Genomic DNA, 56,621 nt, shown 5'->3' on the forward strand with positions numbered 1-56,621 from the left:
GGCGGCCATTAAAGGCGGCGACGAATGTTCGTTGACTCTCACGCGCACATAGACGGGCCGGAATATGACGCCGACCGCGCGCAGGTATTGGAGCGAGCGCGCGCCGTCGGGATCATCGCCGTGTTGACGGTCGGCGCGGGCGATCCGGCGAGCGGCGCGCTGGAACGCGCCGTTCAACTGGCTGAAGATGAACCGATGGTCTATGCGGCGGTGGGCATCCATCCGCATGAGGCGCGCCTCTTCGATGAGGCGGCAGCAGCGCGTTTAGGACGACTGATCAGGCATCCGAAGGCGATCGCGTGGGGCGAGATAGGTCTCGATTACCACTACGACAACAGCCCGCGCGACGTTCAACGTCGCGCTTTCGCCGCGCAGTTGAAGCTCGCGCGCGAAGCCGGCAAACCTGTCATCATCCATTCGCGCGAAGCTGATGAAGACACGTTGGCTATTCTGCGCGATGAGTTGAGTCGCGATCATGGCGGCGTCATGCACTGTTTCACAGGTGGATGGAGAGCGGCGGAAGCGGCCTTGGATCTTGGGATGATGATATCTTTCGCCGGCATTCTGACTTTCAAAAGGGCGGATGAATTACGTGCCATCGCGCGCGAAGTGCCGCTCGACCGCGTGCTCATCGAAACGGATTCGCCATATTTAGCGCCGGTGCCATATCGCGGTCGACGCAACGAACCGGCTTATGTCATCGAGGTCGCGCGGGCGTTGGCCGCCGTGCGCGGCCTGAGCGTGGAAGAGATCGGAAGGCGCACGACGGAGAACTTCACGCGCCTTTTCCGCCTGCATCTGGAAGGGTTTCGAGGGGCGGCTCTCGATCGTTGAAAGCCATAGATGCTCTTTGCTATCCTGCGCGAGGTTTTGCGTTGCTTGAGGATTGAACGGCTCCGGTTAAAATCTATGCGCCACCCTTGCGCGCAGAGAGCGTGATGAAGGTTCTGTGAACTGATGTCGAGCAACACGGCTATAGTTGACGAAGTGCAGCTTTCGGCGCGGCGCATCTTCAGCGTAATCGCGCCGGAACTGGCCCTCGTCGAAGCGGAATTGGAACGGCAAGCGCGATCGAGCGTGCACATCATCGCGCACTTGAATGAATACTTATGGACGGCTGGCGGCAAACGCGTTCGCCCGGCGCTGCTGTTACTTGCTGCGCGCGCTGTCGGCGGTGACGCTTCAGAGCATAGCGTTATACGAATGGCCGCCGTCGTCGAATTCCTTCACACAGCGACGCTCGTACATGACGACATCATCGACAACGCCGAGATGCGTCGCAACCGTGCTTCGCTCAATCGCCGTTTCGGCAATCAGATCGCCGTCCTGATGGGCGATTGGCTCTACATGTCGGCTTTCGAAACGAGTTTAGCCGAACGATCGCTGCCCATTCTCGATATTTTGACGGCCGTGACGCGCAAGATGGTCGAAGGTGAGCTGATGCAACTTACGCTGCTCGGTCGTTCGGACATCTCCGAGGAGCAGTACTTTGACGTGCTCAAACGCAAAACGGCCTATCTGTTCAGCGCTTGCTGCGAGATAGGGGCAATGCTCGGCGGCGGTTCGCCGGAGCAGCAACGCTCCTTATGCGATTACGGGATGTACGTCGGCACAGCCTTTCAACTAGTTGATGATCTGCTCGACTTCACCGGGACGGAAGATGTTCTGGGTAAACCGGCGGGGCTAGATCTGCTTGAAGGCAAAGTGACGCTGCCGCTCATCTACATGTTAGAGAGCGTCCCGGAGATGCGCAGCAAGGTTCAAGCGGTGATGGAGACCGGGACCTATGATGAGGTGACGCGCTCGATGCTGTTAGCGGCGGCTGAAGAGTGTGGCGCGTTGCAACGCGCGCGCGCGCGCGCGTCGGAGTTCGCCGCCGCCGCGCGCAGGGCGGTTGAGGCGCTCTCTCCATCGGTTTATCGCGACGCTTTGTGTGCCATTCCGAATTACATCCTCAAGCGCGATCGTTAATCGCGCTTGCGCTTCGCCTCGCTTTGCGCCATACTGCAGAAGGTGTTGCTCATGAGCTTTTGACAGCTCTCGTCGATCGGTAGCCGAAGATGCCCGACGAAAATCTTCTGACGACACTGGAGCAGAGTTTACGTCAGGCGCGAGCGACGCGCGCGCGTTTGGCGGCGCGTCTGGCCGAACTCGAGGCCGAGGCGGAGAAGGTTCGTACGGAGCTGGCGGAGGTCGACGCTTTAGCCAATCAGACCGAAGCGGCGATGTTGCGAATACTTTCATCCGTCCTCGGCACAGGGAGCGCCGCTTCGGCTTCGCCTCCAACCGTCCCTTCCGATGACGAGATCGAAGCGGCGCTGCGTCGTGATGAGGCGCGCGGCGCGCAGGGTGCCGCGTCGCGTCCTACGCCTCCGCCGGTTCGCCCCGACATCGAACCGAAGAGCACGCGCTTCGCCGATCGAACCATTCCGCAGGCGGCGGCGGTGCTTCTGCGCGAAGCCGGTGGGCCGCTCCACGTCAATGAGATCTACAACCGACTGCTGGAAGGCGGATTCCAATTTACGGGTCAGCATCCGACGATTAGCATCGCGGTTTCGCTCAACCGCAATCGTCGCTTCCGCAAAGTCGCGCCCGGAACTTTCGATCTGGTCATCCGCGATGTGGCCCAGATGTCTCAGTGAACCTCTTTAAGGCCTCGTTTCTCATCTCACCGATCGGTCCCTTCGTCATCTTTCACGTCGTTCGGCGGTTTGGGCTTTGCCGGTAATCTGCCTGATCAGATTCACCTCTTCTGCCGAGTAGGGAGTCCCATCCGTGCGAAAGACTTCGTGGAACCACACGGCTGGCTCGCGCCCGACGTATGGATGTTGCCATGAATCCCATGGAAGGTGCGTTTGCGTCTTGCCCATGACGAGGCCCCAGTTGATCGCTCCCACGTTGTAACGTTTGGCGATGGGAAGGATCTTCTGGAAAGTGGAGCCGTTGCTACGCGCCATGTATTCGGTGCAGATGATCGGGCGATTGTAACGTTGCAGCCATTTGATGCGTCTCTCGAACTCGACCTCGTTATCGTAGTTGTGGAAGGTGATGATATCGGATTGCTCCAGTTGTATGCGTTGCATGGGATCGAGCTTGTCATCGCTCGAGTAATCGCCTTTCCACACGCCGCTCGTCAGCGGCTGGCTCGGGTTCGCGGAGCGCGCCCATTGGAAGACCTGCGGGAGAAGTTTGACGACCAGTTCGACTTTATTCTTCGGCTCCGAGGCCCCGTAGGATCCGTCGTTCGTGTTATCCGGTTCGTTCCACAGATCCCAAGCTAAGATACGCTCGTCGCGGGCGAAAGCGCCGATGACGTCTTTCACATACCTTTCGAGACGCGGGTATTCGGTCGGATCCTGCAAGGCGATCGCGCCGGGCGATTGTATCCAGCCGGAATTGTGTATGCCGGGGCGCGGATCGCGTTGCTTGCCTACTGCTGGAAAGGGATCCCAGACCGAATCGAAGATGACGAGGATCGGGCGAATCCCATGGCGAGCGCAGATGCTCAAGAACTGATCGAGGCGGCGTTTGAAGCCTTCCGGATCCTGCTTGTAAGCCAGATCGTGCAGAAAGACGCGCATCGTGTTCATCCCGATCTGTTCGGCCCACCCCAGCTCCATGTCGATCCGTTTGGGATCGAAAGTGTCGGCTTGCCACATCTCAAGTTGATTGATCGCCGTGGCCGGGACGTAATTGGCGCCGACAAGATACGGTTGCCGCGAATACCACTCGTTGGCTTGTTTTTCGGTCCAACGTTGGCGCTGCGCGTAAACGTTGGTCAAAAGCGATGAGAACAGCGCGATAAACGCCAGTCGTCGAGTTAACGGAAGCATGGTTCGATTCACTCCTATCGATTCCGAAGATGGGCGATCTTAAATCACAGATCAATGGTCGAAATCAAGCGGTTCTTCCCAGTAGGATTCGTCGAACTGCGAAGGGCGACAGGCGCTCTCCAGCCTGAGCAGGTGTTCGAAGCTCAATCTGCTCCACCCGTGCTGTTGTTGACATTCAAGGTAGAGCTCTTCGATCGTCGGTTCGCGCTCGAGTCGCCTTCTCAGGTGTGCGCGCGTGTTCCATAACCTCCTCAATTTCCGCGCTTTGGTCGTCGCCTTGGATTCGTCATCGTCGGAGAGATGACATACCCCGGCCAGTACGTAATCCAACGCGCGGTATTTCAGCGCCTTTTCGCTCGCCGGTAGTTTATCGTCGGGCCAAAGTTTGGTATCCAGCGCGAGATCCTGCACGAATTCGCGGAAGAGGCATGCCGTCTCTTGAGGATCGGCCCAATGGAGGCGTCTGATGACGAAACGTTGTAGATCCTCGATGATGCGGATCTCTTGGCCGGGCAAATCCCCTTTGCGCCCATTCAGATAGCTGACCCAAGCGTTCAACTGATCGCGCGTCCGCCAAGGTTTTCGGTCCAGCGCCGACGGCGCCTCTATCGGCAGTTCCGGCAGTTGAGCGAGCAGCTCCGAAAGGCTCTCCAATCTCGAACGCATCCTCTCTTTCTGCGTCGAGCTCATCTTCTCGTCGGGCAATCCTTCTATCTTCTCGATGGCTTGCTCATAGTGGATCTTCTGGCGACGGGCGAATTCGATCGCTCTTCTGATGAGGGGATCGTTCGGATCGACGATCTTTTGCGCCGCGAGTTTGCATAGCAGGAAGTTTCCTGACCAGTTGTCTTGGTCTAGGCGAAGGAGCTGTTCGGCGAGCGCGCGCGCTTCGCTGACACGCCCGGTCTTATAGGCTTTGAAGGCCTGTTCGGAGGTCTGGAACAGCTCCCAAATCGGATGAGCATCGTTTTCGGCTCTGGCGTCCGTGTAGAAATGAACATCGCGAACTTCGATCGGGATCGAGCCATCGTGGTGCGATCCGCGCCCTAACATCTTCCCGAGTTGCCAGCTCTTTTCGATCCTCTTTCGCAGTTTCGTGCAGTGTGTGGCGAAGGACTCTTTCGGAAACTTCGGCTGTGCCGTCGGCCAGATCACATAACCCCAGATCCAGTGCGTTTCATACCACCCGACCTGCAGGCATTCGATGATATGTCGGAAGAGATCGAATTCCGCCCCATGAATGATCTCCTCGAGGGGATGTGACGGGTCTTTCTTGAGCAGGACTTTACGCCGCAGCGTATCGAGGTAGAGAGCCGGATAGCTTTTCTTCAAGATGGCTGGTCCGGCGGTCGGCGCTTCGAGGGGCGCCGTTCGCTTGTTGTTGATGGCGGTTTCTCGCATCGCCTCCAAACGCCGCTGCAAAGTCGCCAGCGCGTCGCGCGCTTCTCGTAGTTCCCTGATCCGTTTACGCTCGCGGTAGCGGTGCCAGGCGAGGATCGAGGCCGTGGCCGAAAGGAGCAAGCTCACCGCGATGAACCACGGCCACAAGAACGATACGCGACCGGGCGAGAGCGCGCTGTTGATGTCGGCTGCGGCAGAATGGAGCGCCGCGAGAATCAACCGTTCGCGCGCTTCGAGCTCGGAAGGGCCAGCCGCTGAATTCGCGTCGGATGTCAGGAGCGAGAGACGCTTCCAAAAGGCGTAGAGGTTGTCGCGCGTCGCCAGGTTCTCTACCACGGGCGCCCATTCGGGAATCTGCGGATACGTCTTCCCGCGTTCCAAGGCGGTTTTAAAGAGTTCGAAATGCGGCGAGCGCGCCAGCGCCTGTTGGTTCGCCGGTAACGCTCCGAGAGCGCGCGAATATCGCCACTGGCTTTCAGGTGAGCTGAGGAAGTCAACCAAAAGGCGTGCGCGCGCTACCCCGGCAGCATCCCTCCCGCGCGTGGGATCGAGGACGACAAGCAGGGAGCCGCCCTTGAACGTCGTTGCGCTGTTTGCGCCGATCCTCGGCGGCAGGGTGGCGCCGATCCGTCTCGTCCAATCGGGCCCCAACCGCTTCTCCGCCCGTTCGGCGACCCATGGCCCAAGGATCACCATCGCATATTTTCGCGCGAGGAAGTCCTCCGCTAATTCATTGCTCGTCTTCTCGGGCAACGCCACACAGCCGCGCTCGGTCAGCTCGATGAGGAAACGGGCCGCGCGTTCGCCCTCCGGACCATCGAAGATCGCCTGCTTCCAAGGGATGATGCCGAACTTCTTGTCGGTGGAGATGAGCGACGACAGCCCTGCGTTATAGAGCCAGACTGAAAGATCATGGAGCATGTTCCAATCCGGCGCCGTCGGGATGGCGAAAGGGGCGATCAGATCGGTGGAGGGAATCGCCTGTAGCCTCTGGCAGGTCGAGATGAAACCGCTGCCATCAGTCACCTCCTTCGCATCAACCAGATCTCTCCAGTACCACAGCAAGCGCACATCCCAGGTGTGCCGTTGTTCATAAGGCATGACGCCGAGCGAGCGGAAATAGGCTGCCCATGTGTCGCCGATCTGGGCGACGATCGGGGGATTGTTCGCATCCGAAACGTAATCGGCAAAATAGCGAAAAGCATCGGCCCAGGTGATAAATTTAACTTTGACCGGTATCCCGCGTTCGGTTTGGAACTGGCCCAATTCGTCGAAGATCTGACGCTGCCCAAGGACTTGACGAGCGAACTCGCGATCCTTCAGCAGATCCTTCAAGGTCATGTGTAGGTGGGACTCGCGCATCGCGAAGAAACGCGCGACATCGCTTTCGCCCGGTTGTTCCGGGAGGGCCGGTTCGTCCGGCATGCGGATCAGCAGCAGATGCTCATCGGCGAGCGCTTGATTCAGAAGCGAGAGCAGGATACATATAGCCGCGAGAGCCTTCACCGCAGCCTCGGTTGCACTCCAGCAGTTCATGGATCTCATTCTCATTGCCCAGTTCAATGCGCGCTTCGATGCTTGCCTGACCGGTTCGCCGCCCCTTCAGACGAAAGCCCGAAAAAGCGCGCGAACGGCGGCGAGTGCGGATCCCCGTTTGTGAGCCGGAATTTTCGGACGAGCCGAGACCAAAGAGAATATCACATATTACAGAAATGATTGTCCCGAGGCGAGCGGCGGTGATCCTTTTGGTCCCATGACGAAGGGGCGTTTGAGGCTGAGGTGCGCTTTCGCCCATCGGACATGGAGGCGGTGAGCCGCATCTGTCATAGCTCGATCGTCAACCCATCGTAAGCGGCGAGCGTCTTCCCGGTCCACAGAACCTTCGCTTCCGTCTGCGCGTCGAATTCGTCCATCTCGGGATAAAGGTGGACGAGCACGGCCCAACGGACGTTGGCGCCTCGCGCGATCTCGATCGCTTCGCTGAATTCGAGATGGGTCGTCACGGGTTTGTTGCGGCGGAAAGAGCATTCGATGAGCAGTAACGATGCGTCGCGCGCCTCTTCGCTGAGCCGTTCGTCGTAGCCCGTATCTGCCGTGTAGACAAGGGAGCGGCCTTGCCGGTCCCACAGTTTCAGACCGAGGCTTTCGCTCGTATGCGGCGTTTTGAAAGGCTGAGCCGTCAGATCGGGAAGCAGTTCGAATCGCTCGCCGGGGAGCACCTCTTTGATTTCGAGCGGGAATGGTTGGTCCAGCAGACCATAGTCGTTGGCCGCGTCGAGGCGCTCGATCAATCGCTTGAGTCCCTGCGGACCATAGATGATCAGCGGATGGCGACGGATTTGCGTCTGCGGCGCATACTTCGTCCCGAAGAGGAAGGGAAGCAACCCGCCGACGTGGTCCAAATGAAAATGGCTGATCCAAATGGCAGCGAGCCTCTCCCAAGCGAGATGCTGCGCGGCCATCCGATGTGCGGCATCGGCTCCACAGTCGAGAAGCGCAGCGCCCGCCGCCGTCTCCACCCAATGTGCCGGCGCGGCGCGCGCCGGATGCGGGACGGATGTGCCCGAACCTAAAACGATCAGTTTCATCTCTCTCTTCCCAAAGGCGAATTCGATCCGCTTGCGGCGCTCCTTAAAACCGGTCGAACCCTCATGCGAGACTTTTCGCCCAAATTAACAGTGCGCCGCATTCCGCGTCAACTCCCCTCGTCCCTCGATGCGGCTCTGGTTCACTTATGTGGATCTGGGTTAAAATCAAGGCTCGATTTCTTGCGATGAATACATCGAACCTTTCGGGCGAGCGTCACGTTTCACAGAAAGCGAGGCGCTTTACGGAATCGGTCATCCGCGAGATGACGCGCGAAGCCGTGAGATATAGCGCCGTCAATCTCGCGCAAGGATTTCCGGATTTCCCGGCGCCTGAAGAGATCAAGCGCGCCGCCATCGAAGCCATCGCGGCGGATGTCAATCAGTACGCGATCACGTGGGGCGCGAAGCCGTTCCGCGAGGCGATCGCGGAGAAAGTGAAGTGGCACTTAGGGCTCGATCTCGATCCCGAAGCGGAGATCACGGTCACTTGCGGATCGACTGAGGGCATGATCGCCGCGATGCTGGCCACTGTCGATCCCGGTGAAGAGGTCATCGTCTTTGAACCTTTCTATGAGAATTACGCTCCGGATGCGATCCTTTCAGGCGCGCGCCCGCGCTATGTGAGGCTCTATCCGCCGAAGTGGGAATTCGATCCGGGTGAATTGCGGGCGGCTTTCAACCGACGGACGAAAGCGCTGATCCTCTGTAACCCGAATAACCCGACGGGCAAGGTCTTCACGCGCGAAGAGTTGGAGTTCATCGCCGATCTGTGCCGCGAGTACGACGTTTTATGTTTGACCGATGAGATATATGAACACATCGTTTACGAGCCTCATGCACACATTTCGATGGCCCAGCTCGAAGGGATGCGCGAGCGCACGGTGATCGTCAACTCCCTGTCGAAGACCTATTCGGTGACGGGGTGGCGCGTCGGCTATTGTATCGCGTCGCCTGCGATCACGAACGCGATCCGCAAAGTTCACGACTTCCTGACCGTCGGCGCTGCTGCCCCCCTGCAAGCGGCTGGCGCCATAGCGTTGCGGTTCGGACGCGATTATTACGCGCGGTTGCGCGACGACTATGCGAAGCGACGCGACCTGTTGCTTGTCGCGCTCGAAGAAGCTGGATTCAAGACGTTCCGTCCGGACGGGGCCTACTACATCATGGCGGATATAAGCGCTTTCGGCTTTGACAACGATCTAGAGTTCGCGCGCTTCCTCGTGCGAGAGGTGAAGGTGGCCTGCGTTCCCGGTTCATCCTTCTACAGCGTGCCGGAACGCGGCGCGCAACAGGTGCGTTTCTGTTTCTGCAAAAGGGAGGAGACGTTGCAGGCTGCGGCTGAAAGGTTACAAAGGTTGAGAGAGAGGCGTTGAGAGGATCTTTCACCAGATCGGTCATTTTCTTTCTCCTCTCTTGATTGCAAAGGTTGAGAGAGAGGCGTTGAGAGGATCTGCGCGCCATGCGGGTCAGCGTGTTGGCGCGATTACGCTTGAGACAGCGTTGCTCTTCGACTAACACGAAAGCCCTCGTTTCATCGATTCGCGAGCTCAATTGCTGAGCCTTTCGAGGAGATCTCGCGCGGCGCGCAGACCGGTTTGCACTGCGCCGTGGACTGTCGCTTCATGCCCCTCAGTGTTGGTCGCCTCGCCAGCGAAGAAGAGCGTATTGGCTACCGGACGCGCCAATTCCGTAAGAGCGCTCAGGCCGCCGACCCCGATGTAAGAGTAACTGCCGCGTGCGAACGGATCGGCATGCCAATCGTGTCGGTAGATCGCCTCGATTTGATCCTCGATGAGGCAGCGTTCGACGTTGAAAGCATGGGCGAGCGAATCGATCGCGAGATCGGTGATAGGACAATCTTCGGCGAGCAGGATTTCCGCACCTCGCCCGCCATGCCAACCGATCATCACCGGAGTTTGCGCCGGATACTGTGTCCACCAAGTCGGCAACTTCTCTTCGCGCGCGAAGAGGAAGCTCATCCTATCGATCCGGGCCGCCCATCTCCCATCATCGGTAGAGCGAAGGCTGGTCCACCAGCGGTGGCGAAAATGGAGGTTGACGCGGATCACCTGTCCGACTTCTATCTTCGACATGGCCGCGCGCTTTTCCGGTATCTCGGGGATGAAACGCACGGCGCCGGGCGATTCAGGCTGAGCTTTCAGCACGCCGAGCGGAAGCGTGATGATCGCCGCGCGCGCGCGGAAGACCTGCGGCGTGGCGTCGAGCGCGTTTTGAGCGGTCACGCGGACCTGCCCAGCTTGCCATTCGATCGTCTTGACGATGGTGTTCAGCCTAAGGTCAACCGAACCGTTAAACGCCGTGCGGAAATAGTTCGCGATCGCGTCGTAACCTGCCGGCAGACGAAATGAACGGTGTCCGTCGATCAGGTCGGAAGCCCTCTCACCATGCACGAGAGCTTGAACGCTAAGGCGATCTGCGCGCGCAGCATGATATCCTTCGATGTAGCGGATCGCCGCCGCGCGCGCGCCGGCGAATCTTTCGTCCGCAAAGTATGAGTCGAGCAGTTGTTGGAATGAGATGTCCGGAGCATCCGGCCCCGGCGCGCGGCTTAGTATCTGGTCCAGATCGAGCTCGACGCGCTCGATCTCACGACACGGGGCGAGATTCCCGTTGCGCGCACACCATCTCTCGCCGCCGGTCTCAGCGACCGCCAAACCCATATGGCCGATGATCTCAAACAGTTCGGGCGGTCTGCCGTGAATGAATTCCGCCCCCAATTCGATCGCCGTCGAAAGGGTCGGTGGGTGAAGCGTGTAGATTCGCCCGCCGATTCGGTCGCGCGCCTCGAGGAGGCATATCTTCAAATCCGTCGTGCTCAATCGCCATGCCGCAGCTAACCCAGCAACCCCTGCTCCGATGATCAGAACGTCAGTATGATCGCTCATCATGAAGATATTTCAAGGCAAGATCCATTTTACTGCCACGTCGGCGCATGGGGTAAGTATAAACGATGAAGCTCGAAAGGGCGGTTATCTCCGAGGGGTGTCGCGTTGATTGGCCGTTTCTCTTTGATCGGAGATCTGTGGTAGATAATTTTAAACTATGCTTTGACGCTAAAGGTGGGAGGAGATGGAGCGAATCGAACTCGATGCGTTGGCGATCTTTTCTCATCCCGACGATGCCGAACTGAGCGTCGCGGGAACTCTGTTGAAGTTGAAATCGCTCGGCTATCGGACGGGCATCATTGATGTGACGCGCGGCGAGATGGGAACGCGCGGAACGCCTGAGACGCGGGCCGAAGAGGCGCGCGAAGCGGCGCGCATCCTTGGGCTCGATGTGCGCGTCAACCTGGAGTTGCCGGATGGGCACTTGCACGTCACCGAAGAGGCACGCCGCACGATGGTGCGCGCTTTGCGCGCTTATCGCCCGAAAGTCATCTTCGCCCCGTATTGGGATGATCCGCATCCGGATCACGCCAATACGAGCCGCCTCGTGCGTGAGGCAGCGCGACTGGCGACCATGCGCCGTTACGATGAGCATCATGGGCAGGAGACGATACGAATGCCCGCCATCGCGCACCCGGTCCATTCAAGGCGCGTTATCCCCTCTTTCATCGTCGATGTCTCGGACTTCGTCGAGCAGAAGATGCAAGCGATCCGCGCGCACGCTTCACAGTTCTATCGCCCCGACGCGGACGAACCGCCGACGCGCATCAGTCAGAAAGGATTCCTGGATCAGATCGAGTGGCGGATGAGATACTACGGCTCTCTGATCGGAGTCGCCGCAGGTGAAGCCTTCTACGTGCACGAAGCGCTGAACGTCGAAGACCCGGTCGCGCTCCTCACCCGCCCGATGAACATCTACTCATGAAGCGAAACGGAGATTAGCTCTCAGATCGCGATCACCTCCAGATCCGGATCGACTTCGCGTTGCAGGATACTTTCGATGGCCATAAGCGTGCCGGAGATCGAGGCCGGGCAGCTACCGCAAGCGCCCTGATAGTGAACGGTCAAAGTGTTGCCATCGAGCGCGACGACTTCGAGCCAACCTCCATCGCCGACGAGCGCAGGGCGTATCCGCTCGTCCAGTATCTGATTGATCTGCTGTAGACGCGGATCGTCGCCGTTGCCCGGCTGCTTCTCCACCATGCTGGGTGGCGGGCCTTCGTTGATCGAAGCTGCCGCCCTGATGGGTTCCGCGAGCTTCGGCAGAAGCTCGTCCCAATCGATCTCGTCATCCTTCTCTACGGTGATCATGCGGTCCATGTAAAAGACCGAGACGACATGGCCGAGATCGAAGAGGGCTTTGGCCAGAGGATCTTGAGCCGCCTCTTCGGCGCTTTGAAAGGAACGCGGCGCGCTCGACACCGGCTCTTTAAGCACGAACTTCACGGCGTTAGGATTGGGCGTCTCCTGAATATCGGAAATCTTCGGCATCTTCCATCCCCTTCGCGTCAAAAACGCATATTCGCTTCGCGCGATAATTATAACTCTTTTCGGCCTTTCGGTGCAGGAGACGAACGCCATTCTGAGGTTGAGCGCGGCTTTGTCAATTTTTTTTTAGGCGTGCCTCTTGACAAGCGCGCGCATGAGGAGTACTTTGCCATCAGTCTCGCTGCCTCCTTCTGCGAAGGATCGGCGAGACAAGAGGCAGGCGATAGCGAGGGTCGTCTGCCTCTTAAGCTTTTTGGAGATAGGCGCGCCCTTCCATCTTCGGCCTCTTGTTGTATCATCACACCCATGAAAGTTGGGATCACGGTCTATCCGACCTACGGCGGCAGCGGCATCGTCGGCTCCGAACTCGGCAAAGAACTCGCACGGCGCGGCCACACGGTCCATTTCATCTCGTCCTCTTTGCCGACTCGTCTTACCGAGCTCAACGAGCGCATACGGTTTCATGAGGTCGAGATGATGTCCTATCCGCTCTTCGAGCATCAGCCCTATACGCTCGCGCTGGCGACGAAGATGGTCGAGGTGGCGGAGGCCGAAGATCTCGATCTGCTTCACGTTCACTACGCCATCCCGCACTCTGTGAGCGCCATTCTCGCGCGCGAGGTCGTGCGCCCGCGGCGGCGCTTGCCCGTGATCACGACGCTTCACGGGACGGATATCACGCTCGTCGGCGCGGATCGTTCGTATCTTCCGATCACGCGCTATTGTTTGGAGCAGTCGGACGGTGTGACGGCTATCTCCGAGTACTTGAAACGCGCGACCGTCGAAACCTTTCAGTTCGACCGCCTCACGGTGATACCCAATTTCGTCAACGGCGAGGAGTATCGCCGCCGCCCTGTGCCAGGACTGCGATCGCACCTTGCGCCTGAAGGCGAACCGTTGATGGTTCACGTCTCCAATTTCCGGCCCGTCAAGCGTCCGACAGATTGCATCGAGATACTCGCGCGCGTGCTTCGCCGGGGAGTGAAAGCGCGCTTGGTGATGGTCGGCGATGGTCCGGAGCGCGCGCAGGCGGAACATCGCGCGCGCTGTTTGCATGTGGACCGATCGTGCGTCTTCGTCGGCAAACAACCGCGCATCGTGGACTATCTGTCGGTCGCCGATCTTCTCCTTTTACCATCCGAGCAGGAATCTTTTGGCCTTGCGGCGCTCGAAGCGATGGCGTGCGAAGTCCCGGTGATCGCTTCGCGCACGGGCGGCGTGCCGGAGGTGGTCGTCGATGGCGAAAGCGGTTTGTTGAGCGAAGTCGGCGACGTCGAGAAGATGAGCGCCGACGCCGTGTCGCTTTTGTGCGACGAGGAGCGAAGGCGCGAGATGGGGCGGCGCGCGCGCGCGTCGGCGCTCGAGCGCTACAGCGCCGATCTCGTCATTCCACGGTACGTCCAGTTCTACGAAGAGGTGCTCGCTGCCGAGCGGTGATTTTAGAGTTGCCGGGTTTAGCGGGCCTGCCGTTCCGCTCCGTCTTATCTCAAGTCCGTTTCTTCAGTCGGGGCCTATGTTGAAGAATCGTGAGCGAGCGATTGGCGAAGAGGTGAAGGCGATTGCATCTGACCGCAGCGCGTTAGTATCGCGATGGGTCGCTCGGGCGCTCGAAGAGAAGCCCTTGCCGCAGATTATACGCAATTTGGAATTGGCCTTCGGCGAGCCTCGGAACGAACGGCGGCGCGATCCGCTCGATACGCTGATCAACGTCATACTCTCGCAAGCGACGAGCGATGTGAACAGCGATCGCGCCTTCGCCTCTTTGAAGCGGCGCTTCCCGACGTGGGAGGATGCTTTGCGCGCGCGCACGTCGAGCATCGCGGCGGCGATCCGTAGCGGCGGCTTGGCGAAGCAAAAGGCTGCGGTGATCAAAGATCTGTTGCGGCAAATCCGCGAAAAGCACGGCGCGCTCGATCTATCGTTCCTCTGCGCGATGCCGACGCGCGAAGCTGCGGCTTATTTAGCGCAGTTTCGCGGCATCGGGCCGAAAACCATCGCTTGCACGCTCCTGTTCGCCTGTGGAAAAGAGGTCTTCCCCATCGACACGCATATCTTTCGCGTGCTCCGTCGGGTCGGATTGTTGCCGGATAAATGCTCGGCTGAGTTGGCCCACGCAATCATGGACCAGATGGTTCCACGCGGGAAATTCTACTCCTTTCACATCAACCTGATCAGGCTCGGGCGCACCATCTGTCGCCCGCGCGAGCCGCAGTGCGGAAGATGTCCCATCGTCGAGTATTGCGATTACGGGCGGGAACGGATCTAAATTCGATCTAGGAAGGAGCGGTCTAGAGCGAGGCGTTCATGAGGACCGGGCGCGGGCTTCGTCGCAAATCGATCTTGCGCGAGGTGGAGGATAGAGGTGGAAGCGTATGCCGTATCTCATCGACGGGAATAATTTAATGGCCAGGCGCATCGGTTTTAAACTCGGATTGGAGGAGGCGCGGCGCAGGCTTTTGGAAGAACTGGCCCAATTCGCTTTGATCAAGCGGGTACGCCTTTCGGTCGTCTTCGACGGCGCGCCAAATCCTTTCTTCCCCGACGGGGCGAAATACCGCGGCATTACGGTCTTTTATGCGCGGCGCGGATCGAACGCCGATGAGCGAATTAAACGACTGGTCAATCGGTCGCGCGAGCGACGGACGCTGATCGTCGTCACGTCGGATCGCGCGCTGGCTCAATATGTGAGGCGTTGCGGCGCACAGACCATCAGCGCGCAAGAGTTCATCGGCAAGATGGATGAGGCCAGATCGATCGCCGAAGAGGAGCATCGCGAGTTGCAGGATGACATCCGCGCTTGGTTGCGCTATTTCGGCGTTGAACCGGAAGATGATGCACCGTGATCGCGCAAAACGCGAGATAGGAACGGGCTGATTCCGCGGCGCGTGCGGCCAAGAAAAGAGCATGCCGCTTTGCGGCATGCTCTTTGGAGTTCTCCGCGATCTCGAATTGCGTTCCCTCGCAGCCAGCTCGATGGCCGGCGATGTGGACGGCCCCTAGCGCCGACTGTTCATCTTATTCATCTTCGGCATGAGGACTGTGTCGATGGCATGGATGACGCCATTGGAGGCCATGATATCGGCTCGAATCACTTTGGCGTTGTCAACCATGACCATCTTCGTGTTGCCCCGCATGCTCACTTTGACGCTCAGTTGCGCTCCGGCAGCGGTTGGCGCAGGCATGGTTCGCGCGGCGCTCGCCGGAACGTTCATGTTGATGACGTGATAGAGGAGGACCGTGCGGAGTTTTTCGGGATCGTTCATCAGCGCATCGAGCTTCTGCTTAGGGATCTTCGCGAAAGCGTCGTTAGTCGGCGCGAAGACCGTAAATGGACCGGGCCCTTTAAGCGTGTCAACTAGGTTAGCTTTCTGGACCAGCATCACCAGCGTCGAGAATTGCGGATCGCTCATGAGCGTGTCAACGATATCCTTCTGCCCTTGCATAGACATGTTATTCTGGGCCGACATGTCCGATTGCATCGTTTGCGCCAGCGTGGAGACGGCAAGAGCCGCGCACATCAACGTGGCGGCGAAACAGAATCGGTAGATCGCCCGTTTAAAGTTCATCTTGGTTTCCTCCTTCGTCCTTGATCTGTTCTGTCTTCAGCTGCGCCAGATGACTGGCGCTCATTTCCGCCTGCCGCGTCAGCAGAACGAGGAACCAAAATGAAGCTAACAGCGAAGCTTCCGGCCAGCGGTTACCACTCTGGCCGTCACGTATGCGGTTACACTAAGTTACGTATCTGGCGGGGCTTTCGGATTTGGGTGGGATCAGGAGTTCGAGCCGAGCAAGTACTTTTCACCCGTCGGGACGCGCGTCCCTTGGGCAGGTTCAAGCGTGAGCGCGAAGGCTTTGGCATTACGCGCGATCGGAGGGATGAAGAAGCTGGTCTCGATATCGCCCTTTTCAGCTTTAAAAACATCGCCCGGCATGGCTTCGCCGCTAGACATGATGAACCAGAGCTGGTAAGCCTTGCCGGCGGGCGTAGGCGGCAGGTTGGTGGCGAAAAGGATGGCGCGTCCCGTGCGCGCGTCGTAGGCGAGTTTGGCGCGGGCGTGGGGAGCGACTTGCGTACCTTCTAGTTCGATGACCCGCGTTTGGGGGGCGGCAAGCAGCGCGCGCAGTTCGCGCTCACGGTCCAGTTCTGTGCGCAATTGTCGTTCGGTTCGTTCCGCTTGCGCTAGTTCCGCGCTCAATCGCTGCCTCTCTCGCCAAAGGATGAGGAGAAGAGCGAGGCAAATAATGACGACGAGCGAAGCGGCAAGGAGCCCCCATTTCAACCAGAAGCTGCGTGGCGGCGAAGCCGTGATAGCTTCTTCTGATGCGCTCGATTCAGCGGGCGAAAGGCGACTTCGCCGCACGCGCTCCAGAATGCGCGCGCGCGTCTCTTTTGCTGGAGCAATAGGCGGGGCGAGATGCGCGAGCATCGCTGCTGTGTCGCGTAGCTCGCGAAGCTCAGCGCGACACACATCACACTCCTCGAGATGACGGCGTAGCGCTTCAGACTGCGCCTGATCGAGAACGCCTAGCGCTTCAAGTTCAAGCATCTCACTGAAGTCTTCGTGTTTCATCCTCTTCATGCGCGACATGTCATCGTCACGCTGCCACTCGATCCTTTATCTTCTCCCTTCTGTGATCTTCTCACGGAGAATTTCACGCAATCTGCGCAGTCCAGCGCGCATACGAGTTTTGATCGTACCGAGCGGGGCGCCCGTGCGCGTGGCGATCTCCGATTGCGAAAGCCCTTCGAAGTAAGCGAGCAAGAGAACATCTCTTTGCTCTTCCGGAATCTCAGCTAGAGCGCGGCGCACGATCTCCCGTTCCTCGGTCCGGCTTAACTGTTGGGTTATTTCATCCGTCTCGCTCCAAGAGCTTCTGCTCGCTTGCATCTCTTTCCGATCACGCGAATTGCGCGCGCGCACGCGATCGATCGCGCGGCTGCGGGCGATGGTCACCAGCCAGGTGAACGGCCGCCCGCGCGCACCGTCGAATCTTTCGGCTTCTTGCCAGACTTGAAGGAAGACCTCCTGCAAGACGTCTTCGGCTTCCGATCTGTCATTCAATATACGGAGCAGAAGGCCAAATAGAATCGAAGCGTAGCGATCATAAAAAGCGGCGAGTGCCCGTTCGTCGCCTTGGGCGATGGCGCGAACGAGTTCGGCGTCCGATTGGTCCTGTGATCGAGGCTTCACGACCCTCAGTTTTGAATGCGCTTCTTCTGAATCCGCGCGTCTCCAGCGCGACCCGTCAGATCGAGCGCCGAAGTATAACACATTTTGGGATCGGACTCGTCTCAAAGGGAGAGGCGATTCGTCTGGCGAACCGCGGAAAGGCGGAACTCCTCCGCCTTTCCGCGTAGCGGTGATTCCCGCTCACGCAATCCGATCATCATGCGGCGCTCGTAGATAAGAGCGGACGGAGAAAAACTTGGTTCTAGGATCATCGGTTGCGCTGGTCGAAGCAACTCTGATCGCCTTCGTGCGATGAGTAAGGATCTTTTGCCAGCCAAAGCACGCGAAAAGTGCAGCGTTGCGCAAGCCTGATCGCCTTCGTGCGACGAGTAAGGATCTTTTGCTGAAAAGGAGGATCACCCGATGTCTGATTTGCTCGAGAAGATCAAGGAGAACCGTGCCGCTCGACGCCGTTTCATCAAACATGCCGGAATCGCCGGTCTCGGGTTGATCGGGGCCAGTCAAATCGAACTGACTCAAGTGATGGCGCAGAGCGGCGAGTTGAACGATGTCAATATACTGAACTTCGCGCTCAATTTGGAATATCTGGAGGCGGAGTTCTACGTCCGTTCGGCCTTCGGACGCGGGTTGAGCGACGGCGACGTGACGGGCACGGGCACGCTCGGTCCGGTGATCGGCGGGCGTCAGGTGCCGTTCACAACGCCGAGCATACGCGAATATGCCGAGGAGATCGCTGCCGACGAGGAGGCGCACGTCCGTTTCTTGCGCGCTGGCCTAGGGAGCGCCGCTGTCGCCCGTCCGACGATCGATCTGCAGGATAGTTTCACCAAGGCGGCACGCGCTGCTGGTTTGATCGGGCCGATGGATACGTTTTGATCCTTACGCTGATGAGAACAATTTCTTGTTAGCGGCTTACATTTTCGAGGACGTAGGCGTGACCGCCTACAAGGGAGCAGCGCGCTTTTTGACGAACAAAGACTTCCTCGAGGCTGCTGCCGGAATTCTCGCCGTCGAAGCTTATCACGCGAGCAACATTCGCACCGTGCTTTATGCGCGCGGTTTCTTCGATGCGGCGCAGCGCATCTCGGATCTGCGCGATGCTGCCGATGGACCGGCGGATCTCGACCAAGGGATCTTGCTCAACGGTAAAGCTAATATCGTCCCCTCAGATGGAAACGGCATCGCTTTCAGCCGGACGCCCACACAAGTTTTAAGCATCGTCTACCTCGGCGGGCGTTCCGCTGGCTTCGGCTTCTTCCCGAATCGAATGAATGGTGCCATTCGGTGAACGAAAACTTTTCGCTGCGGAGGAAAGAACCATGCGTTTCAAGTTGACGATAGCTTCCCTTTTGATTCTGGGATCTTTGAGCATGGCGCAAGCCGCAACCTTCACCTTTACGGGAAACACGTTCACCAACCCAGACGGTCGGTTCAATCGCCCCGAAGAGAACGGGATGATGCTCTCCTCGTTAGGATCGAACGTCCCCTACAAAGTCTTCGGTTTCTCCGTCACTAGTCCTGGCTCGTACACGTTCGTTCTTCAATCTCTGGAGCCGGTCGTTTACGATCCATTCTTGGTTCTATATGCTAGCTCTTTCAACCCCTCAAGCCCTCTAAGCAACTTCGTCGTGGCGAATGATGACCTCGCTGGCGACACCACACGTTCAGGCTTTACCCAAACTCTGTCGACAGGGGTTAACTACTTCCTCGTCGTCACGGGCAAGATCGGCGATGGGATGTCGCTCTTTGAAGATTCCGGCGCTTTTCAAACGACAATCACTGGACCAGGAACGATCGTGCCCGTCCCCGAGCCGGCCACGATGATCTTGCTCGGCACAGGATTAGTAGGCGTTGGGGCGGCGTTGCGTCGGCGTCACAATGGTTAAATGAGTGCAAGGCGAGATGATTGCTTTCACCGCTCCACCGATTTGATGTGTGACTTTATTGTAGACGGGTAGGGGGATTAGCGACTCTTGGCCGGCGTGGCTTGGAGCCAGTTCGTCGAAAGACGGGCTGGCTATTTTTGCGCCCCAATCGTTGGCGAAGTTTCGTTGCTAGATTGAACCTTGGATCTAATGGCTCTTCGGAGAACCGATCCCTCGCTGCAATAGTGTTCAAAGCGCCTTCCTCTTTTGGGTTCGACGTAGAGCACGACGAACGCGATCGCGAACGAACAGGCAATAGTGTTCAAAGCGTCTTCCTCTTGTAGGTTCGAGCTAGGCTAGCGTCGAAGCTCGAAACAGGGTTAGAGACTCGTCTTCTGCCAGCCTTTTCAGAGATAATGTTCAGCGTGAAAGTTGTTTAACAACGCGCGCGTCTTCGGCCTGCTTTTCAGAGATAATGTTCAGCGTGAAAGGTCGGTCATCGAAAGAGCGAAAGGGTTGCCCCGTTTTGGCCATTGCGGTGAGGTTGTAAGCGGATGCGTGTGGGAGATGAGCTAGAAGCGAAAATAGAAAAGATCGTTCCGGGAGGCTGGGGGCTTGCGCATGTGCCGGATGGGACGCTGCTGGTGACACTCGCTGCGCCCGACGACGTGGCGCTCGTCAAAGTGGAGCGCGCGACATCGCGCGTTTCTTTCGCTTCGGTCGCTCAGATTATCGACCCTTCGCCTGTGCGCGTTGCGGCTCGTTGCCCTTTCTTCGGAACGTGCGGCGGTTGCGATTTTCAGCAGTTACGTTACGATGCTCAACTTGCGGCGAAGGTAGAGATCGTACGCGACTGTTTGCGCCGCATCGCACACATCGAAGCGGACGAGTTGCAGATCGTCGCTTCGCCGGTTGAATGGCGTTACCGCACACGAGCGGAATGGCAAGTGGATCGTGAAGATAGGCAGGTGGGATACTTTAAATGCGGCTCGCACAGCGTTGTCGAGATCGGCGAATGTCCAGTCCTCGTTCCACCGCTCGAAGAAGCGCTTCTGGCTCTGCGTGCGGCGATCAAAGAGTCGGCGAAAGCGCCCGCGATCAGGTCCGTCTCCGTCGCTGCTGGCGATGATGGCAGCATCTCTTTTGCGCCACGCGCGGTCGGACAGTTGCTTCCGCGTTATGGTCAGCAGCCGCGCGAGATCAGTCGGACGATCGCCGGAAACCAGTACCGCTTTGACGCTGAATGCTTTTTCCAAGTCAACGCTCACATCCTCGATCTATTGATCGAAGAGGCCGTCGGAGAAGCGCGCGGGCGGACGGCGCTCGATCTCTACTGCGGCGTAGGGCTATTCACGCTGCCGCTTGCGAAGCGTTTCGAGCGCGTCATAGCTGTCGAAGAGAATCGAGCGGCATGCCGTTACCTGAGTCGAAATGCGGAAGAAGCTGGCGCGAAGAACGTCGAAGTCAGAAGATCATCGGTTTTGGCTTGGTTACGTTCTGGGCCGATGATCGGCCCGGTTGATTTCGCGCTGCTCGATCCGCCGCGGGTTGGATTGGAAAGCGAAACGATCAAGCGGATGTTGAGCTTGGCCGCGTCGCATCTCGTCTATGTCGGTTGCGATCCGGCGACCATGGCGCGAGATGTCCGAAAGTTCATTCTCGGCGGCTACCGTCTTCATCGCGTGCGCCTTTTCGATATGTTCCCGCAAACGCATCATGTCGAGACGGTGGTCCATCTGGTGCGCTAAAATTCTCCAGACAAAGATCCAATGGGGAGTGCGGGGAAATGAACGGCAATCTCTTCAATCGCGTCGTTTTGATCGTTCTCGATAGCGTCGGCATCGGCGCAATGCCGGATGCTGACCGATGGGGTGACGAAGGCGCCGATACTTTGGGGCACATCGCTGAACTGCGCGGGTTGCATGTGCCAAACTTACAGCGGTTGGGATTAGGCAATATTCGACCGTTACGCAGCCTCGGGCCAGTCAACTCGCCGGAGGCTTGCTACGGTCGTTGCGCGTTGCTGTCCAACGGCAAAGATACGACCACAGGACATTGGGAGATCGCGGGCATCATCTTGGAACGCGCTTTCCCGACCTATCCGCAAGGTTTCCCGCCGGAGATCATCGCGCGATTCATTGAAGAGACGGGCGTGCCGGGGGTGCTCGGCAACGTGCCCGCTTCGGGGACGGAGATCATTCGCGAACTCGGCGAAGAACATATGCGAACCGGCAAACCGATCGTCTATACGTCTGCCGATTCCGTCTTCCAGATCGCCGCGCATGAAGAGGTCATCCCTGTGGATCGTCTCTACACGATGTGCGAAAAGGCGCGCGCCATCTTACGCGGCGAGCACGAGGTCGGGCGCGTCATTGCGCGTCCGTTCATCGGCGCGCCCGGAAACTTTCGTCGCACGGAACGGCGGCGAGATTTCGCCGTGCCGCCACCGCGCGAAAACTTGCTCGTCGCGTTGGCCGAGGCCGGGTTGGATGTGGTGTCGGTCGGCAAGATCGCTTCGATCTACGATTACGCGGGCATCACTCAGGCGCTCCCATCGAAAGACAATGCGCAAGGCATCGATCAGACCATCGCCGCACTTTGCGAACCGACGCGCGGACTGATCTTCACGAATCTGGTCGATTTCGACATGCTCTACGGGCACCGCCGCGATGTCGAGGGTTACGCCCGCGCGCTCGAGTATTTCGATGCGCGCTTGCCGGAGATCGAAGCGGCGCTCAAGGACGATGATCTGCTGATCCTCGCCGCCGATCACGGCAACGATCCGGCTTTCCGCGGCACGGATCACACGCGCGAATACACGCCTCTGCTCGTCACGGGGCGGCGCGCGCGCCGCGGCGTCGATCTCGGCACGCGCCGGTCGCTCGCCGACATCGGCCAGACGATCGCCGACAATTTCGGTCTGAAGTTGAAGGCCGGAGAGAGCTTTCTCGCCGACATCGCCGAGTGAAACCGTTCGCCTCATGCTTGAAGCGAGGTTCGCGCGTTCGTCAACTGCGTGGCGAAAAGCGCAACGTCAGGAGCGATCCCTCTGGTCGAGACTCCGGAAAGCACGTTTGGGCGGTTAACGACGCTGGCACCGCGGACAAAAGTACGTGGAGCGTCCGGCGTGGACCACCCTTTCGATGCGCGCGCGGCAGACGAAGCACGGTTCGCCCTCGCGATCGTAAACGCGCCAGCGTCCTTCATATGCGCCGCCGTAGTAGCTCCCATCTATGTTCATCGGATCGACGTTGAGCGTCGAGCCGTGCGCGATCGATTCGGCGAGCACATCGAGAATGGCGCGATGAAGGCGTGGGATGCGACGAGGCGCGAGTTCCGCCGCGCGGACGAACGGATTCGTGCGCGCCAGAAACATCGCTTCCGCCGCATAGATGTTACCAAGTCCAACCACTTTCGATTGATCTATGAGCGTCTCTTTGAGCGTGCGCCGTGATCGCGCGAGCGCGCTTCTGAGGTAGTCCACTGTAAACTCCGCGGAGAAGGGTTCGGGCGCCAGCGTTCGCAGTTCGCGCGCGGCATCGAGTTCTTCGGTGGATAGGAGTTTCATCATCCCGAAGTGGCGCTGGTCGGAGAAGATGAGACGTTGTCCATTGTCCATCTCGAAGATGGCGTGCGTGAATTTAGGCAGCGGTCTGTCCGGCGGGAGGATGAGGAAGCGACCGGACATGCGCAGGTGGATCAGCAGCGCGCGACCGTTGTCGAGTTCGATGATGATGTACTTGCCGCGACGCCGAACATCACGGACGCTCGCGCCGCCGCATCCTTGGGCGAAACGCTCCGGCGTCGAATCGGGAAGAAGGCGCGGGCGAAGGACGGTTGCGCTGGTCCAGCTTCGACCGACGATGAACGCTTTCAATGCTCGCGCGACGAGTTCGACTTCTGGCAGTTCGGGCATAGACGATCTTGGCGAAGCGCGCTTCGAGGCTTTTCGCGATCCAGACACAGGTCGCGATTACGTTTTGAGACATAGGCGATCTTGGCGAAGCGCGCTTCGATACTCCGAGCGACGATCATCCGCCGCCTCGATAGCACTCAACTTTGGGCGACGATCTCGGTGGCGCCTCGGGACTTCAAGCGACGTGCTGATCGACGGAGGATGCCGAGGCGCATTCTAATCCGATTTGGCTCGCCGCGCTTTGCACCGAAGCTTCAGCGTCGAGCGAAATCCCACACTTGCGTCCGTCTTTACGCTTTGACGGCACGCGGCGCTTGCGCAATCGCGCACCCTTCATCGAGCAGCGCGTTCATCTTCTCGACCGAGGTCGCTTCCGCGTAGATGCGCAAGACGGGTTCAGTCCCCGACTGCCGGAAGAGGAGCCACGATTCATCGTTGAAGATGAGCTTGGTTCCATCCATCGTGGAGATCGACTCGACCCGGTAGCTGGCGACTTCCGCGGGCGTCTTCTCGGCCAATTCAGCCACCAGCGCTTTGCCGCGCGAAACTTCCATGTGTAGATCGCGCCGACCGAAGTAGAATTCGCCGAACTCGCGGTGCAGATCGCGCACCATCTCCGACGGCGGTTTGCCGGCGGTCGCGATCGCTTCGAGGAAGAGCAGGGAATTCAGGATGCCGTCGCGCTCGGGGATGTGCCCTTTGACGCCGATGCCGCCCGACTCTTCCGCGCCGAGCAGGATGTCCTCGCGCAGCATCAGATCGGCGATGTATTTGAAGCCGATGGGCGTGTCGTAGAGTTTCAATCCGTGGGCATCGGCGATCCGTTTCAGGAGCACGGATTGCGAGAAAGTGCGCACCACGCCGCCGGTCATCCGTCGGTGGCGAGCCAAGTGCAAGAGGACGAGTGGCACGACCTCGTGCATGGTCATCGTCTGGCCCAGTTCGTTGACGGCGCCGACGCGGTCAGCGTCGCCATCGGTCGCCAAGCCGACGAGCGCGCCGGTCTCCTTGACGCGCTCTTTGAGCGGGCCGAGGTTCTGGTCGATCGGCTCGGGATTGACGCCGCCGAAGAGCGGATCGCGATCTGGACGGATCGTCTCCACTTCGAGCGCGCCGCCTCGGAGGAAACTTTCGACCCAACGCGCGCCTGTTCCATGCATCGGATCGACGATGATGCGCGCGCGCAAAGCCCGCAGCCGGTCCAGATCGACATAGCTTTCGATCTGCACGCGATAGTTTGCCACTGCCTGCTCTAGCTCTTCGCGGCCTTGCGGAACATACTCTTCGCGGCGCGGCTCGTGTCGATCGACGAGCGCTTCCACCGCCGAGGTCGTCTCGGGCGTTGCGCTACCGCCCCATGGCGCTTTGATCTTGAAGCCGTTGAACTCGGGCGGATTGTGCGAGGCGGTGATGACCACGCCGCCATCCGCTTTGCGATCGCGCACCGCCCAAGAGATGACCGGCGTCGGCATATCGCGTTCGAAGAGGAAGACGCGAATCCGATTTGCCGTAAGGACTTCGGCGGTCAGATGAGCGAAATGTTCCGAAAGGAAGCGCCGGTCGTAACCGACGACGGCGAGCGGCAGCTTCTCGGTCTGTCTTGCTTCGGCGCGCGCCGTCATCTCGCGCTGTGCGCTCTCCTCGAGCAGGTAGTCGGCGTAAGCCTGTGCGACGCGCGCGACGTTGGCGAAGGTGAACTCGCGCGCGATCACGGCACGCCAGCCATCGGTGCCGAATCTGATTGGCGCTCGTTCCGTCTTCTCGCTCATAGATCCCCTCCCGTTTGCGTGTAGTCTGTGAGCGAAGTCTTATCGCCGAGCACGGCGCCGTGCCCGATCTGCGCGAAGCGACCGATATGACATCCGCGCCCGATGATCGCGCCGGAGACGTGCGCGCCCGCGCTGATGCGCGTATGCGGCCAGATGACGGAGTTTTCGATGCGCGCTTTCTCTTCGACGTGACAGCCTTGACCGAGCACGGAATTGATGATCTCTGCGCCAGCCTTGATCACGCAGTCGTCGGCGATGATCGAACGCGCATCTATCTCCGCTCCGCTCGCTTCGAATTTACCCCGCCTCTCCGTGATCTTGATTCGACCGACGCGATCGTTCAGCAGGTCATCGTTCGCTTGCCAATAGCGCGCCGGAGTGCCGATGTCGAGCCAGTAAGTGTCCTGCGGGATGTGCGCGTAAAACGGTTCTTCGCGCCGCAGAAGGTCCGGGAACAGTCCGTACTCGAACGAATAGTTCTCGCCCGCTGGGATCAGGTCAAGCACGCGCGGCTCCAGCACGTAGGTGCCGGCGTTGATCGTGTTGACGCTCACCTCTTCGATGTTCGGTTTTTCGATGAAGCGGAGCACGCGGCCATCCGCATCGGTTTCGACCAGACCGTAAGAGCTCGGATTCTCGACCGGCGTCAGGACGATGGTCGCAACAGCTTTGCGTTCGTTGTGCTGGCGGATGACGGCCGCCAGGTCGAGATCGGTCAAGATGTCGCCGTTCAAGACGACCGTCTGTTCGCGGATCATCTCTTCGGCGAATTTGAAAGCTCCGGCGGTGCCCATCGGTTGAGGCTCGACCGTGTAGCGGAGTTTGACGCCGAAAGCGGAACCGTCGCCCAAGAGTTGTTCGATCTTTTGCGGTTGATAGGAGAGCGATAAAGTGATATCGGTGATGCCAGCTCGACGCAGCATCTCGATCTGATAGAGCAGAAATGGCCGATTGCAGATCGGAACGATCGGCTTCGGCGTATGAACTGTCAAAGGGCGCAAACGAGTCCCTTTCCCACCTGCAAGAATAAGCGCTTGCATAGTCGTCTGCCAGGCTTAAACGTAAGATTTTCGTTTCGAACAACGAACTTCGAGTCTAACATTGGCTGGGCGCGACTTTCAAACATCGCCAATGGCGGTGAAACCGGACCGGTGACTCAATATTGAACGAGGCTGCCTTCGCGTTTAGCGCGACGGATCGCGCGCCCGAAGACCCAAAGCGAGAACGGGAGAAGGACGGCGAGGAAAACGGCAAGCGTCAGGAGCGGTTCTTTAACTTCGTTCAAGCCTTTCCCTTCGATCAATACTTGCCGGATCCCAGCTAGCCCATAAGTCGGCGGCAGGACCCGCGAAATGGCGCGAAACTCGCCGAGGAATTCGGTCGGAAAGAAGACTCCGGAGAAGAGCGCCGAGCCCGTGCCGAGGAGTACGCCGAAAGGATCGCCTCGTTTGAAGACCATCGCGAAACTCGCCGATAGTATGCCGAGCGAAGCGAGCACCAGCGTCGTCAAGATCAGGAAGAGGGCCGCGAGCGGGAAGCTGCCGCGAAAATGCACGTCAAAGAGGATCCAGCCGAAGAACAGATAGAGGAAAGAAAAGAAGGTCGCTTGCACGAAGTCCCAAGCGGAACTGGCGATGACCAAGGTCGGGATATCGATCGGCGTCATGAGCACGCTTTCGAGCGTCCCTTGCGCTTGTTCGACGCGAACGGCGTTCGCCAGACTGGAGAACCCGGTCATGAAGTAGTTGAGCACGGCCAATCCCGTGATCCAGGCGGCCAACGGATCATGCCATGCTGCCAGCGCCACATCGCTTCGCCCGCCGAAGATCTTGGCGATGAAGAAGAGCGTCGTCACCACTAGCAGCACCGAGAGGATACGCAAGGAGAATTCCATTCGATAGCTGATCGCCAACCGGAAATCCCTCGCGACGAAAGCGCGCACGCGGCGCGACAGGATAAGCAGGTTAGTCATAGCTTTCGAGAACATCGAGCAGGGTCGCCTTTTCCGTTTGACAGTCTATGATCGTCGCTCCGCGAGCGTATAAGTTACGGAGCGCGCGGTCAAGCGCCTCATCTTCAGGCGCGCGCAGGAAACGAAGTTCGACGATGCCATCGCGCTCCGCGCTCTCGAGCGTGGGGATGAAACCGGCGAGCGCTTCGATGGCCTCGTGGCGTGTGAGGTTGCGGATCGTCAAGCTGACGCGCTCGGTTTGGCGATGACGCGCGCGTAATGCTTGCGGCGCGTCGAGCGCGACGATGCGCCCGCGACTGATGATCGCAATGCGCGCGCAGAGTTCTTCGATCTCGTGCAGGTTATGCGAGGTGAGGAGAACGGTCGCGCCGTTCTCGCGCGCAGCGGCGGCGATCATGGCGCGCATCGAAGCTGCCGCTACGGGATCGAGCGAGCGCGTCGGCTCGTCGAGCAGCAGGACGGGCGGCGAATTGAGCATCGCGCGCGCGACGGCAAGCCGTTGCCTGTTACCGCTCGAAAGTTCGGCGAAGCGACGGCGCGTCTGATCGGATAGCTCGAACTGGTCCAGCAACTCTGCGACGCGGCGGCGCGCCGCACGCTCCGGCAGCCCATAAAGTCGTGCGAAGAAGAGCAAGTTTTGCTCTACGGTCAAGCGCCAATAAAAGCTTCGCTCCTCAGCGGTCGCCAACCCGATGAGCGCGCGCACGCGCTCTTCATCGCGTACAGTATCGTATCCATGGACCAGCACGCGACCGGCGGTCGGTCGGATGAGCGTCGCGATCGTCTTGACGAGCGTCGTCTTCCCGGCGCCATTTCTGCCGATCAGGCCGAAGATCTCGCCCGCCTCGATCTTGAACGATACTCCGCGCAACGCTTCGGTCGGTCGTTTCGTCGAGCGGCGGAGGAAGCGGAGGAGTCCGGCCAGAGGGACCGGATAGGTTTTGTAGAGATTTTCGATAACGATCGCGGCGCTCATCTGCAATCGTAGCGCTTATCGGTCCACATGGCGGCGCGGGTCGAGCCGTTCGCGCAACCCGTCGCCGACGAAGTTGAAGGCGAGGACGCTCAGCGCGACAGCGGCGCCCGGAAAGATGAGCGCGTGCGGAGCCGTTTGCAACGTCGCCAGATCGCGCGCCTCTTCGAGCATTACACCCCATGAAGGCGCGGGCGGCGGGACTCCCAAGCCGAGAAAAGACAGCGAAGCTTCGGACAGAATGGCGCCGGCCATCCCGAGGCTCGCTTGGACGATGAGCGGTTGGATGGCATTGGGCAGGATATGCCGCCACAAAATGTATAGATCGCTTGCGCCGAGCGCGCGCGCCGCTTGAACGAACTCGAGTTCGCGTACCTTGAGCACTTGCGCGCGCATGACGCGCGCATATCCGACCCAACCGATGATCGAAAGCGCGAGGATGAGCTTGTTCAAACCGGCGCCCAGGAAAGCGACCATCGCGATCGCCAGCAGCAATCCCGGAAAGGCGAGGAAGACGTTGAAAAGATAACCGGCGATGAAACGGTCAACCCATCCGCCATAGTAACCAGCGATGGCGCCGACGATCGTTCCAACTGTCGCTGAGATGATCACCACCGTCACGCCGACCCGAAGCGAGATGCGCGCCCCGTAGATGACGCGCGAGAAGATGTCGCGCCCGGTCGCATCGGTGCCAAAGTAGTGGGCGGACGATGGCGGCAGATAGCGCGCAGAAAGATCGGTCGCGCCGACATCATGCGTGGCGATCCATGGCGCGAAGAGCGCAGCTATGACGAGCGCGAAGATGATGATGAGCCCGACTTTAGCCAAACGGTTCATATGACGATCCGCTCTGTGCGCATCGCGATCTTCTATCTCGATCTGATCCGCGGATCGAGCAGCCGATAGAGCATATCGGTCGCGGCGTTGGCGAAGATGTACGTGAGGCTGATGACCAGCACGCAACCTTGCACGACGCGGTAATCGCGTTTGTTTATCCCCTCTTCGACGAGGAGCAGACCGATCCCGGGCCAGTTGAAGATCTTTTCGGTGATGATCGCTCCGGCGAGAAGCACGCCGAGCTGCAATCCGAGCACGGTGACAACCGGTATCAGGCCGTTCTTCAGGACGTGCTTGTAGAGCACGGCGCGTTCGCTCAGGCCCTTGGCGCGCGCCGTGCGCACGTAATCTTGATTCAATTCTTCGATGACCGAAGAGCGAACCATGCGCGTCAGAAAGGCGGCGAGCGCCGTGCCTAAAGTCAACGATGGCAGGATGATGTCGGTCCAGTCGAAACGGCCCGATGGCGCCAGCAATCCGAGCCGCACGGCGAAGATGTAGATGAGCAGCGGGCCGGTGACGAAACTCGGAAGGCTGATGCCGATAAGCGCGATAACGGAGAGAAGATTGTCGATCCACGTCCCGCGCCGGCTCCCAGCGATCACTCCAAGCGGTACAGAGATCGCGATGGCGACGAGCAGCGCGGCGATCGCAAGCTCGATCGTCGCCGGATAGCGTTGCAGGATGAGTTCGCTCACCGGACGATCGGTGCGGAAAGAGCGGCCCATATCTCCGTGCAGCAGCCCGCTCCAGTATTCGACGTAACGATTGTTCGCGCCATGCCAGACGAGGCGCCAGCCTTCTTCGTTGCGGATGAGTGAGAAGAAGAAGGCCGGGCGATCCAAACCGTGCGTTCGTCTGAATTGCGCGATCTGTTCCGGTCGGGCCTGATCGCCGAGGATGGCATAGGCCGGATCGCCGGGGACCAACTCGATCAGCAGCGTGACGGCTGAAACCACAGTCCAAACGACGAGCAGTAGAATGATCGCCCGCCGCGTAAGGGACTTCAAATGCCTCATCTGGATGTCCTGCCCCGAAGGAGGTGACGGGCGTATGATGATAGCATCGGCGCGACGGGGGCGCCAGCGCCGCAGGAAAGGGCGAGCTTTTAAATTTAAGAGGTTGTGAGATGCCACAAAATGATTAAAATTGGCGGACAGGTTGAATTTGTGTAGGTGATCTGAGCGCGCGAGGGAGAGCGGAGCATCCCGTACTCGTTGCGCTCGATGACAAACAGATGATCTGAGCGCGCGAGGGAGAGCGATGGAGATGGAGAATCTTTTAGCCCAATTCTTCGACCATCTGCGTTACGAACGCAACGCGAGCGAACACACGTTGCGCAACTATGCGATCGATCTGGGGCAGTTCTACGATTATCTCGCGCCCGCTGATCCGAAGACGGGCGCGCGTCGCCCGATCGATGTGCGCCAGATAGATCACATCACGATTCGCGAGTGGTTGGCCCATCTTCATGCGGCCAAGAAGAAGAGGACCTCTATGGCGCGCAAACTAGCCGCTTTGCGCACCTTCTTTCAATTCCTGATCCGCGAAGGCGTGCTCGAGAGCAATCCCGCGAAGCTCGTTTCGACTCCGCGTCGAGAGAGGAAGTTGCCGACTTGTTTGACCATCGAAGAGGTCATCAGATTCATAGAGACTCCCGATGTTAGCACCGATCTAGGGAAGCGGGATCGTGCGATCCTCGAGATGTTGTACGGCACGGGGATGCGCGTGTCGGAGTTGGTCAAATTGAACGTATCGGATGTCGACTTCCGCAATCGGACTGTGCGCGTGACGGGCAAACGGCGCAGGCAGCGGATTGTGCCATTTGGCGAGCCGGCGTTGCATGCGCTTTTGCAATACATGACCGTCAGAGAGAACTTCTTGCGCAACGCGCCGCCCGCCGCGCGGGATGAGCGCGCCCTCTTTCTGAACTATCAGGGGACTCGTCTGACAACCCGTTCCGTCGGGCGCATGGTCGATAAGTACATCGAGCTGTGCGCTGGAATTCACAACATCAGCCCGCACTCTTTGCGGCACACTTTTGCGACGCATCTGCTCGACAGCGGAGCCGATCTGCGCGACATACAAGAGCTTTTAGGGCATGCGCGCCTTTCGACGACCCAGATCTACACGCATGTGTCGTTGGAGAAGTTGATCGAAGTGTACGATAAGACGCATCCCAAATCCTGACCTTCGGCTCCGCGGGTCCAGGGAGGGGGATTCTTCATAAAGTTGGCGTCTCCTCCGGTCCTCGCTGCGCTTCGATGAGCGCTTGGCAATCGGCGTCGTAGCGCGCTGTTGGCATCGCTTCGAGCCGACGTTCGCTGATCGGTTTGCCGCAGTTCTCGCAGATGCCGTACCTCCCCTCTTCGATCCGGCGGAGCGCTTCTTTTATCTCGGAGACAAAGCTCGATTCGCGCTCGCTCAGGCGATATTCGATCTCTTGTTCCACATCTTGGAAGGATAGATCGGCTGCGTCCTTGACACCGTCCGCCATGGCGATTTCGAGCGCGTCAGCTTGATTGTGTTGAGCGTTCTCCGTGTGGCGGCGTAGCTCCGCAAGCAATCTCTGCCTGAAATGTTCGAGCCTCTTTGCATCCATCGGTCGCCTCGATAAACCCTTAGTGTCTGTCGCCTTCAGACGTCCGCGCATTATAGCTCATCGAGGCTGGAGAGGGAACGGAGGATGATTTTTAATTGGGACAGGCGTCGAAGTGAGGCGAGTTATGAATCCGCAGCGACGCGGGCTCTTGTTTATAAACATCTTATGATCTATAGTGAATCCATTCCTTGAAGACTCCCCCTCTTCGTGCGTGGCCGAAAAGGAGTTGGGCTCTCCCGCGAGGCCGTGAGGAGATAAGGCGTTTTGCGCGAAGGCGAAGTTTCATCGAACGTCGATCTGGCGTCAGGCGTAAGATCGGCGGTTCTCCCCCGAGGCTTTGAATATTTCCGATGACGAGGAGGTTTATGATGATGAGCAGATTGTCGATCAGAGTGGCATGTTTGTGGTTGATCGTCGCCGTGTGCTTCTCAACCGTAATTCAGGCGCAGACGCGCGAGCGCGCGCGCGCCCAACGGGCAAACGCTAAACAACTCAACGAGGCGGCGGAGAGGGCTTCGCATGCCGCGCGCGTGCTCGATGAGATTATGGCCGTGCCGGATAAGGCGATACCGCGCGAATTGCTTGAAAGGGCGCAGGCGATCGCCGTCTTTCCCGACGTCCTGCGGGCGGCGTTCGTCTTCGGCGGGCGCGGTGGGAAAGGTGTGATCAGTCGTCGCTTAGCGAATGGGAAGTGGAGCGCTCCGGCTTTCTTCGCGCTCGGCGGAGGCAGCTTCGGCGCGCAGATCGGCGCTTCGAAGACCGATCTCGTGCTGTTGATCATGAACGATGCCGGATTGCAAGGCTTGTTGCAGGATAAAGTGACGCTTGGCGGTGATGTGAGCGTCGCGGCTGGACCAGTCGGGCGGAGCGCCAGCGCTTCGACCAACGTGACGCTCGACGCCGGAATCCTCTCCTATTCGCGTTCAAAAGGAGCTTTCATCGGCGCAGCTTTGGAAGGGGCGGTGATCAATCCCGACAATGACCTCAATCAAGTGGTGTACGGCTTAAAAGCGAAAGAGATCCTGTCCGGCATGCAGATCGATATGTCGCGGTTGCCGCGAGGGCTACAGCTTTTCGCGCAGACGGCGGCGCGTTACGCGAGGTGATCCGCCTCGGATGCGGCGCAAGCGGTCGGGCCGAGGGTGAGTGTTCGGGGAGCCTGAACGCCATCTTCGGCTCGATCGCGGCGTTTCAGCGCGGGGGTTGCGAGCCGATGATGTCGCGGAATGAGACGTAAAGATCCGAGAGGCGATCGGCAGAGGCCGGATCGCTGCGAGCTAGGAGCGTGATCAATTCATCGCGTTGCGCCAGGAGCGAGCGCAGCGCGTCCTGCTGCTTCGATGAGAAAGCCGATCCCTGCTGGCGATCCATCTCATCGCGCGCGGCGGTGAAGAAGCTGCTCGCCGCAAGTCGCGCCTGCTCATATTCGCCGCGGCGCGCGTCGATCGCGGCTGAGGCGAGTTCGCACTGCATTTGGCGCACGCGCAACGATGTTTGCGCTGCGTTCAACTCTTGGGCGCGCTGATGGGCGGAAAACCACGTGGGCACGAAGCCGAGCAGGAAAGCGATAAGGAGTGCGGCGACAAAGAGAACGGGCTTTCTCCATTTCTGCGGCGGTCTTTTCGTCTCTCCGTTCATCGAAACCCTCCTAGCTCAGTCCACAGACCTCGGCTGCAGAAACTTGATGAGCAGATCATAGCCTGGCTTGCGCTCGATGCCAAGTGCCGATCGAACCTCGCCTAAATCATCAGCTTTGTTCTATCATTGTAAGGGTGTTACAATCGCGCGGCTCTGGTGCGATGGGATTGAGAGTTTTCATCGCCTCTCGCCGCTAAAGCGCGCTAAGATCGGGTTACCCTGAAATGAAACAGTCCGTCTCTTCGACAACGGAGCCGCAGGATATTCCGGCGCGCGAGCGTCTGAGGCTCTATCTCGAGCGTTCAGGTTGTGCTGTAGATGCGAGTCGCATCATCGCTTTGACGCCCGACGCTTCCGTGCGCGCCTATTTCCGCATCCCCTGGCATGGCGCGACGGCTGTCGCGGCGGTCTATCCGGAACCTTTCGATCCGGCCACACACCCTTTTCTGGATGTCACTCAGCTGTTTGCGGAGGCCGGATTGCCTGTGCCGCAGGTGATCGCCGTAGAGGGTGAGTTAGGGATCATCGTGCAGGAAGATCTGGGCGACCGCCAACTGCGCAACCTTTTGGAGACCGCTTCGGAGGATGAGCGTGAGCAACGCCTCGAGGAGGCGATAGGGTTGATCGCGCAGATTCAAGCGGCGACTGAACTCGCTTACGCGCGCGACTCGATTTGCAGCCGTCTCGCTTTCGATGAGGCCAAGCTCTCTTGGGAGCTGGACTTCTTCTATCAACACTATTTCGGCAGTCTGCGGGGCGAAAAGCTCAGCGACAGCGAAGAGCGGCGATTGAAGGATGAGCTTTATGAATTGGCGCGCGAGCTCGCCGCGCGCCCGCGCATCCTCTGCCACCGCGATTTTCACGTCTCGAATCTGATGGTCGATCAGCGTGGGCGTTTGCGCATCATCGATCATCAGGATGCGCGGATGGGACCGGCAAGCTACGATCTAGTCTCGTTGTTGCTGGACCGGCAAAAAGCGCCGCCATCGTTGGCTGAGCTACGCGAGCGGAGGCTCTTCTTCCTCGAAGCGCGGGCTTCGCGCGGCTTGCCCACGATCGATCCTGATGAGTTCGCCCGCGAATTCCGCTTGACGACGGTGCAGCGGGGGCTCAAAGCCGTCGGCACCTTCTCTTGTCAAACGGCGGTCTATGGCCGTGGTCGAGCTTACGCGCGATTCATCCGCCCGACGCTCGAAATCGTGTTGCAGGCTTTGGAATGGCTGGGACGTTTCCCCGAAATCAGGCGGCAGATCGCCGCGCGCATCAAAGATCCGATCGAACTCGAAGTGAGCTGATCGGCAACCTCCGGTCACGGAGGCGCAGACCGGCGCTCTGCCCGAAAACTTCAGCGAGCAGGTGAGGGATGAAGGGATCGTTGCTCTCTTTCAAACCACAGGTTTACATCAAAGACTTGTCTCGCCACGTTGGCGAAGAGGTTGTAATCAAAGGTTGGCTTTACAATTCGCGCTCGAGCGGCAAGATCCTCTTCCCGCAGTTGCGCGACGGGACGGGCATCGTCCAATGCGTCGTCCTCAAAAGCGCGGTCTCCCCTGAAGTGTGGGAGGCGCTCGACCATCTCGGACAGGAATCGTCGCTCGTCGTGCGCGGCAAAGTGCGCGAGGATGCGCGCGCGCCGGGCGGTTATGAGATCGAAGTGACGGACGCGGAGGTCGTGCAGGCGGCGACCGGTTATCCGATCACGCCGAAGGAGCATGGCGTCGAATTTTTGCTCGACCATCGCCATTTGTGGATTCGTTCGCGTCGGCAGCACGCGATCCTCAAAGTGCGCCATACGGTCGTGCGGGCGGTGCGTGACTTTCTAGATCAAGAGGGGTTCATCCTGTGTGACGCGCCGATCCTGACTCCGGCGGCTTGCGAAGGGACGACGACGCTCTTTGAGGTTGACTATTTCGAGGACGAAAAGGCTTATCTTACGCAATCGGGGCAGCTTTATAACGAAGCGACGGCGGCAGCGTTCGGGCGCGTCTACTGTTTCGGTCCAACTTTTCGCGCCGAAAAATCGAAGACGCGCCGTCATCTGACCGAATTCTGGATGGTCGAGCCGGAGATGGCCTATGCGACGATCGATGATGTGATGGAGCTGAGCGAGCGCTTCTTGACGGCGATCGTCGCGCGCGTGCTCGATGAAAGGCGCGAAGAGTTGAAGCTCTTGGAACGCGACACCGCGAAGCTCGAGCGGATCGCGCCGCCTTTCCCGCGCCTCCACTACGACGAGGCTGTACGCATATTGCAGGAGGGGCATGAGCGCGGGGCGCTCGAGGATCGCTTCGAGTGGGGCGGAGATTTCGGCGCGCCCGATGAGACCTATCTCTCGCAACAGTTCGAAAAACCGGTCATGGTCCACCGATTCCCGGCGGCCGTCAAAGCTTTCTACATGGCGCGCGATCCGGAACGACCCGAACTCGCTTTGGGCGTCGATGTGCTCGCTCCCGAGGGGTACGGCGAGATCATCGGGGGCGGCGAGCGGGCCGCTTCGCTCGAGTTCCTCGAAGAGCAGATCCGCGAGCACAATCTTCCGCGCGAGGCGTTTGAGTGGTATCTGGACCTGCGCCGTTATGGGAGCGTCCCGCATGCCGGTTTCGGGATGGGGATCGAACGATGTGTCGCATGGTTGTGCGGGATCGAGCACGTGCGCGAGACGATCCCATTTCCGCGCATGCTCTATCGTTTGCGCCCTTGATGGAGGATCTTCGTGGAGGAGAGGTTGCGACTTGAATTCAACGAATGGGCGCGCGGCGGAAGCGCCGAACGGATGGAACGCGGTCACTTGCCCGTCGGATTGCAAGCGCTGGCCCGATTGAACGTCGCGCGCAAAGCGCGTTGTCTCGATCTCGGGTGTGGCTCCGGATGGGCGACGCGCTGGATGGCCGAACGGGCTTCGGATGGATTCGCCATCGGGCTCGACGTCTCCGATGAGATGGCGCGGCGCGCCCGTGAGCGCAGCGCGAGTTTTACGAACGCCTTCTTCTGTGTGGCGAATGCCGAGCGTTTGCCTTTTGCCAATGCGTTCTTCACACACGCTTTCTCGATGGAGGCGCTCTACTACTGCGCCGATATCGCCGCCGCGCTGAAAGAGGTGTGTCGCGTGCTCGCTCCCGGGGCGCGATTCATCGCCGTGGTCGATCTCTTCTATGAGAATCGCGCAACTCACGGGTGGACCAGAAGATTAAACGTCCCGGTCCATCTGCTGAGCAGCGCCGAATACCGTGATCTGTTTGCGCGGGCAGGGTTCGTGCAGATCGAAGACGCGCGGCTTTATGACCCGACACCGCTTGAGGAAGATTATCCGATCGGTTGGTTCGACACGCGCGAAGATTATCTGAGCTATCGTGCTGAAGGATCGCTGATGATCAAGGCGATGAAAGCTACGCGATGGGAAACGGAGCGAACATCTGCCGGTCCTAAAACGTAAATCTTTCTACAGAACGATCCTCATTACAAGGAGAGGTTTATGAATTGCTTGCGGTGTGGCGCGGGATTGGTTGAAGGTGCCGCCTTTTGCGGCACCTGCGGCGCGCCCGTGACGACGAAGGTGCCGAGCGGCGGGATCAGCCTCGATGCTGATGGGCAGGGCGTCGGATTGGGTTACAGTTATGAGATATTACACCAGCCGGCCTTCTCGCTGGCCATCGTGCGTTTAGAGCCCGAGCAGTCCATCCTAACCGAGGCCGGGGCGATGGTTGCGATGTCGGCCAACGTCGAGCTTCAATCGCAGATGAGGGGCGGGCTGTTAGGCGCGCTCAAACGCGCCGTCGTCGGCGAGTCGGCTTTCATCTCGACCTTTACGGCTCGCGGTGGGCCGGGCGAAGTGGCGCTTGCGCCGGGCGCTCCGGGCGATATCGCCGCCATCGAAATGCGCAACCAGACCTTCTTGGTCCAATCGAGTTCTTATCTGGCGAGCGACGCCGCGCTTGCTATCGACACGCGATGGGGCGGAGCGAAATCTTTTTTCAGCGGCGAAGGGCTTTTCGTTTTGCAGGTGCAGGGGACGGGATTGCTGCTCGTCTCCTCCTATGGAGCGATCCATCGCAAGCGGCTTGCTGCGGGCGAACGATACGTTGTCGATACGGGCCATTTGGTCGCTTGGGAAGCGACGTTGCAATACACCTTACGCAAAGCCGCGGCGGGCTTCTTCCGCAGTTTCGTCAGCGGCGAGGGGATCGTCGCGGAATTCACCGGTCCCGGAGAGTTGTTGATTCAAACGCGCAATCTCGCCGCGCTCGCTGGGCTGTTGAAGCCGTTCTTCCCCTCGCAGTCTTCAAGCCGTGGAAGCGCCTTCGATTTCGACTTTGGCGATTGAGCGAAGATATGTCGACGGAACGGAACAAGCGGGTGGCCATTCTCGGCGTGCCGCTCAATTTCGGCGGAAGCATGGCCGGGGTCGAACTCGGACCGGCGGCTTTGCGTCTGGCGCGTTTGCAGCAACGTATTCGCGGTTTGGGCTATGAGGTGCTCGATCTGGGCGATCTTCGTATCGAGCATCCGAATTACGTCGCCGCTGCCGATGATCGAGCGAAGTATCTGCGCGAGATCAGCGCCGTATGCGAAGAGGTTGCGGCGGAAGTGCGCAGCATTCTGCGCGCCGGTCAATTCCCGATCATCCTCGGCGGCGATCACTCGATCGCTGCGGGCAGCGTGGCCGGTGTCGCTTCTTTCTTCCACGAACAGGATAAGCCGCTCGGCCTCATCTGGCTCGACGCGCATGCCGACATGAACACGCCGGAGACGACGCCGACGGGCAACGTGCATGGGATGCCGCTTGCCGCTCTGTTCGGTTACGGGGCGCGCGAGTTGACGCATGTCGCCGGATACGCGCCGAAGATCGATCCGCGCTACTGTGCGCATGTCGGAGCGCGCGATGTCGATCCCGGCGAGCGCGAATTGATCCGGCGATTGGGCGTGCGTTTCTTCACCATGCGCGAGATAGATGAGCGCGGGATGAGCGCCTGCATGGATGAAGCGCTTCGGATCGTTTCGCAAGCTCCCGCTGGCTATCACGTCACGCTCGATGTCGATGTGCTCGATCCGAACGATGCCCCCGGATCTGGAACGGTCGTGCGCGGCGGTTTGACCTACCGCGAGGCCCATCTGGCGATGGAGAAGATCGCCGAGGCCGGTGGCATGCAAGCCCTCGAGGTCGTTGAGATCAATACCGTGCTTGATGTCAACAACAAAACGGCGGAACTCGGCGTGGAGCTGATCCTTTCGGCCTTGGGGAAGACGATCCTCTAGACTTGAAGCATCGGTTTAAGAGTCGTAACGCCGACAAAAGTTCAGGTTATAGCTTAACTTGGTACTGAAAAAGCCTCGAAGGAGAAGGAGTTGGGCAAACTGAGAGTGGGTCTCATCTTTGGCGGTCGGTCGGGCGAGCACGAGGTCTCGCTTCGGTCGGCGCGGGCCGTCATCCAAGCGTTGGATGGCGAACGTTACGAGGTCATCCCGATCGCTATCGCCAAAGATGGACGGTGGCTTCCGCCCGCCGAATCTTGGCGCATGTTACCGAGCGCTTCGATCCCCTCGACTCCTCACTCTTCACCTGAACGCGATGCGGTAACGATCATCGGCGATCTGAATTGGCAGGGACTCGTCCACCTTGGCGAAGATGGCACGCGAGTGGAGCGATTGGATGTCGTCTTCCCGGTACTTCACGGAACGTATGGCGAAGACGGGACGATTCAAGGGTTGCTCGAGATGGCCAATATCCCGTATGTCGGCTGCGGGGTCCTCGCTTCGGCTTGCGGCATGGATAAAGTGGCGATGAAGTCGCTTTTCCGCGCTGTCGGTCTGCCGATCTGCCGTTATCTTTGGTTCCTGCGCGCCGAATGGGAGACCAAGCCGAGCGAGGTCATCAAGCGCATTGAGCATGAGATAGGTTTCCCGTGCTTTGTTAAGCCGGCGAATTTGGGCTCTTCCGTCGGTGTAACGCGGGCGACGGATCGAGCTTCGCTCGAAGCGGCGCTCACCGAAGCTGCGCTTTATGACCGCAAAATCGTCGTCGAAGAGGCGCTCGATGTGCGTGAGATCGAATGCGCAGTGCTCGGGAACGAAGATCCACAAGCAAGTCTGCCGGGCGAGTACGTCGTCTTGGATCGACGCGCGGAGTTCCTCGATTATACGGAAAAATATGGGCAAACGGGGCACGTCGAATTCGTCACGCCGGCACCCGTCGCGGCTGAGCTCGTAAGGGAGATTCAACAGATGGCCTGTCGCGCCTTTCGCGCCATCGATGGGGCTGGGTTGGCCCGCGTCGATTTCTTCTTGCGTCGCGATACCGACGAACTCCTCATCAACGAGATCAACACGATGCCCGGATTGACTGATGTTTCCGGATATCCGAAGATGTGGGCGGCTTCCGGGCTCGATTTCCCGCAGTTGCTCGATCGTCTGATCGAATTGGCGCTCGAACGCCACCGTGACAAGGCGCGCAATCGAACTAGCTTAGCTCATTAGATTAAGACACTTCATTTGAAACGGAGCGTGGATGAAAGGGCGTTATCGTGAGCCAGGTCAGCGTGTGAGATCGGGAGCGTCGTGGCGACTCAAGCGCCGGCTGAGATGAGATCCTTCGTGTGGCGGGCGACCTTTACCATTGACGTTAAAGTCGGCGCTTAAAGAGTCCTTGCGCTGGTTAGCGCCCGAAGGGCCCGATGTCTGATGCGGGGCCGGACTCTCCCGTCGCCGAAGACGAGGCGATCTATCTTGCAGCTTACGCTTGGGCCGCTCCGCAGTTGCCCGATCGCCGACAAAGCGTTGCGGTGTTGCATCGACGCGCGATCGAGGGATCGGCAGTCTCGTCCGCCATCTCTTACGGGGAAAGAGTTCTCCATGAAAAACGCGCGAGAAGGCGAAGTCGCCCGGCCATGGTGTAGTTGATACGATGCTCGCTCTGATGCCGCATGAAAAAACGCGCGAGAAGGCGAAGCCGCCCGGCCTTTTACGCGCATCCCATGAAAATCTTCTCTTGTAACCGTTTCGAGAGGAGGGGAGTCTTTAAAAAATGCGGAATCCGCCGCTGGCTCGTTTCGCGAATGTCAGTGCTTAATCCGTTTGATGAACACCGAAGCGGAAGACATGAATCCGCCGCTGGCTCGTTTCGCTTATATCAATGCGCTATTGCGCGCCGTAAATCCAGAGTCCGCCGCTGACCGCATCGTCTAACGGTCGATGGCGACGTGGGAGGATCAGCGGATCGCGTTTGAGGCAAGGCGGTCTCGGATGGTCAGCGAAGCGATCGAAAAAGATGAGGGCGTGCCAAAAGCGACGCTATCCACGTTCGATGTGGTCGCGATCATCGTCGGCATAGTCGTCGGCGCTGGGATCTTCAAGACTCCGTCGCTCATCGCCGCGAACGTGAGCGATATTGTCGAAATGTTAGCGTTGTGGATGATCGGCGGAGCTTTATCCTTTGTCGGCGCGCTCTGCTATGCGGAGTTAGCCACCACTTATCCGAATGCGGGCGGCGATTATCACTATCTGCATCGCGCCTTTGGGCGCGGCGTCTCGTTCCTGTTCGTTTGGGCGCGCATGACGGTGATCCAGACCGGATCGATCGCTTTCCTCGCTTTCGTCTTCGGCGATTACGCCTCGCAACTTGTGAGGCTCGGTCCGCACTCAGCGGCGATCTATGCGGGGGCGGTCGTCTTAGCGTTGACGATGTTGAACGTGGCCGGTATCGATCCGGGAAAGAGCGCGCAAAATCTGCTGACCTCAATCGAAATTTGCGGGTTGTTATCAGTCATCGTGGCGGGATTGATCCTAGTTGCGCCGATGGCGGATGGGACTGATGCCGTCGATACGATTGAGAATGGCGGCCATTCGATTGGCCTCGCGATGGTCTTCGTGCTGCTCACCTATGGCGGGTGGAATGAGGCGGCATACGTTTCGGCAGAGATAAGAGGCGAGCGCCGTATCGCTTGGGCGCTTTTCGTCAGCCTCGGTTTAATCACAACGCTTTATGTGCTGGCGAATTTGGCCTACTGGCGTGCGCTCGGGTTGGCCGGGATGGTCCGGTCAGAGGTCGTCGCCGCGGATCTGATGCGGCGCGCGGTTGGCGAAGGCGGTGGGCGTTTGATCAGCTTGATCATCGCGCTTTCGGCTTTGACCTCGGCGAACGCGACGGTGATCACCGGCGCACGCGCCGCATACGCGGTTGGGCGCGATTATCGCTTGTTCGGGTTTTTGGGGCGATGGGATGAGCGGGCGGGAACGCCGGTCAATGCGCTGATAGCACAAGGTGCGGTGGCTTTGGCGCTCGTGGTCTTCGGGGCGATGACGCGCGACGGTTTCACGACCATCGTCGAATACACGGCTCCGGTCTTTTGGCTCTTCTTCCTTCTGACGGGAGTCGCTTTGTTTGTTCTGCGCGTCAAGGAGAAGGAGCGGCAGCGCCCCTTCACCGTGCCCCTCTATCCGGTCGTGCCGCTCATCTTTTGCGCCTCTTCCGCCTATATGTTGCATTCGAGTCTGCGTTATACGGGAATCGGAGCCGTAGCTGGCGTCGCCGTTCTAGCTTGCGGTCTGCCGATCTTCGGTCTCGCGCGAAGGCGCGCGTAGGTTAAGGATGAAAGGAGGCTATCATGAGGAGGAATCGCGATCTGATCGAAAGTCCCGGTTTGACTAGTCTGCGTCGGTGTCGGAATCACGATCTGATCGAAAGGGTAAGAGGTGGGGTGGGATTGCTATGTGGTCTCGTCGCCCTCTGCTGCATCATCTTCGCCGGGCAAGGCCAGCAGAAGTTCAGGCTTCCTGAACGAAGGCCGCCTCTCGGTCTGGGCCAGCAGGCGCCGCATCTCGATGTGCCATATGTCCCGACCCCGCCTGAAGTCGTCGATGCGATGTTGCGGTTGGCAGCGGTGACGAAAGATGATGTGGTTTACGATCTGGGGTGCGGCGATGGGCGGATCGTCATCGCTGCGGCCAAAAAGTACGGGGCGCGCGGCGTCGGCGTGGACATAGATCCGCAGCGCATTAGAGAGGCGAACGAGAATGCGCGTAAAGAGGGCGTCGCCGATCGCGTGAGGTTCGTTCAACAGGATCTTTTCCAAACGGATATTCACGATGCGACCGTCGTCACGCTCTATCTGTTGCCGGATGTCAACATGAGGTTGCGCCCGAAACTGTGGCGTGAGCTCAGACCGGGCGCGCGCGTCGTCTCACACGCCTTCACGATGGGCGACTGGGAGCCGGAAAAGACAATAGATGTCAACGGGCGCATGATCTATCTGTGGACCATTCCACCGAAGAGAGTCGGTTCAGCGGGGACGGAGCGATGAGCATGGCCGCGGATGCCGGAGATCTCGTTCAGCTTTTGGGAACGCGATAGCCGCGGCGCGTGCGCACCGTCGCATCTGCGCGCGAGACTTTGACTTCAATCGTCCGCCAACGGCCATCGCGCGCGCGATTGCTCGGCTGATAGGTGAGCGTGTATTGATTGCTGAGTTCTTCGACGATGCTGGCGAAAGCGTCGCGCAACGCTTGTCCGCCGGGTGTCGAGATATAGCGCCCGCCGGTTTTATTGGCGAAGTTGCGGAGCGCTCCCGCTGCGATCTGCCTTTCGGGCGAAGGGCGATCGAGCGCGGCCATATCGACCGCGTAGATGGTCGCTTGAGCTCCGAGCGCGGCGTTGAGCGCTTCTTCAGCCGAAGCGCGGCTATGCGTGTCAGCCCCATCCGACAGGATGATGATCGCACGCCGCTTCTCTGGGCGCTGAGCCAAATCTTGCGCCGCGCGCACGATGGCATCGTTCAGCGCCGTCATTCCATGCGCGCGCAGATTGTAAACGATGGGCGCTAGATCGCGCGTTGATGAGAAATCTTGAACCCGCTCGATCTCCGAATCGAAGCGATAAACCGCCGCCGCATCATCGCCTCTCAGCCCATCGAGAAATCTGATAGCGGCAGAACGCGCAAGCGTTTCGCGGCCTTCCATGCTGCCCGAAGTGTCGATCAAGATCGCCGCCGCAAAGGGCGTCTCTTCGAAGCTGAAGCTGCTGATCTTCTGCTCCACGCCGTCTTCGAAGACGCGAAAGTCCGTCCGTTTGAGCCCGTGTATGTAGGCTCCCTTGACGTTTGTGACGGTGAGGTTGAGGACGACGAGATCGGAATTGATGCGTATCGTCTCCTCGTCCTGATCCTGAGCCGGAGCTAACGGGGACAGCGCCAATGGGAGGGTGAAGAAGAGCAGCCAACGGTGCGCGGTCGGCCAAAGGGGGGCAGGGAACCGCCAGCGACGTTTCACTCTACCCGAATTGATCGCGGATCGCGACATCGCTTCAAGTAATCTCTCAAGAGAGGCGACGGATCAGACGTACAAGCTCGATGAGTTCGTTGCTCTTTTCGATGACGCTCGCCGAGATGACTTGTCGTGGTGTCTTTTCGACGCGCTCGCTCAAGTCTTTGGCGACATTGGCGAGCCTTCTCACCGCCTGTTCCAAGCTCTTCGGGAGATCGCTCCCCTCATCGTCGCCATCGGAGCCGCCAGCTTCGCTGCGTATGCGGCGCGCGAGCTTCTCGATGCGCTCCAGTTTGCGGAGATCGTCAGGGAAAAGGCCATGACGTTGCTCGAAGGCCTTCTGTAGCTCGGCGCTCAAGCGGGCGACCTCTTGGGCACGCTCAATGTTCTCTCGATACTCTTTCTTCTCGCGTTCGATGGCATAACGCGCCATCGCTTCGGCGGCTGGCGATCCGATCGGCGGAAGACGCAACTCTTGCTCTGCGGCGTCGTTTGACTCTTGCGTCTGCGCGCGCGTTTGGGCAGGCGCCGGCGCGCCGCTCAGGACGAGGAGGAGACCTAGAACAGCTAATCCATAGCCCATAATCCATCATCGAGTGTAGCGAAAAAGTAGATGGAGGTACAAGGGGGCGGTCAACTTTCGTCGTTTCGAAAGTCTGGAGCGGTGAAGACTGCCTTTGATCTCTATTAGGGGCGGTCGAGTTTCGTCGTTTCGAAAGGTTGAAAGCATAGCGCGTCCGACGCGGCTCGGATCCGACTTGAGATCCTGTCGGCGCGACGACTCTTCAAGAACTACTTTAGGATCGCTTTTAGGATAGGCTCATGGGATATTGACCGGGTTATCGGGCGTGTTGATGAATCCGCTAGGCGAGCGAGGGCGCGCGTCGTTTGTCTGCAGATGCGGCGGATCTGGTGGGCGACGTTCGCCGAGGCTCGCCTCGAAGGCGATCTCACGCCCATCTTCTCCGGCGCGAAGTTTGACCGGGCGCGCCAAACTCCAACGGTTCGGCGGCACGGAGAGGACATAGCGCCCCTTCTCCCCAGGCGCGAGCGAGTCGGGAGTTAGGCGGATCGTGTGCGTCTCGATGGTGCCTTCGATGCGCGGGATGAGTTCAACTTCGACTTGCACGTTCTCTAATCTCGAGTTCGATGCGTTGACCACCGTACCGCTGATGACGGCTTGGCCGCCGCGCAACACCGGCTCATCGGCGTAGATGTGGGCTAGAACTGGCGGTCTGGGAGCTTCGCGCGCTTTGGTCCAGCGCAGTTGGTTGCGATGCTGTAGGTAGAGGTAGAGGCTGAGCAGCGCAAGCGTTGTGAATGAGGCGATGATGAAAGCGATGAGTCTCTGCCGCATTTGGACCGATATTCAGAGAGGAACGCCTCTTGATTTCAGGGCACAGTCACCCCTTCCGCCGTCGAGCCGGTTAGCTTTTCGACGAGAGCGCGAAGCATCTCTTGTTCGGCGGCCCCTGTGCTTCGCAGCGTCACCCATTCCGTGCCGGAGATGCCATCGGTGCGCCCTTCGACGCGCGCGTTGACGGCTACATTGGTGGTCGTCCCGTCAACGGGTTGGACTTCGATGATGAGCGTGTAGCGTCCGCGCGTCCATCCTGTGCCGGGTAGATCTGAAGCTTCGGCATAGCGGCTCAGTTCTGAAGTGGCGACGATCGTCCCTTTAGCGAACGTGTAAGGCTGCGTGATGAAGATCCCCTCATCGGGTTTGGAAGCTGCCGTATCGAGCGTGAGTTTGCGTTCGCGCAAGACCTCTTTCAACGCCTCGATGACGGCATCGCGGCGAGCCGTGAAGCGATATGGGTTAGGTAATTCAACGGTCGCTGGCGTGCGCCCTTTGCCGAAGTCGATGCCGCGACCCGTTCCGACATTGGTCTTCGCTCCGTTGGTTCCCCGTTCCGCGCCGACATCGCGGATGCGCTCATTCTGCGTATCGACGCCCTTCTCTTGAGCGAGCGCGCTGGTGGCGATGAGAATCAAGGTGAAGCCGATCGTTAAAACTCTTCTCATAAATCCCAAAGACTTCGATTGAATGCTCAGTGCGAGGGAAGATGAGCGAAAAGCGCGCAAGGCTTCGATCGTCTTCCATCGTCTCGCGTACTCACCCGGTGAGCATAGAACAACCGATCGAGCAATTCAAGATGCGCTCGCCATAGGAGCGAGCGGTTTGGTGCGGATGGCTGGCGAGCGCTATAAGGCCCGGGCGATCTGCCGAACCTTTCGTCTCAGGCGAAGGCTCGCTTGGTATCCGCTAAAGGACAGCAGCCACAAAACCCGATCCGCAAAAGGTGGGTTGTCCGATGGATTGGCGGAGTATCCGGTTCGAGGGAGCTTCCCCCGACGGAGTTCGGCGAGAGCCAGTTGTAATCTGAGGTTAAATAAGATGTGTTTAATCAATCGCGCGGTTTCGCCGTCGGCTTGCGTAAGGATTTCGGCGAACGCTTCGATCCGCGCGCGAAGCGACGCGCAGATGTCGCGGCTGATGCCGTCGGCATGAAGAGCGTATGCAAAAACCGGAGTCGGGACGTAATCCAGTTCGTAGCGCAGAGCGATTTCGAACCACTTGACGTGATCGGCGCTGAGCGTCGGCGCGAATCCCCCCACATCTTCGAAACAGGAGCGACGCACGATGACTGAGGAGAGGGGGACGAAGTTGCTATAGGCAAATCTGGCGGCGACTTGACCGCGGCTCGGCGGTGCGTTGTCGAAGAAGGTCGTCGCGAGTTCAACCGGAGGCGACGCGGAATGATCTACGAGGACAGCATCGCCGAAGACGAGCCCGATCCCGCGACGTTCGAAGAGCGGGATCTGTCGTTCAAGTTTATCGGGGAACCATAGATCATCCGAGTCGATGAATGCTATCAGATCGCCGCGCGCTCGCTCTATCGCATAGTTGCGCGCGCGGTATGGGCCGACGTGGGGGAGCGTGAAGATGGACAGCGAGTCGGCATAGCTTCGTAGGACCGCGGGCGTTTCATCGGTTGAACCGTCATCCACAACTAGCAGCTCTAGTTTCTCGTAAGTTTGGGCGAAGACGCTTTCGATGGCACGGCGCACCCATCGGGCGCGATTGCGAACTGGCATCACGACGGAAACCAATGGTTGCGGCATGATCGTCAGCTATTGAACCGAAAACCGTAATGATTCACCGCCAACGCGGTGATGATCAACGAGATCATCTTACAGACTTCTTCTTGACGCATCGGCGATGATCTCTCGAAGCCGTTCGATGCTTCGTGCGATGGAATAGAACTCGATGGCGCGCCGCCGCGCCGCTCGCCCGAGCGCCTGGGCTAGACCTGGATCTTCGAGCAGACGAACCATGTGCGCGGCCATCGCGGTTACATCCCCTTCGTCGACGAGATAGCCAGTCTGTCCTTCGACGACTATTTCCGGGATTCCAGCATGGCGCGTCGAAATGATCGGCAGCCCGCTCGCGCTCGCTTCAAGGATCGCCACGGGCGTGCCCTCTGAATCTCCAGAGCGCGCGCGGACGGAATGTTGGACGAACGCGCGCGCTCGTCGCATCTCGGCTTGGACGACGGATGGCGGTTGGTGACCTAAGAATGTGACGGCGTGCGCGATCTTGAGGTCACTGGCCAGTTTGCGGCACTCGCTCAGTAGCGGACCATCGCCTATCATACGCAGATGGGCCTGCGGATAAGCTTTGTGCGCCAGCGTGAAAGCGCGCAGCGTCAGGTGCGGAGCTTTCTTTTCAACGAAACGTCCGACATGGAGTAGGGTTGGTGGGGCGGTCTGAGGATTGGCTCCAGAGAACTCAGCGCAATCTACCCCGTAAGGGTTGTAGATGACTTTCTTTCGATCTGCGCCCAGAGAGATCAAGCGTTCACGCATCTCATGCGAGACGGCGATGATGGCCTCGGCATACTTCCATAACGCCGCATAACGTGTCCTGTAACTATCGAGCACGCGGCGATCGCTCGCGTCGTAACCGTGGAAGTGGACGATCAATGGGATATTGAGCTGTCGACAAGCGTCCATGATCAGGGCGCCGGTTGTGCCGTATTCGGCGAGAACGGCCTCCGGGGATAGTCTTTTTAGAACTCGGAGGTAAAGTTGTGTGGCCTGCTCTTGGTAACTGCGGTTGCGCAACATACGATCCACCCGCCCGATCAAGCGTCGAGAGAAAGCGAGATAGGGATGGCTCTTTTCGCCGATCACAGGGGGCCAATCTTGCACTATCGTGGCGGGCAAGCGTTCGGCGTGCGCACGAATAAATGTTTCTGTGATCGGACCGTGCTTGACAAGGCAAATGGACATTATCTCGGATAGCTTCCCTCCGAAACTAACGGGAAAGCGCAGCTATGTATCTCGCCCGGAGCAAAAAGTATAGTACGCTGCTCAGCGTGAGCGATAATGCTAGCAGCCAAGCGCTTGTTTTGCTCAGTCCCGGCAGCGAATATCTGAGCGTAATTAGGGCGACAAGCAGGGCGAAGCTCTGACCACACGCTAAAAGCAGCCCGCGGGGGAGTTTCTTGCTGTCGAATATGGCAATCCGTTGAATGAAGCAAAGCAGCAGCGGTGCATTTAACATGAGATAGGATAGAGAATATGAGATGGCGACCCCGAGGGGCCCCCAAGGTAGACCGGCGATGATGGATAGCAAGCTGATCGCGCTAGAAGCGAGATTCCACCACATCAACTCTCGTGTGCGCCCTTGCGAGATGAAGAGCCAACCGGTGGTGTTGGCTAATGGTTGAACCAAGGCGGCGAGACCAAGCCATCGGAAGATACGGCTGGTCTCACCCCATTGAGGGCCGAGAAGCAAACTTATAGTCCAGTCTGCAGTCACAAGCAGAAAGATGACCAGCGGCATGGCGAGCAGCGAGGTAAGTCGAAGAAGCTTCAGGTAAGCTTCTTCATAGCTTTCGGGCGTTTTTCGAAGACGACTGAGCAGCGGGATGGCGACAAAGCTGAGCGGCGTGTTGATTAGATAGATTGGAAGGAACATGAGTTGGTATGCGCGATCGTAAAAGCCGAGCTGTTGCGCGCCCCAGTACCAACCGATGAGCATATTATCGGCGTTGCGCGAGAAGTAGTTGATGATGTTGGATCCCGTGAGATAGCCGCCAAAGCGAATCATCTCTCGCACGGGCGTCTGTGGGGGGCGAAGCGACGGTCGCCAACGACAGGCGATCCACGTTACGAGCACGGCGCTGGCGCTCGATGTTAGACTCATCGCGACAAGCGCCCAGTACCTGAGACCCTGAAGGGCGGCGACGATCGCTATCGCGGTTCCCGCCGCAAGAGGCAGCAGATCGATCATCGCCAGAGTGAGGAAGCGCATCTGGCGTTTGAGCAGCGCTTGATGTTGGACCGTGAGGCTGCTGAGGAAGAGATTAACCGATAGTGCGAGCGTCACTGGACAGAGTCTGGCATCGGAGTACAGCTTTGCTAGGATCGGAGCGCATAGCGCGACGAGGAGCATTAAAAGCGCGCCGCTGATGGCATTGATCCAGAATAGGGCGCTGATTTGCGCTTGATCTATCTCTTCGCGTTGTATGGTGGCGGCGGAAAGCCCCAAATCTTTGAAGAGGAGCAGAAAATTCGTGAACGCCGTGACGATGGCGAACAGGCCGAAATCTTCTGGGGCGAGCGCGCGGGCCAGTGCGACGGTTGAGATCAAGTAAACCGCTGATTTGCCGATCTGCGCGCCGATGGTGATGCTGCTGCCAAGGATCATGTTGCGGTCGATTTCGACCGCTCGAGCGTCTGCCCCACAACTCGTCGCTTGCGTGCGTGCTGTTCTCTTCATCTCGCGTGGAAAGCATCACTCCCGGCGGCGAGGTGACGTTCGATGATTGCGCACATCTTCTCCAATCTCGAAGACCAATCGGCCAGCGCGGCAACGGCGCGGCGTCGAGAGCGCGCCGTCGCATCGTCAGGCGCCTGCAAAGCTTCTTCGATGGCTCGCAGGAAAGCCTCGGGCGTGGCTGGCGTAAGTGTAAGGATTTTATGCCTATCGTTGAATTCGCGGACGCTCGGCAGTTCGGTCGAGACCACTGGCTTGCCGACGGCGAGGTACTCGTTGATTTTGGTGGGGAGAACTGTCTCTGTATAGGAGTTTTGAATGTACGGGACGATGCATACGTCGAACTCGCGTATGTAGAAGACGAGCCGCTCATGAGGAAGCTGCCCGAAGATGTGGACATTGGGAAGCGCCGACAATTCTCTGAGGTCAGTCTGTTTGGGACCGATGAAGAGCCACGACCAATGGGCGCGCGCGCGTGCCATTTGAACTACCAGATCGAAGTCAACGTGTCGGTGTAAGCCTCCGACATAGCCGATGATCGGACGGGGCAGCGACTGTAGCCGCCGAACCGCGTCATCGCCGAGGGCATGGCCGTTCTCTTCGCGTTCGAACGGGAAAGCTTGCAAGTTGACGCCGAAAGGGAAGATATGCACGTTGCTGTTATACTGCATGCAGTGTTTGGCGAGTTGGTTGTTCTGCGCGAAAACTATATCGCTCGTTTCGATAAGAGCGCGCTCGCTTTCGCGCAGTTGTGCGCGATATGGGGTAAGCTGCGAAAAGTCGGCGATGCAGTAATAGATGACGCGGCTCTGTGGCGTGCGCAGCATGCGTACTAGGTTCAACGCTGTATCGGTCGGCAGATAGGTCCAGATCAATGGATCGCGCATGCCGAGTTTACGCGCCGCCCTTTTGATCAGCGGTAGAAGCAGGTGGCGATTGATCTGTTGTCGCCAGCTTGGACCGAAAGGTGGAAGAACGAGGGGTGAACATACATGGAGGTTATCTTCGATAGAGCGCACTCCGCCAGATTCGAGCGATTCTATCCACTTGCCTAGGCGATTGATCACACGGCGCGAATCGCTCAATCTTGGTGAGCGCACGCCGGTGTTCTCGATGTATAGGACACGATTTCCGGCGCGTGCGAAACGGATTGCTATCTCTTGATGCCCTTGCCAAACGAAATCCCATTCGATGCTGGAGATGTAGATTATATCTCGACCGCTGATCATGAAGATTATGTCGCGAGTGTCTTTGATCAAGCGCAATGGGTTTTAAAGGCGTCAATGCTAAACCAAGTCTAGCTAAAGAGTAAAGGCGCGCGTGGCAAATGAAGGGCTCTACCCTTGGTTGTGTGGCGGAAAGTCTTGGCGCGATCGAACGGATGTGACGCGCGTCATTCAGTGGCAATGGACGAGTCGATGGCTTCCGCGCATCGGCCCTAGTCGCGGATGATCACACGTCTGCGATTGCGCGCTAATTATCCTCACCTCCGCACGCTTCGCCCGTTATAGGGCGAAGCAAAGCCCCATTCGAATCGAAGAGAACATTGAGCGATGGTCGTCGCCTGAGATACGCGCGACTTTTGTCTGCCCTCGAGCCGTCCAAGTCACCTGTCGATCGAGTAAGATCAAGTGTGTGGCTGATGAGGGACGGGGTTGTTCGATGGCGCGGATGGACCCCGCCGTCTGTGTGCTGGCCGCATGCAGAATCACGATCAGCAGAAGATCTATCCCAACGCGCACGGTTTGAGGGCTTATCCTCATTCCGCTAGAATACTCGCATCTTGCCTGGTATTCGCCTCTGTCGGGAGCTGCCTCTTGCAAGGAGGAGACATGGAGGGATCGCGTGTTAATACGGCAGCTCGCGTGAAGGCGGTTCGTGAAGGGGAGCGCGGCAGAGAACAGATCTTCGTTTACGAATTATCGGAGCAAGATTTAGGGGCCGGCTCGAGCCTCGGCAATGACAAGTGTTGGGTCACTTCTAAAGCGACCGGAGCGATCGAACAATTATTCAGCCTAGATATAGGTCGCGCCGTCGCCGGTGCGGTGAATATTCGTTACAGCACAGCACAACATGGAGTAAGGCATCGCTCCGACTCGGTAGCTGGCACACACCAGGCACAAGTTCCTTTCTGTGGTCCGGAGACGCGCGTGCAGTTGGAGGAAACAAGGCACGGGCGATTCCGCCTACATCCAGCTTACCAAAGGAAAACCTTTGAATTGGTCGGCGGGCTTGAGGTAAGCGAGACGCTCTTCGTCCCGCACACGCCGCAGACAGATCCGGTGGCCGTCTATCAGCTGATCACCGTGCGCAACAAAACGGTCCGTGCGCGCTCAGTTCGAGTCTTTGCCTATGCCAATCTTCGAGGTGGGACAGCAGGCGACATTGTAGGTAAGTTCGATGATTCGCTTGGGGCGTTGCTCGCTCGGAACGAGAGCGAACCTGATTGGGTGCGGATCTTCGGTTTCAATCTTCCGGCCACGGCATATATGACAACACACGACGTGAACCGCGCCTATGATCCAGTGAACGTCTTGCCGCTAACCAACGATCTTTCGGCGCGTGGCACCATCTTCGGCGTCGTTCAAGTTGATCTGGAAGTCGCTCCGGGCGAAGAGGAGGAGCTAGCCGTCATTCTTGTCTTTTCGCCAGAGGGTGAGGCGCTGGCCCGTGAGACGTTCGCCGCCGCGCGCGACTTTCGGCGCGCATTTCAGGAAACGCTCGAGCATTATCGCGCTAAGCTTTCGATCTCACAATTGGCGACGCCCGATCCGATCATCAATCAGGGCGTGCAGTGGGCTAAAGCGAACATGTTGCGCGTGATGGGCGACTATCCGGTCGCGCGCGCTTTCACGAATGAGCCGGGCGTCTCATCGAACGTTGTCATCCGCGATCTCGCTTGGTTCGTTTATGGTTGCGATTGGCTGGACCCATCTTTCAGTCGCGATATGTTGCGTGTCGCCGCGCGTATGCGCTATCCGACGGGGAAGCTCGCCGAATTCTTTAACGCCATCGACGGGCGCATCGAGGATTATGGATTGAATATCAATGATGATACGCCGCTCTTCGTGCTCGCCGTCGGGCACCACTATCACGCGACTGGCGATCTAGATTTCCTGCGGGAGATCTTCCCGACGGTCGAGATGGCGATCAGATACATCCTCTCGCAGCGCGATAGCCGAGGGCTGATCTTCTGTACAGCGCGCGGCGAAAACGTCTGGGGGATCGCTTCATGGCGCAACGTCATCCCGGATTATTCAATAAACGGCGCGGTGACTGAACTTAACTCGCTCTGTTACGGCGCGCTGCGCGAAGCGGCGCATTTGGCGCGCGCCATCGAGCGGGATGAACTGAGCGCAGAGCTGGACCAGAAAGCTGAAGAGTTGAAAAGGGCCATCAACGAGCATTTGATCAACCCAGACAACGGCATGTACTACCTCAATATAGACGCTGACGGCAATCGTCACACGGATGTGACGAGCGACGAGGTTTCCCCTGTTATGTTTAAAGTCGCGCCGGAAGCGGTCGCTTTTCGCATCATCTCGCGTTTGAACGGGAGCGATTTTTGGACCGAAGCGGGCTTGCGCACGGTCTCGCGCCATAGCCCGTACTACGATCCATCAAAGCATGTCGGTCTTCTCGGCGGCGTCTGGCCCGGCGTCGTCTTCTGGTATGCATTCGCTGCGGCGAAGTACCATCCCGAAGCGATGATCCGTGGATTACACGACGGTTACCGTGCTTACCTTAGCGATCCGCGCAAGAATAACACCGTGCCGGGCCAATTCAGCGAATGGTTCGATGGGGAAAGTCTTGTCAATCGTGGGATGCGGCTGTCGCCGTGGGAGCCACCGCGTTACCTTTGGGCGGCGCTCGAGGGATTGGCTGGCGTCAATATTGAAGGTGGCCAGTTGCAGATTGAACCGCGCTTGCCGCCTGATTGGAAATGGTTGGCGCTTCGCAACCTCCCCTATTGCGGGCGCGCGATAAGCTTCGTCATCGTGCGCGAAGGTAACACGCAACGCATATATGCGACGGAGCCACTCGCATCGCAAAGAGACGTGACCGTTTGCGGTCAGGATGTTTCTGACGGAGTGGAAGTCTGGAGCGATCTGGCGACCGTGATCGCTTTCGCTCAAGATGGACAGTTATATGTTTTTATTGGCAATAATTCATCGCGCACGCTCATCGTCCCGTTCGAGCTCGGCGGATTGATCGAAGATAATCGCACCTATAAAGTGCATACATTCAGTAGCGAATATGGCGGATGGGTTGAAAGCGGGGAAAGCGCTGGCAGAGAATTGACCGGGCTGGCTGCTTCGATCGAACCTCAGGGTTTCTTCATCATCCGCTTTCAACTGAAGTGAAAGGCGAGGGGAGGCAGGAATGAGATTAAAAGGTCGAGTTGCACTGATCACCGGAGCTTCAAGCGGCATCGGGCGCGCCATCGCGCTCCGATTTGCCGAAGAGGGCGCGCATATCGTCGTCAATCACTTTGGACAGGAAGAGCGAGCGAAAAGAGTGTGTGAACGAATCGAGGCATATGGTGGGCGCGCGCTCAGCATCGAAGCGGACGTCTCGCAGGTGGTCGAAATCCACCGCATGGTTGATGAGACCATTCGCCATTTTGGGCGTGTGGATATCTGCGTCAATAACGCTGGCGTGCAACGTGAGGTCCCTTTCCTCGAAGTGACGGAGGATGATTGGGAGTTGATGACCAAGGTCGATCTCAAAGGCGCATTCTTCGTCGCGCAAGCCTGCGCGCGCGACATGGTAAAACGGCGGCGCGGCAAGATCATCAACATCTCATCGGTTCATCAGGAGATCGCGAAACCGCGTTTCGCGCCTTACTGCGCGGCCAAGGGCGGACTCGGCATGTTGACGAAAACGCTGGCGATGGAACTGGCCGAGTACAAGATCAACGTCAACGGGATCGCTCCCGGCGCGATCGCGACGCCGATGAACGAGGACGTGTTGGAAGATCCAGAAGCAGAAGCCTCCGTCTGCCGTGAGATCCCGTGGGGCCGATTCGGTCGTCCGGCAGAAGTCGCCGCGTTGGCGGCGTGGTTGGCTTCGGATGAAGCCGATTACGTCACGGGCGCGACCTATTTCATCGACGGCGGATTGACGCAGCAGGTCGTCGAATATAAGTCGCCACATAAGGGTTGAGGCTCATAGTTACTGACTTCGAAGGGGCTCCTCGCCAAGCGCGTCGCTCGCATCCTCTGATTATCGAGGTCACGTTTGATGATTGGATAGGATGGCCATGCCTCTTGCAGGCAGCACGGCACATTGTACAGGCCGAACAAGGGTACCGACATCTTCAGGTCAACGACCATCTTGCAGATGGGATCTAACTATAACCGAAGTTCTATTGGAATATTTAACATCAGGTTGATGTCAAGAAGATGTTTTCGGCTTATCCATTGAAAGAAATTGAAGATCTAGAGAGGATCAGGAGGTTGCCTCGATGTCGATTGACGGGACGAGACAGATCTATCTTCGGGAGGTACAGAATAATCCTCAGCCATGCCACTATCTGAGCCTTATCCGCGCTTCTCAGGAGAGTGGGCGGGAGGTTTGCGACATCTGGTATCTTTTCGCTTACAGACCGGCGATGACGCAGCATCTTCAAAACTTCACGCAAGAGGTGATGCGGGGCGAGTCGCCGCTCAGCGTTGGACTTCGTGAGTTGATCGCTGCTTACACTTCATACCTGAATGAGTGTGAGTTTTGCACGAAGGCTCATGCAGCGGTGGCGGCTGAGTTGCTAGGTAGCGAGGAGTTGGTTTGGGCGGCGTTGCGCGATCCGGAACAGGCAGACCTGAAGGACGAGGAGAAAGCCTTGCTTCGTTTCGTTCGGCAAATAACCAAAGACCTTTCGGGGATAAGTGAAAAGGACGTACAAGCCGTGAGGGATGCCGGTTGGAGCGACGAGGCGATCTTCTATGCTATAACGGTTTGCGCCTTGTTCAATCTTTACAATCGATGGGTGGGCGCTTCGGGCGTACATGCAATTTCCGATGAAGGACATCGTTTCTATGGGAGATCGATGGCGCTGCGTGGGTATGATCCCAAAGCGCGGGAAGAGTATGTGACCGGGTTCAGAAGCGAAGGGGGTGGGCGATCGTAAGCTGATGAGCGATTCAGCCCCCTTCTTCACGCAGGCGATCCCAATGTGCGACCGTTTCATAAGCGCGACTTAGAACGGGACGCGGGCGCGCGCCATCGGCTGGGCCAATGTAACCCTGGCGTTCCATCGCATCGAGGATGGCGGCGGCGCGCCCATATCCGATGCGCAGTCGGCGTTGTAGAACGGAGGTCGAAGCCCGCTTCATTTCGACGCAGATGCGCAGCGCGTCTTCGAACAGTTCGTCTTGAAAACCTGCCACTCCATCTTCGCCTTCAGCCTCATCATCCGATTGCGTGATCGTTTCGTCATAGACTGGAGTCCCTTGATTCTTAATGTGGGCGACGATGCGGTTGATCTCAGTTTCGTCGACGTAGGCGCCGTGCACCCTGACGAGCCGCGAAGTTCCCGGCGGAAGAAAGAGCATGTCGCCGCGACCGAGCAGTTGTTCCGCCCCATTGGTGTCGAGGATCGTGCGCGAATCGACCTTTGACGAGACGCGGAACGAGATGCGCGATGGGAAATTGGCTTTGATCAGACCGGTGATGACATCGACCGATGGACGTTGGGTGGCGATGACCAGATGGATGCCGACCGCCCGCGCCATTTGCGCCAATCTCGTGATCGCTTCTTCCACCTCGTGCCCCGAAACCATCATCAGATCCGCCAGCTCATCGATGATGATCACGATGTAGGGAAGCGGTTTGTGGGGTTCGCCGTTTTCGTCAAAATCGAGCACATCGTTGCGCCGTTCGACTTCGAGGTTATATCCATCGATATTGCGCACGCCCCATCGCGCGAGTTCTTTGTAGCGCTGTTCCATTTGCGAGACGGCCCATTTCAGCGCATTGGCGGCGCGTTTCGGGTCGGTGATGATCGGCGTGGCGAGATGCGGGATGTCGGCATACAGGCCGAGTTCGAGGCGTTTCGGATCGATCATGATGAATTTCACTTCGTCGGGGCGCGCTTTGTAGAGGATCGAGACGACGATCGAGTTGAGGCAGACCGATTTGCCCGTGCCGGTCGCTCCGGCGATCAGCAGGTGCGGCATTTTGGTCAGATCGGTGACGTAGTTCATCCCATCGATGGTCTTTCCGAGCGCGATGGTGAGTTTCGAAGGCGATTCGCGGAAGGGGCGTGATTCGATCACTTCGCGCAAAAAGATGGTCTCGCGCTGTGGGTTCGGCACTTCGATGCCGACGTGCGGCTTGCCGGGCAGACGGTCGATGCGGATAGATTCAGCGTGCAAGGCGAGGCAAAGGTCATCGACCAAACTGGTGACGCGCGAGTATTTCACCCCGGGATCGGGTTTGAATTCGTAAGTTGTCACCACTGGACCGGGGCAAATATGTTTGATCTGCCCCGTGACGTTGAACTCGCGACATTTTTCGGCCAATCGATGGGCGATTTCGAGCAACTCCTCGTCTTTCTGTTCGTATCTCGGGGGAGGCGAGTTCAGAAATTCTATATCTGGA

The 56,621-nt window shown here is 58.7% G+C and carries 53 protein-coding genes (1 of these 53 running past the window's edge); 27 read left to right on the forward strand and 26 right to left on the reverse strand.

What is annotated here, in order from left to right; translation table 11 throughout:
- The first annotated feature begins 24 nt into the window (after window positions 1-24).
- From PYK22_RS06510 to PYK22_RS06520, 3 genes are all read left to right on the forward strand, one after another.
- Window positions 25-834 carry a TatD family hydrolase gene (locus PYK22_RS06510; RefSeq protein ID WP_041975304.1) on the forward strand — a complete coding sequence of 270 codons (810 nt, stop codon included), beginning with the start codon at window positions 25-27 and terminating at the stop codon, window positions 832-834.
- A 123-nt stretch (window positions 835-957) separates the two neighbouring features.
- Complete coding sequence (locus PYK22_RS06515; protein WP_041975305.1) at window positions 958-1,971, forward strand: polyprenyl synthetase family protein; 1,014 nt, start codon at window positions 958-960, stop codon at window positions 1,969-1,971.
- Between the two features lie 89 nt (window positions 1,972-2,060).
- Window positions 2,061-2,642, forward strand: a complete 582-nt coding sequence (locus PYK22_RS06520; protein ID WP_041975306.1) for a hypothetical protein — start codon at window positions 2,061-2,063, stop codon at window positions 2,640-2,642.
- Between the two features lie 45 nt (window positions 2,643-2,687).
- Here the strand turns inward: PYK22_RS06520 and PYK22_RS06525 are convergent, their stop codons facing one another.
- From PYK22_RS06525 to PYK22_RS06535, 3 genes are all read right to left on the reverse strand, one after another.
- Window positions 2,688-3,833, reverse strand: coding sequence for a cellulase family glycosylhydrolase (locus PYK22_RS06525; protein WP_041975307.1), 1,146 nt, complete (start codon window positions 3,831-3,833; stop codon window positions 2,688-2,690).
- A gap of 51 nt (window positions 3,834-3,884) precedes the next feature.
- On the reverse strand, window positions 3,885-6,779 hold the full coding sequence (locus PYK22_RS06530) for an extracellular solute-binding protein (protein WP_162199807.1): 2,895 nt from the start codon (window positions 6,777-6,779) through the stop codon (window positions 3,885-3,887).
- Window positions 6,780-7,057: 278 nt separating this feature from the next.
- The gene (locus PYK22_RS06535) at window positions 7,058-7,822 is read right to left on the reverse strand and encodes an MBL fold metallo-hydrolase (RefSeq protein ID WP_041975309.1); all 765 of its coding nucleotides are present in this window, start codon (window positions 7,820-7,822) and stop codon (window positions 7,058-7,060) included.
- Window positions 7,823-8,007: 185 nt separating this feature from the next.
- Between PYK22_RS06535 and PYK22_RS06540 the strand changes: the two genes are divergently transcribed.
- Window positions 8,008-9,195 (forward strand): pyridoxal phosphate-dependent aminotransferase, encoded by a 1,188-nt coding sequence (locus PYK22_RS06540; RefSeq protein ID WP_041975673.1) that lies wholly within the window; start codon window positions 8,008-8,010, stop codon window positions 9,193-9,195.
- A gap of 174 nt (window positions 9,196-9,369) precedes the next feature.
- On the opposite strand, the gene PYK22_RS06545 is transcribed toward PYK22_RS06540, so the two are convergent.
- Entirely contained in the window at window positions 9,370-10,728 is a 1,359-nt protein-coding gene (locus tag PYK22_RS06545; RefSeq protein ID WP_162199808.1) for a flavin monoamine oxidase family protein, read from the reverse strand.
- 184 nt (window positions 10,729-10,912) lie between these two features.
- Between PYK22_RS06545 and bshB1 the strand changes: the two genes are divergently transcribed.
- A complete protein-coding gene (bshB1, locus tag PYK22_RS06550) occupies window positions 10,913-11,653 on the forward strand; it encodes a bacillithiol biosynthesis deacetylase BshB1 (RefSeq protein WP_041975311.1) in 741 nt (246 codons plus the stop codon).
- A 20-nt stretch (window positions 11,654-11,673) separates the two neighbouring features.
- Here the strand turns inward: bshB1 and PYK22_RS06555 are convergent, their stop codons facing one another.
- A complete protein-coding gene (locus tag PYK22_RS06555; RefSeq protein WP_041975675.1) occupies window positions 11,674-12,219 on the reverse strand; it encodes a NifU family protein in 546 nt (181 codons plus the stop codon).
- A gap of 303 nt (window positions 12,220-12,522) precedes the next feature.
- Between PYK22_RS06555 and bshA the strand changes: the two genes are divergently transcribed.
- The 3 genes from bshA (at window position 12,523) to PYK22_RS06570 (ending at window position 15,059) form a co-directional block, all read left to right on the forward strand.
- Complete coding sequence (gene bshA, locus PYK22_RS06560; RefSeq protein ID WP_041975312.1) at window positions 12,523-13,653, forward strand: N-acetyl-alpha-D-glucosaminyl L-malate synthase BshA; 1,131 nt, start codon at window positions 12,523-12,525, stop codon at window positions 13,651-13,653.
- Window positions 13,654-13,729: 76 nt separating this feature from the next.
- Window positions 13,730-14,482, forward strand: a complete 753-nt coding sequence (locus PYK22_RS06565; RefSeq protein ID WP_083437663.1) for an endonuclease III domain-containing protein — start codon at window positions 13,730-13,732, stop codon at window positions 14,480-14,482.
- Window positions 14,483-14,588: 106 nt separating this feature from the next.
- A complete protein-coding gene (locus PYK22_RS06570) occupies window positions 14,589-15,059 on the forward strand; it encodes an NYN domain-containing protein (RefSeq protein WP_041975313.1) in 471 nt (156 codons plus the stop codon).
- A gap of 153 nt (window positions 15,060-15,212) precedes the next feature.
- Here PYK22_RS06570 and PYK22_RS06575 read toward each other — a convergent pair whose 3' ends face one another.
- The 3 genes from PYK22_RS06575 to PYK22_RS06585 form a co-directional block, all read right to left on the reverse strand.
- Window positions 15,213-15,695 carry a fasciclin domain-containing protein gene (locus tag PYK22_RS06575; protein ID WP_408003162.1) on the reverse strand — a complete coding sequence of 161 codons (483 nt, stop codon included), beginning with the start codon at window positions 15,693-15,695 and terminating at the stop codon, window positions 15,213-15,215.
- 291 nt (window positions 15,696-15,986) lie between these two features.
- Complete coding sequence (locus PYK22_RS06580) at window positions 15,987-16,787, reverse strand: anti-sigma factor (RefSeq protein WP_157770716.1); 801 nt, start codon at window positions 16,785-16,787, stop codon at window positions 15,987-15,989.
- Window positions 16,788-16,832: 45 nt separating this feature from the next.
- Window positions 16,833-17,408, reverse strand: a complete 576-nt coding sequence (locus tag PYK22_RS06585) for a sigma-70 family RNA polymerase sigma factor (RefSeq protein WP_211197631.1) — start codon at window positions 17,406-17,408, stop codon at window positions 16,833-16,835.
- Window positions 17,409-17,810: 402 nt separating this feature from the next.
- Here PYK22_RS06585 and PYK22_RS18155 point away from each other — a divergent pair, with 402 nt between their 5' ends.
- From PYK22_RS18155 to PYK22_RS06605, 5 genes are all read left to right on the forward strand, one after another.
- The gene (locus PYK22_RS18155; RefSeq protein WP_211197632.1) at window positions 17,811-18,284 is read left to right on the forward strand and encodes a ferritin-like domain-containing protein; all 474 of its coding nucleotides are present in this window, start codon (window positions 17,811-17,813) and stop codon (window positions 18,282-18,284) included.
- Between the two features lie 25 nt (window positions 18,285-18,309).
- Complete coding sequence (locus PYK22_RS18160; RefSeq protein WP_211197633.1) at window positions 18,310-18,696, forward strand: ferritin-like domain-containing protein; 387 nt, start codon at window positions 18,310-18,312, stop codon at window positions 18,694-18,696.
- Between the two features lie 31 nt (window positions 18,697-18,727).
- On the forward strand, window positions 18,728-19,294 hold the full coding sequence (locus PYK22_RS16525) for a PEP-CTERM sorting domain-containing protein (RefSeq protein WP_157770717.1): 567 nt from the start codon (window positions 18,728-18,730) through the stop codon (window positions 19,292-19,294).
- 533 nt (window positions 19,295-19,827) lie between these two features.
- On the forward strand, window positions 19,828-21,021 hold the full coding sequence (locus PYK22_RS06600; protein ID WP_041975315.1) for a class I SAM-dependent RNA methyltransferase: 1,194 nt from the start codon (window positions 19,828-19,830) through the stop codon (window positions 21,019-21,021).
- Between the two features lie 38 nt (window positions 21,022-21,059).
- Window positions 21,060-22,241: a phosphopentomutase gene (locus tag PYK22_RS06605; protein ID WP_041975317.1), complete on the forward strand. Its 1,182-nt coding sequence runs from the start codon at window positions 21,060-21,062 to the stop codon at window positions 22,239-22,241.
- Between the two features lie 114 nt (window positions 22,242-22,355).
- On the opposite strand, the gene mutM is transcribed toward PYK22_RS06605, so the two are convergent.
- The 7 genes from mutM to PYK22_RS06640 form a co-directional block, all read right to left on the reverse strand.
- Window positions 22,356-23,189, reverse strand: coding sequence for a bifunctional DNA-formamidopyrimidine glycosylase/DNA-(apurinic or apyrimidinic site) lyase (gene mutM, locus PYK22_RS06610; protein ID WP_041975318.1), 834 nt, complete (start codon window positions 23,187-23,189; stop codon window positions 22,356-22,358).
- Window positions 23,190-23,479: 290 nt separating this feature from the next.
- On the reverse strand, window positions 23,480-24,958 hold the full coding sequence (locus tag PYK22_RS06615) for a phosphoglucomutase/phosphomannomutase family protein (RefSeq protein ID WP_041975319.1): 1,479 nt from the start codon (window positions 24,956-24,958) through the stop codon (window positions 23,480-23,482).
- A complete protein-coding gene (locus tag PYK22_RS06620) occupies window positions 24,955-25,998 on the reverse strand; it encodes a sugar phosphate nucleotidyltransferase (protein WP_041975320.1) in 1,044 nt (347 codons plus the stop codon). The genes PYK22_RS06615 and PYK22_RS06620 overlap by 4 nt, the downstream gene beginning before the upstream one ends.
- A 116-nt stretch (window positions 25,999-26,114) precedes the next feature.
- On the reverse strand, window positions 26,115-26,945 hold the full coding sequence (locus tag PYK22_RS06625; protein ID WP_083437664.1) for an ABC transporter permease: 831 nt from the start codon (window positions 26,943-26,945) through the stop codon (window positions 26,115-26,117).
- Complete coding sequence (locus PYK22_RS06630) at window positions 26,923-27,906, reverse strand: ABC transporter ATP-binding protein (protein WP_060635419.1); 984 nt, start codon at window positions 27,904-27,906, stop codon at window positions 26,923-26,925. The genes PYK22_RS06625 and PYK22_RS06630 overlap by 23 nt, the downstream gene beginning before the upstream one ends.
- A gap of 15 nt (window positions 27,907-27,921) precedes the next feature.
- Window positions 27,922-28,740 (reverse strand): ABC transporter permease, encoded by an 819-nt coding sequence (locus PYK22_RS06635; protein WP_041975322.1) that lies wholly within the window; start codon window positions 28,738-28,740, stop codon window positions 27,922-27,924.
- Between the two features lie 32 nt (window positions 28,741-28,772).
- Window positions 28,773-29,759, reverse strand: a complete 987-nt coding sequence (locus PYK22_RS06640; protein WP_041975323.1) for an ABC transporter permease — start codon at window positions 29,757-29,759, stop codon at window positions 28,773-28,775.
- A gap of 250 nt (window positions 29,760-30,009) precedes the next feature.
- Between PYK22_RS06640 and xerC the strand changes: the two genes are divergently transcribed.
- Window positions 30,010-30,930, forward strand: coding sequence for a tyrosine recombinase XerC (xerC, locus tag PYK22_RS06645; RefSeq protein WP_041975687.1), 921 nt, complete (start codon window positions 30,010-30,012; stop codon window positions 30,928-30,930).
- Between the two features lie 34 nt (window positions 30,931-30,964).
- Here xerC and PYK22_RS06650 read toward each other — a convergent pair whose 3' ends face one another.
- A complete protein-coding gene (locus PYK22_RS06650; RefSeq protein WP_060635420.1) occupies window positions 30,965-31,342 on the reverse strand; it encodes a TraR/DksA family transcriptional regulator in 378 nt (125 codons plus the stop codon).
- A gap of 371 nt (window positions 31,343-31,713) precedes the next feature.
- On the opposite strand from PYK22_RS06650, the gene PYK22_RS06655 reads away from it, so the two are divergent.
- Window positions 31,714-32,448 (forward strand): lipid-binding SYLF domain-containing protein, encoded by a 735-nt coding sequence (locus tag PYK22_RS06655; protein WP_162199809.1) that lies wholly within the window; start codon window positions 31,714-31,716, stop codon window positions 32,446-32,448.
- An 85-nt stretch (window positions 32,449-32,533) separates the two neighbouring features.
- Here the strand turns inward: PYK22_RS06655 and PYK22_RS06660 are convergent, their stop codons facing one another.
- Entirely contained in the window at window positions 32,534-32,980 is a 447-nt protein-coding gene (locus tag PYK22_RS06660; protein WP_041975324.1) for a hypothetical protein, read from the reverse strand.
- Between the two features lie 224 nt (window positions 32,981-33,204).
- Between PYK22_RS06660 and PYK22_RS06665 the strand changes: the two genes are divergently transcribed.
- From PYK22_RS06665 to PYK22_RS06705, 9 genes are all read left to right on the forward strand, one after another.
- Complete coding sequence (locus PYK22_RS06665) at window positions 33,205-34,275, forward strand: aminoglycoside phosphotransferase family protein (RefSeq protein WP_041975325.1); 1,071 nt, start codon at window positions 33,205-33,207, stop codon at window positions 34,273-34,275.
- Window positions 34,276-34,343: 68 nt separating this feature from the next.
- On the forward strand, window positions 34,344-35,681 hold the full coding sequence (gene asnS / locus PYK22_RS06670; protein ID WP_041975326.1) for an asparagine--tRNA ligase: 1,338 nt from the start codon (window positions 34,344-34,346) through the stop codon (window positions 35,679-35,681).
- Window positions 35,682-35,693: 12 nt separating this feature from the next.
- A complete protein-coding gene (locus PYK22_RS06675) occupies window positions 35,694-36,413 on the forward strand; it encodes a class I SAM-dependent methyltransferase (RefSeq protein WP_060635422.1) in 720 nt (239 codons plus the stop codon).
- A 39-nt stretch (window positions 36,414-36,452) separates the two neighbouring features.
- Complete coding sequence (locus tag PYK22_RS06680) at window positions 36,453-37,301, forward strand: TIGR00266 family protein (RefSeq protein ID WP_083437667.1); 849 nt, start codon at window positions 36,453-36,455, stop codon at window positions 37,299-37,301.
- A gap of 8 nt (window positions 37,302-37,309) precedes the next feature.
- Window positions 37,310-38,233, forward strand: coding sequence for an arginase (rocF, locus tag PYK22_RS06685; protein WP_041975327.1), 924 nt, complete (start codon window positions 37,310-37,312; stop codon window positions 38,231-38,233).
- Between the two features lie 90 nt (window positions 38,234-38,323).
- Window positions 38,324-39,451 (forward strand): D-alanine--D-alanine ligase family protein, encoded by a 1,128-nt coding sequence (locus PYK22_RS06690; RefSeq protein WP_041975328.1) that lies wholly within the window; start codon window positions 38,324-38,326, stop codon window positions 39,449-39,451.
- 197 nt (window positions 39,452-39,648) lie between these two features.
- Complete coding sequence (locus PYK22_RS06695; protein WP_041975329.1) at window positions 39,649-39,870, forward strand: hypothetical protein; 222 nt, start codon at window positions 39,649-39,651, stop codon at window positions 39,868-39,870.
- A gap of 346 nt (window positions 39,871-40,216) precedes the next feature.
- Window positions 40,217-41,554, forward strand: coding sequence for an APC family permease (locus PYK22_RS06700; protein ID WP_041975330.1), 1,338 nt, complete (start codon window positions 40,217-40,219; stop codon window positions 41,552-41,554).
- Window positions 41,555-41,577: 23 nt separating this feature from the next.
- Complete coding sequence (locus PYK22_RS06705; protein WP_083437668.1) at window positions 41,578-42,273, forward strand: SAM-dependent methyltransferase; 696 nt, start codon at window positions 41,578-41,580, stop codon at window positions 42,271-42,273.
- Between the two features lie 28 nt (window positions 42,274-42,301).
- Here PYK22_RS06705 and PYK22_RS06710 read toward each other — a convergent pair whose 3' ends face one another.
- The 8 genes from PYK22_RS06710 to PYK22_RS06745 form a co-directional block, all read right to left on the reverse strand.
- Window positions 42,302-43,267 (reverse strand): VWA domain-containing protein, encoded by a 966-nt coding sequence (locus PYK22_RS06710; protein WP_041975331.1) that lies wholly within the window; start codon window positions 43,265-43,267, stop codon window positions 42,302-42,304.
- 16 nt (window positions 43,268-43,283) lie between these two features.
- Window positions 43,284-43,814 carry a hypothetical protein gene (locus PYK22_RS06715; RefSeq protein ID WP_041975332.1) on the reverse strand — a complete coding sequence of 177 codons (531 nt, stop codon included), beginning with the start codon at window positions 43,812-43,814 and terminating at the stop codon, window positions 43,284-43,286.
- A gap of 237 nt (window positions 43,815-44,051) precedes the next feature.
- Complete coding sequence (locus PYK22_RS06720; RefSeq protein WP_041975333.1) at window positions 44,052-44,588, reverse strand: FxLYD domain-containing protein; 537 nt, start codon at window positions 44,586-44,588, stop codon at window positions 44,052-44,054.
- Window positions 44,589-44,623: 35 nt separating this feature from the next.
- Window positions 44,624-45,256 (reverse strand): hypothetical protein, encoded by a 633-nt coding sequence (locus PYK22_RS06725; protein WP_041975334.1) that lies wholly within the window; start codon window positions 45,254-45,256, stop codon window positions 44,624-44,626.
- 180 nt (window positions 45,257-45,436) lie between these two features.
- Window positions 45,437-46,357 (reverse strand): glycosyltransferase family 2 protein, encoded by a 921-nt coding sequence (locus PYK22_RS16530; protein ID WP_060635423.1) that lies wholly within the window; start codon window positions 46,355-46,357, stop codon window positions 45,437-45,439.
- A 69-nt stretch (window positions 46,358-46,426) separates the two neighbouring features.
- Window positions 46,427-47,527 (reverse strand): glycosyltransferase, encoded by a 1,101-nt coding sequence (locus tag PYK22_RS06735; RefSeq protein WP_041975335.1) that lies wholly within the window; start codon window positions 47,525-47,527, stop codon window positions 46,427-46,429.
- A gap of 25 nt (window positions 47,528-47,552) precedes the next feature.
- A complete protein-coding gene (locus PYK22_RS06740) occupies window positions 47,553-49,022 on the reverse strand; it encodes a lipopolysaccharide biosynthesis protein (protein WP_083437669.1) in 1,470 nt (489 codons plus the stop codon).
- A complete protein-coding gene (locus tag PYK22_RS06745) occupies window positions 49,019-50,248 on the reverse strand; it encodes a glycosyltransferase (protein ID WP_157770718.1) in 1,230 nt (409 codons plus the stop codon). Before PYK22_RS06745 ends, PYK22_RS06740 begins: the two co-directional genes overlap by 4 nt.
- A gap of 603 nt (window positions 50,249-50,851) precedes the next feature.
- Here PYK22_RS06745 and PYK22_RS06750 point away from each other — a divergent pair.
- The 3 genes from PYK22_RS06750 (at window position 50,852) to PYK22_RS17195 (ending at window position 55,149) form a co-directional block, all read left to right on the forward strand.
- On the forward strand, window positions 50,852-53,383 hold the full coding sequence (locus PYK22_RS06750) for an MGH1-like glycoside hydrolase domain-containing protein (RefSeq protein ID WP_041975338.1): 2,532 nt from the start codon (window positions 50,852-50,854) through the stop codon (window positions 53,381-53,383).
- 19 nt (window positions 53,384-53,402) lie between these two features.
- Entirely contained in the window at window positions 53,403-54,185 is a 783-nt protein-coding gene (locus tag PYK22_RS06755; protein WP_041975340.1) for an SDR family oxidoreductase, read from the forward strand.
- 301 nt (window positions 54,186-54,486) lie between these two features.
- Complete coding sequence (locus PYK22_RS17195; RefSeq protein ID WP_083437670.1) at window positions 54,487-55,149, forward strand: carboxymuconolactone decarboxylase family protein; 663 nt, start codon at window positions 54,487-54,489, stop codon at window positions 55,147-55,149.
- Between the two features lie 13 nt (window positions 55,150-55,162).
- Here the strand turns inward: PYK22_RS17195 and PYK22_RS06765 are convergent, their stop codons facing one another.
- On the reverse strand, window positions 55,163-56,621 hold the 3' portion of the coding sequence (locus PYK22_RS06765) for a DNA translocase FtsK (RefSeq protein WP_041975342.1). The gene runs 1,028 nt beyond the window's last position; only the last 1,459 of its 2,487 coding nucleotides appear in the window; the start codon falls outside the window, past its right edge; the stop codon is at window positions 55,163-55,165.

The organism is Pyrinomonas methylaliphatogenes (assembly GCF_000820845.2).
GTDB lineage: Bacteria > Acidobacteriota > Blastocatellia > Pyrinomonadales > Pyrinomonadaceae > Pyrinomonas > Pyrinomonas methylaliphatogenes.

What these genes read in the sequence shown, in the direction of transcription:
- PYK22_RS06545 (WP_162199808.1), bottom strand. Translation starts at nt 10,728, where the DNA reads ATGAGCGATCATACTGACGTTCTGATCATCGGAGCAGGGGTTGCTGGG.
- PYK22_RS06725 (WP_041975334.1), bottom strand. Translation starts at nt 45,256, where the DNA reads ATGAGAAGAGTTTTAACGATCGGCTTCACCTTGATTCTCATCGCCACC.
- PYK22_RS06540 (WP_041975673.1), top strand. Translation starts at nt 8,008, where the DNA reads ATGAATACATCGAACCTTTCGGGCGAGCGTCACGTTTCACAGAAAGCG.
- PYK22_RS06615 (WP_041975319.1), bottom strand. Translation starts at nt 24,958, where the DNA reads ATGAGCGAGAAGACGGAACGAGCGCCAATCAGATTCGGCACCGATGGC.
- PYK22_RS06555 (WP_041975675.1), bottom strand. Translation starts at nt 12,219, where the DNA reads ATGCCGAAGATTTCCGATATTCAGGAGACGCCCAATCCTAACGCCGTG.
- PYK22_RS06600 (WP_041975315.1), top strand. Translation starts at nt 19,828, where the DNA reads ATGCGTGTGGGAGATGAGCTAGAAGCGAAAATAGAAAAGATCGTTCCG.
- PYK22_RS06625 (WP_083437664.1), bottom strand. Translation starts at nt 26,945, where the DNA reads ATGTTCTCGAAAGCTATGACTAACCTGCTTATCCTGTCGCGCCGCGTG.
- PYK22_RS17195 (WP_083437670.1), top strand. Translation starts at nt 54,487, where the DNA reads ATGTCGATTGACGGGACGAGACAGATCTATCTTCGGGAGGTACAGAAT.
- PYK22_RS06515 (WP_041975305.1), top strand. Translation starts at nt 958, where the DNA reads ATGTCGAGCAACACGGCTATAGTTGACGAAGTGCAGCTTTCGGCGCGG.
- bshA (WP_041975312.1), top strand. Translation starts at nt 12,523, where the DNA reads ATGAAAGTTGGGATCACGGTCTATCCGACCTACGGCGGCAGCGGCATC.
- PYK22_RS06570 (WP_041975313.1), top strand. Translation starts at nt 14,589, where the DNA reads ATGCCGTATCTCATCGACGGGAATAATTTAATGGCCAGGCGCATCGGT.
- PYK22_RS06620 (WP_041975320.1), bottom strand. Translation starts at nt 25,998, where the DNA reads ATGCAAGCGCTTATTCTTGCAGGTGGGAAAGGGACTCGTTTGCGCCCT.
- PYK22_RS06535 (WP_041975309.1), bottom strand. Translation starts at nt 7,822, where the DNA reads ATGAAACTGATCGTTTTAGGTTCGGGCACATCCGTCCCGCATCCGGCG.
- PYK22_RS06565 (WP_083437663.1), top strand. Translation starts at nt 13,730, where the DNA reads ATGTTGAAGAATCGTGAGCGAGCGATTGGCGAAGAGGTGAAGGCGATT.
- PYK22_RS06700 (WP_041975330.1), top strand. Translation starts at nt 40,217, where the DNA reads ATGGTCAGCGAAGCGATCGAAAAAGATGAGGGCGTGCCAAAAGCGACG.
- PYK22_RS18155 (WP_211197632.1), top strand. Translation starts at nt 17,811, where the DNA reads ATGTCTGATTTGCTCGAGAAGATCAAGGAGAACCGTGCCGCTCGACGC.
- PYK22_RS06575 (WP_408003162.1), bottom strand. Translation starts at nt 15,695, where the DNA reads ATGCAATCGGACATGTCGGCCCAGAATAACATGTCTATGCAAGGGCAG.
- PYK22_RS06695 (WP_041975329.1), top strand. Translation starts at nt 39,649, where the DNA reads ATGTCTGATGCGGGGCCGGACTCTCCCGTCGCCGAAGACGAGGCGATC.
- PYK22_RS06660 (WP_041975324.1), bottom strand. Translation starts at nt 32,980, where the DNA reads ATGAACGGAGAGACGAAAAGACCGCCGCAGAAATGGAGAAAGCCCGTT.
- PYK22_RS06580 (WP_157770716.1), bottom strand. Translation starts at nt 16,787, where the DNA reads ATGAAACACGAAGACTTCAGTGAGATGCTTGAACTTGAAGCGCTAGGC.
- PYK22_RS16530 (WP_060635423.1), bottom strand. Translation starts at nt 46,357, where the DNA reads ATGCCGCAACCATTGGTTTCCGTCGTGATGCCAGTTCGCAATCGCGCC.
- PYK22_RS06530 (WP_162199807.1), bottom strand. Translation starts at nt 6,779, where the DNA reads ATGAGATCCATGAACTGCTGGAGTGCAACCGAGGCTGCGGTGAAGGCT.
- rocF (WP_041975327.1), top strand. Translation starts at nt 37,310, where the DNA reads ATGTCGACGGAACGGAACAAGCGGGTGGCCATTCTCGGCGTGCCGCTC.
- mutM (WP_041975318.1), bottom strand. Translation starts at nt 23,189, where the DNA reads ATGCCCGAACTGCCAGAAGTCGAACTCGTCGCGCGAGCATTGAAAGCG.
- PYK22_RS06755 (WP_041975340.1), top strand. Translation starts at nt 53,403, where the DNA reads ATGAGATTAAAAGGTCGAGTTGCACTGATCACCGGAGCTTCAAGCGGC.
- bshB1 (WP_041975311.1), top strand. Translation starts at nt 10,913, where the DNA reads ATGGAGCGAATCGAACTCGATGCGTTGGCGATCTTTTCTCATCCCGAC.
- asnS (WP_041975326.1), top strand. Translation starts at nt 34,344, where the DNA reads ATGAAGGGATCGTTGCTCTCTTTCAAACCACAGGTTTACATCAAAGAC.
- PYK22_RS06650 (WP_060635420.1), bottom strand. Translation starts at nt 31,342, where the DNA reads ATGGATGCAAAGAGGCTCGAACATTTCAGGCAGAGATTGCTTGCGGAG.
- PYK22_RS06705 (WP_083437668.1), top strand. Translation starts at nt 41,578, where the DNA reads ATGAGGAGGAATCGCGATCTGATCGAAAGTCCCGGTTTGACTAGTCTG.
- PYK22_RS06745 (WP_157770718.1), bottom strand. Translation starts at nt 50,248, where the DNA reads ATGATCAGCGGTCGAGATATAATCTACATCTCCAGCATCGAATGGGAT.
- PYK22_RS06750 (WP_041975338.1), top strand. Translation starts at nt 50,852, where the DNA reads ATGGAGGGATCGCGTGTTAATACGGCAGCTCGCGTGAAGGCGGTTCGT.
- PYK22_RS06720 (WP_041975333.1), bottom strand. Translation starts at nt 44,588, where the DNA reads ATGCGGCAGAGACTCATCGCTTTCATCATCGCCTCATTCACAACGCTT.
- PYK22_RS06525 (WP_041975307.1), bottom strand. Translation starts at nt 3,833, where the DNA reads ATGCTTCCGTTAACTCGACGACTGGCGTTTATCGCGCTGTTCTCATCG.
- PYK22_RS06655 (WP_162199809.1), top strand. Translation starts at nt 31,714, where the DNA reads ATGAGCAGATTGTCGATCAGAGTGGCATGTTTGTGGTTGATCGTCGCC.
- PYK22_RS06635 (WP_041975322.1), bottom strand. Translation starts at nt 28,740, where the DNA reads ATGAACCGTTTGGCTAAAGTCGGGCTCATCATCATCTTCGCGCTCGTC.
- PYK22_RS06665 (WP_041975325.1), top strand. Translation starts at nt 33,205, where the DNA reads ATGAAACAGTCCGTCTCTTCGACAACGGAGCCGCAGGATATTCCGGCG.
- PYK22_RS06520 (WP_041975306.1), top strand. Translation starts at nt 2,061, where the DNA reads ATGCCCGACGAAAATCTTCTGACGACACTGGAGCAGAGTTTACGTCAG.
- PYK22_RS06710 (WP_041975331.1), bottom strand. Translation starts at nt 43,267, where the DNA reads ATGTCGCGATCCGCGATCAATTCGGGTAGAGTGAAACGTCGCTGGCGG.
- PYK22_RS06630 (WP_060635419.1), bottom strand. Translation starts at nt 27,906, where the DNA reads ATGAGCGCCGCGATCGTTATCGAAAATCTCTACAAAACCTATCCGGTC.
- PYK22_RS06605 (WP_041975317.1), top strand. Translation starts at nt 21,060, where the DNA reads ATGAACGGCAATCTCTTCAATCGCGTCGTTTTGATCGTTCTCGATAGC.
- xerC (WP_041975687.1), top strand. Translation starts at nt 30,010, where the DNA reads ATGGAGAATCTTTTAGCCCAATTCTTCGACCATCTGCGTTACGAACGC.
- PYK22_RS06740 (WP_083437669.1), bottom strand. Translation starts at nt 49,022, where the DNA reads ATGAAGAGAACAGCACGCACGCAAGCGACGAGTTGTGGGGCAGACGCT.
- PYK22_RS06735 (WP_041975335.1), bottom strand. Translation starts at nt 47,527, where the DNA reads ATGTCCATTTGCCTTGTCAAGCACGGTCCGATCACAGAAACATTTATT.
- PYK22_RS06715 (WP_041975332.1), bottom strand. Translation starts at nt 43,814, where the DNA reads ATGGGCTATGGATTAGCTGTTCTAGGTCTCCTCCTCGTCCTGAGCGGC.
- PYK22_RS16525 (WP_157770717.1), top strand. Translation starts at nt 18,728, where the DNA reads ATGCGTTTCAAGTTGACGATAGCTTCCCTTTTGATTCTGGGATCTTTG.
- PYK22_RS06510 (WP_041975304.1), top strand. Translation starts at nt 25, where the DNA reads ATGTTCGTTGACTCTCACGCGCACATAGACGGGCCGGAATATGACGCC.
- PYK22_RS06680 (WP_083437667.1), top strand. Translation starts at nt 36,453, where the DNA reads ATGAATTGCTTGCGGTGTGGCGCGGGATTGGTTGAAGGTGCCGCCTTT.
- PYK22_RS06640 (WP_041975323.1), bottom strand. Translation starts at nt 29,759, where the DNA reads ATGAGGCATTTGAAGTCCCTTACGCGGCGGGCGATCATTCTACTGCTC.